Origin of the sequence: Pseudooceanicola spongiae, from assembly GCF_014899185.1 — a bacterium.
Taxonomy (GTDB): domain Bacteria; phylum Pseudomonadota; class Alphaproteobacteria; order Rhodobacterales; family Rhodobacteraceae; genus Pseudooceanicola; species Pseudooceanicola spongiae.
In genome coordinates, this window is sequence record NZ_CP045201.1 from 2389972 (window position 1) to 2447642 (window position 57671).

Annotated in this window: 51 protein-coding genes (1 of these 51 running past the window's edge); 28 read left to right on the forward strand and 23 right to left on the reverse strand. The window is 65.2% G+C overall.

What is annotated here, in order from left to right:
* Positions 1-491, reverse strand: partial view of a GntR family transcriptional regulator gene (locus F3W81_RS11260; RefSeq protein ID WP_193083828.1) — the 5' portion only. It extends 220 nt beyond the left edge of the window; only the first 491 of its 711 coding nucleotides appear in the window; the start codon lies at positions 489-491; its stop codon lies beyond the left edge, outside the window.
* A 294-nt stretch (positions 492-785) separates the two neighbouring features.
* Between F3W81_RS11260 and F3W81_RS11265 the strand changes: the two genes are divergently transcribed.
* From F3W81_RS11265 to F3W81_RS11285, 5 genes are all read left to right on the forward strand, one after another.
* Complete coding sequence (locus F3W81_RS11265; RefSeq protein WP_193079256.1) at positions 786-1760, forward strand: ABC transporter ATP-binding protein; 975 nt, start codon at positions 786-788, stop codon at positions 1758-1760.
* A 56-nt stretch (positions 1761-1816) separates the two neighbouring features.
* A complete protein-coding gene (locus F3W81_RS11270) occupies positions 1817-3082 on the forward strand; it encodes an ABC transporter substrate-binding protein (protein WP_193079257.1) in 1266 nt (421 codons plus the stop codon).
* Between the two features lie 194 nt (positions 3083-3276).
* Positions 3277-4128, forward strand: a complete 852-nt coding sequence (locus F3W81_RS11275; protein WP_226941975.1) for an ABC transporter permease — start codon at positions 3277-3279, stop codon at positions 4126-4128.
* A 1-nt stretch (position 4129) separates the two neighbouring features.
* Positions 4130-4966: an ABC transporter permease gene (locus F3W81_RS11280; protein ID WP_193079259.1), complete on the forward strand. Its 837-nt coding sequence runs from the start codon at positions 4130-4132 to the stop codon at positions 4964-4966.
* 5 nt (positions 4967-4971) lie between these two features.
* Positions 4972-5619 (forward strand): aspartate/glutamate racemase family protein, encoded by a 648-nt coding sequence (locus F3W81_RS11285; RefSeq protein WP_193079260.1) that lies wholly within the window; start codon positions 4972-4974, stop codon positions 5617-5619.
* A gap of 3 nt (positions 5620-5622) precedes the next feature.
* On the opposite strand, the gene F3W81_RS11290 is transcribed toward F3W81_RS11285, so the two are convergent.
* The 4 genes from F3W81_RS11290 to F3W81_RS11305 form a co-directional block, all read right to left on the reverse strand.
* Positions 5623-6414 carry an NAD-dependent epimerase/dehydratase family protein gene (locus F3W81_RS11290; RefSeq protein WP_193079261.1) on the reverse strand — a complete coding sequence of 264 codons (792 nt, stop codon included), beginning with the start codon at positions 6412-6414 and terminating at the stop codon, positions 5623-5625.
* A gap of 19 nt (positions 6415-6433) precedes the next feature.
* On the reverse strand, positions 6434-7711 hold the full coding sequence (locus F3W81_RS11295) for a TRAP transporter large permease (protein WP_193079262.1): 1278 nt from the start codon (positions 7709-7711) through the stop codon (positions 6434-6436).
* Positions 7712-8233: a TRAP transporter small permease gene (locus tag F3W81_RS11300; protein ID WP_193079263.1), complete on the reverse strand. Its 522-nt coding sequence runs from the start codon at positions 8231-8233 to the stop codon at positions 7712-7714.
* Positions 8234-8393: 160 nt separating this feature from the next.
* Positions 8394-9368 (reverse strand): TRAP transporter substrate-binding protein, encoded by a 975-nt coding sequence (locus F3W81_RS11305; RefSeq protein WP_193079264.1) that lies wholly within the window; start codon positions 9366-9368, stop codon positions 8394-8396.
* A 152-nt stretch (positions 9369-9520) separates the two neighbouring features.
* Here F3W81_RS11305 and F3W81_RS11310 point away from each other — a divergent pair, with 152 nt between their 5' ends.
* The 4 genes from F3W81_RS11310 (at position 9521) to F3W81_RS11325 (ending at position 13237) form a co-directional block, all read left to right on the forward strand.
* Entirely contained in the window at positions 9521-10243 is a 723-nt protein-coding gene (locus F3W81_RS11310) for a FadR/GntR family transcriptional regulator (protein WP_226941655.1), read from the forward strand.
* Between the two features lie 84 nt (positions 10244-10327).
* A complete protein-coding gene (kdgD, locus tag F3W81_RS11315; RefSeq protein ID WP_193079266.1) occupies positions 10328-11233 on the forward strand; it encodes a 5-dehydro-4-deoxyglucarate dehydratase in 906 nt (301 codons plus the stop codon).
* 4 nt (positions 11234-11237) lie between these two features.
* Positions 11238-12374, forward strand: a complete 1137-nt coding sequence (locus F3W81_RS11320) for a mandelate racemase/muconate lactonizing enzyme family protein (protein ID WP_193079267.1) — start codon at positions 11238-11240, stop codon at positions 12372-12374.
* Positions 12374-13237, forward strand: a complete 864-nt coding sequence (locus F3W81_RS11325; protein ID WP_193079268.1) for an amidohydrolase family protein — start codon at positions 12374-12376, stop codon at positions 13235-13237. The genes F3W81_RS11320 and F3W81_RS11325 overlap by 1 nt, the downstream gene beginning before the upstream one ends.
* Positions 13238-13504: 267 nt before the next feature.
* Here F3W81_RS11325 and F3W81_RS11330 read toward each other — a convergent pair whose 3' ends face one another.
* The 3 genes from F3W81_RS11330 to F3W81_RS11340 form a co-directional block, all read right to left on the reverse strand.
* On the reverse strand, positions 13505-14323 hold the full coding sequence (locus F3W81_RS11330; protein WP_193079269.1) for a hypothetical protein: 819 nt from the start codon (positions 14321-14323) through the stop codon (positions 13505-13507).
* A 79-nt stretch (positions 14324-14402) separates the two neighbouring features.
* A complete protein-coding gene (locus F3W81_RS11335) occupies positions 14403-15611 on the reverse strand; it encodes an amidohydrolase family protein (RefSeq protein ID WP_193079270.1) in 1209 nt (402 codons plus the stop codon).
* A gap of 158 nt (positions 15612-15769) precedes the next feature.
* On the reverse strand, positions 15770-16654 hold the full coding sequence (locus tag F3W81_RS11340; RefSeq protein ID WP_193079271.1) for a LysR substrate-binding domain-containing protein: 885 nt from the start codon (positions 16652-16654) through the stop codon (positions 15770-15772).
* A 134-nt stretch (positions 16655-16788) separates the two neighbouring features.
* Between F3W81_RS11340 and F3W81_RS11345 the strand changes: the two genes are divergently transcribed.
* From F3W81_RS11345 to F3W81_RS11370, 6 genes are all read left to right on the forward strand, one after another.
* Positions 16789-17553, forward strand: coding sequence for an HAD-IA family hydrolase (locus F3W81_RS11345; protein ID WP_226941656.1), 765 nt, complete (start codon positions 16789-16791; stop codon positions 17551-17553).
* Positions 17550-18476, forward strand: coding sequence for an ABC transporter permease (locus tag F3W81_RS11350; RefSeq protein ID WP_193079272.1), 927 nt, complete (start codon positions 17550-17552; stop codon positions 18474-18476). The genes F3W81_RS11345 and F3W81_RS11350 overlap by 4 nt, the downstream gene beginning before the upstream one ends.
* A gap of 15 nt (positions 18477-18491) precedes the next feature.
* Positions 18492-19364, forward strand: a complete 873-nt coding sequence (locus tag F3W81_RS11355) for an ABC transporter permease (protein ID WP_193079273.1) — start codon at positions 18492-18494, stop codon at positions 19362-19364.
* A 63-nt stretch (positions 19365-19427) separates the two neighbouring features.
* Positions 19428-20981, forward strand: coding sequence for an ABC transporter substrate-binding protein (locus F3W81_RS11360; protein ID WP_193079274.1), 1554 nt, complete (start codon positions 19428-19430; stop codon positions 20979-20981).
* A gap of 69 nt (positions 20982-21050) precedes the next feature.
* Positions 21051-21893 (forward strand): metallophosphoesterase family protein, encoded by an 843-nt coding sequence (locus F3W81_RS11365; protein ID WP_193079275.1) that lies wholly within the window; start codon positions 21051-21053, stop codon positions 21891-21893.
* Positions 21890-23554 carry an ABC transporter ATP-binding protein gene (locus F3W81_RS11370; protein ID WP_193079276.1) on the forward strand — a complete coding sequence of 555 codons (1665 nt, stop codon included), beginning with the start codon at positions 21890-21892 and terminating at the stop codon, positions 23552-23554. The genes F3W81_RS11365 and F3W81_RS11370 overlap by 4 nt, the downstream gene beginning before the upstream one ends.
* A gap of 18 nt (positions 23555-23572) precedes the next feature.
* Here the strand turns inward: F3W81_RS11370 and F3W81_RS11375 are convergent, their stop codons facing one another.
* The 6 genes from F3W81_RS11375 to F3W81_RS11400 all read right to left on the reverse strand — a co-directional run bounded on the left by F3W81_RS11375 (position 23573) and on the right by F3W81_RS11400 (position 32642).
* Positions 23573-25117 (reverse strand): DHA2 family efflux MFS transporter permease subunit, encoded by a 1545-nt coding sequence (locus tag F3W81_RS11375; RefSeq protein ID WP_193079277.1) that lies wholly within the window; start codon positions 25115-25117, stop codon positions 23573-23575.
* The gene (locus F3W81_RS11380) at positions 25114-26202 is read right to left on the reverse strand and encodes an HlyD family secretion protein (protein WP_193079278.1); all 1089 of its coding nucleotides are present in this window, start codon (positions 26200-26202) and stop codon (positions 25114-25116) included. Before F3W81_RS11380 ends, F3W81_RS11375 begins: the two co-directional genes overlap by 4 nt.
* Positions 26199-26642, reverse strand: a complete 444-nt coding sequence (locus F3W81_RS11385) for a MarR family winged helix-turn-helix transcriptional regulator (RefSeq protein WP_193079279.1) — start codon at positions 26640-26642, stop codon at positions 26199-26201. Before F3W81_RS11385 ends, F3W81_RS11380 begins: the two co-directional genes overlap by 4 nt.
* A 256-nt stretch (positions 26643-26898) precedes the next feature.
* Positions 26899-27921 (reverse strand): LLM class flavin-dependent oxidoreductase, encoded by a 1023-nt coding sequence (locus tag F3W81_RS11390; RefSeq protein WP_193079280.1) that lies wholly within the window; start codon positions 27919-27921, stop codon positions 26899-26901.
* Between the two features lie 150 nt (positions 27922-28071).
* The gene (locus tag F3W81_RS21035; RefSeq protein ID WP_264298867.1) at positions 28072-31455 is read right to left on the reverse strand and encodes an AAA family ATPase; all 3384 of its coding nucleotides are present in this window, start codon (positions 31453-31455) and stop codon (positions 28072-28074) included.
* Positions 31452-32642 carry a metallophosphoesterase family protein gene (locus F3W81_RS11400; RefSeq protein WP_193079281.1) on the reverse strand — a complete coding sequence of 397 codons (1191 nt, stop codon included), beginning with the start codon at positions 32640-32642 and terminating at the stop codon, positions 31452-31454. Before F3W81_RS11400 ends, F3W81_RS21035 begins: the two co-directional genes overlap by 4 nt.
* A gap of 289 nt (positions 32643-32931) precedes the next feature.
* On the opposite strand from F3W81_RS11400, the gene arfA reads away from it, so the two are divergent.
* The 5 genes from arfA (at position 32932) to F3W81_RS11425 (ending at position 38700) form a co-directional block, all read left to right on the forward strand.
* Positions 32932-34437 (forward strand): arabinosylfuranosidase ArfA, encoded by a 1506-nt coding sequence (arfA, locus tag F3W81_RS11405; RefSeq protein ID WP_193079282.1) that lies wholly within the window; start codon positions 32932-32934, stop codon positions 34435-34437.
* Between the two features lie 4 nt (positions 34438-34441).
* The gene (locus F3W81_RS11410; protein ID WP_193079283.1) at positions 34442-35515 is read left to right on the forward strand and encodes an ABC transporter ATP-binding protein; all 1074 of its coding nucleotides are present in this window, start codon (positions 34442-34444) and stop codon (positions 35513-35515) included.
* A 108-nt stretch (positions 35516-35623) separates the two neighbouring features.
* Complete coding sequence (locus tag F3W81_RS11415; protein WP_193079284.1) at positions 35624-36916, forward strand: extracellular solute-binding protein; 1293 nt, start codon at positions 35624-35626, stop codon at positions 36914-36916.
* A gap of 66 nt (positions 36917-36982) precedes the next feature.
* A complete protein-coding gene (locus tag F3W81_RS11420; protein WP_193079285.1) occupies positions 36983-37873 on the forward strand; it encodes a carbohydrate ABC transporter permease in 891 nt (296 codons plus the stop codon).
* Positions 37870-38700 carry a carbohydrate ABC transporter permease gene (locus tag F3W81_RS11425; protein WP_193079286.1) on the forward strand — a complete coding sequence of 277 codons (831 nt, stop codon included), beginning with the start codon at positions 37870-37872 and terminating at the stop codon, positions 38698-38700. The genes F3W81_RS11420 and F3W81_RS11425 overlap by 4 nt, the downstream gene beginning before the upstream one ends.
* Positions 38701-38761: 61 nt before the next feature.
* Here F3W81_RS11425 and F3W81_RS11430 read toward each other — a convergent pair whose 3' ends face one another.
* The gene (locus F3W81_RS11430; protein WP_193079287.1) at positions 38762-39538 is read right to left on the reverse strand and encodes a FadR/GntR family transcriptional regulator; all 777 of its coding nucleotides are present in this window, start codon (positions 39536-39538) and stop codon (positions 38762-38764) included.
* Positions 39539-39776: 238 nt separating this feature from the next.
* Here F3W81_RS11430 and F3W81_RS11435 point away from each other — a divergent pair, with 238 nt between their 5' ends.
* From F3W81_RS11435 to F3W81_RS11470, 8 genes are all read left to right on the forward strand, one after another.
* Complete coding sequence (locus tag F3W81_RS11435) at positions 39777-40709, forward strand: aminotransferase class IV (protein ID WP_193079288.1); 933 nt, start codon at positions 39777-39779, stop codon at positions 40707-40709.
* Positions 40706-41416 (forward strand): GntR family transcriptional regulator, encoded by a 711-nt coding sequence (locus F3W81_RS11440; protein ID WP_193079289.1) that lies wholly within the window; start codon positions 40706-40708, stop codon positions 41414-41416. Before F3W81_RS11435 ends, F3W81_RS11440 begins: the two co-directional genes overlap by 4 nt.
* Before the next feature lie 18 nt (positions 41417-41434).
* Positions 41435-43030: an ABC transporter substrate-binding protein gene (locus F3W81_RS11445; protein ID WP_193079290.1), complete on the forward strand. Its 1596-nt coding sequence runs from the start codon at positions 41435-41437 to the stop codon at positions 43028-43030.
* Between the two features lie 63 nt (positions 43031-43093).
* Positions 43094-44185, forward strand: a complete 1092-nt coding sequence (locus tag F3W81_RS11450) for a M24 family metallopeptidase (protein WP_193079291.1) — start codon at positions 43094-43096, stop codon at positions 44183-44185.
* Positions 44185-45192, forward strand: coding sequence for an ABC transporter permease subunit (locus F3W81_RS11455; protein ID WP_193079292.1), 1008 nt, complete (start codon positions 44185-44187; stop codon positions 45190-45192). The genes F3W81_RS11450 and F3W81_RS11455 overlap by 1 nt, the downstream gene beginning before the upstream one ends.
* On the forward strand, positions 45192-46097 hold the full coding sequence (locus tag F3W81_RS11460; protein WP_193079293.1) for an ABC transporter permease subunit: 906 nt from the start codon (positions 45192-45194) through the stop codon (positions 46095-46097). Before F3W81_RS11455 ends, F3W81_RS11460 begins: the two co-directional genes overlap by 1 nt.
* Before the next feature lie 4 nt (positions 46098-46101).
* Positions 46102-47097, forward strand: coding sequence for an ABC transporter ATP-binding protein (locus F3W81_RS11465; protein WP_193079294.1), 996 nt, complete (start codon positions 46102-46104; stop codon positions 47095-47097).
* A complete protein-coding gene (locus F3W81_RS11470) occupies positions 47094-48104 on the forward strand; it encodes an ABC transporter ATP-binding protein (RefSeq protein WP_193079295.1) in 1011 nt (336 codons plus the stop codon). Before F3W81_RS11465 ends, F3W81_RS11470 begins: the two co-directional genes overlap by 4 nt.
* A gap of 275 nt (positions 48105-48379) precedes the next feature.
* Here the strand turns inward: F3W81_RS11470 and F3W81_RS11475 are convergent, their stop codons facing one another.
* From F3W81_RS11475 to F3W81_RS11510, 8 genes are all read right to left on the reverse strand, one after another.
* Positions 48380-50674, reverse strand: a complete 2295-nt coding sequence (locus F3W81_RS11475) for a xanthine dehydrogenase family protein molybdopterin-binding subunit (RefSeq protein ID WP_193079296.1) — start codon at positions 50672-50674, stop codon at positions 48380-48382.
* A gap of 4 nt (positions 50675-50678) precedes the next feature.
* A complete protein-coding gene (locus F3W81_RS11480) occupies positions 50679-51725 on the reverse strand; it encodes an FAD binding domain-containing protein (RefSeq protein ID WP_193079297.1) in 1047 nt (348 codons plus the stop codon).
* Complete coding sequence (locus F3W81_RS11485; RefSeq protein ID WP_193079298.1) at positions 51722-52204, reverse strand: (2Fe-2S)-binding protein; 483 nt, start codon at positions 52202-52204, stop codon at positions 51722-51724. The genes F3W81_RS11480 and F3W81_RS11485 overlap by 4 nt, the downstream gene beginning before the upstream one ends.
* On the reverse strand, positions 52201-53289 hold the full coding sequence (locus tag F3W81_RS11490; RefSeq protein WP_193079299.1) for a Zn-dependent alcohol dehydrogenase: 1089 nt from the start codon (positions 53287-53289) through the stop codon (positions 52201-52203). Before F3W81_RS11490 ends, F3W81_RS11485 begins: the two co-directional genes overlap by 4 nt.
* 63 nt (positions 53290-53352) lie before the next feature.
* Complete coding sequence (locus F3W81_RS11495) at positions 53353-54318, reverse strand: sugar ABC transporter substrate-binding protein (RefSeq protein ID WP_193079300.1); 966 nt, start codon at positions 54316-54318, stop codon at positions 53353-53355.
* Positions 54319-54380: 62 nt separating this feature from the next.
* A complete protein-coding gene (locus tag F3W81_RS11500) occupies positions 54381-55355 on the reverse strand; it encodes an ABC transporter permease (RefSeq protein WP_193079301.1) in 975 nt (324 codons plus the stop codon).
* Positions 55356-55396: 41 nt separating this feature from the next.
* Positions 55397-56908, reverse strand: a complete 1512-nt coding sequence (locus tag F3W81_RS11505; protein ID WP_193079302.1) for a sugar ABC transporter ATP-binding protein — start codon at positions 56906-56908, stop codon at positions 55397-55399.
* Positions 56905-57588 (reverse strand): SDR family NAD(P)-dependent oxidoreductase, encoded by a 684-nt coding sequence (locus tag F3W81_RS11510; protein WP_193079303.1) that lies wholly within the window; start codon positions 57586-57588, stop codon positions 56905-56907. The genes F3W81_RS11505 and F3W81_RS11510 overlap by 4 nt, the downstream gene beginning before the upstream one ends.
* Positions 57589-57671 lie beyond the last annotated feature (83 nt).

The window sequence follows — 57671 nt, forward strand, 5'->3', positions numbered from 1 at the left end:
AGCTGGCGGATGAAATCCTCGATCGTGTCCTGCTGCGCGATGCGCGCGATCTCGATGTGAAACAGCCCCGACAGATGCAGCGCCCGCCCCGGCTCACCCATATCAAGCGCGGCATGCTCATCCTCGATATGGCGGCGCAGCGCGGTGATATCGGCCTCCGTGACCCGCTCAGCGGCCGAGCGCGCGGTGCGTGGCTCCAGCAGGGCGCGGGCCTCAAAGACCTCACGCGCTTCGCGCACGCTGGGTTGCGCGACATAGGCACCGCGATTGCGCCGCAGCTCGACCAGCCGGTCATGCGCCAGTTGCTGCAACGCCGCGCGCACCACGGTGCGGCTGACGCCATAAACCGCACCGACCTCGTCCTCGCTCAGCTTGGCGCCCGGTTGCAGGCGGTGTTCGTGGATGGCCAGCGCCAGCTCGGCCATCACGCGTTCACTTGCCGCGTCCTTCACGGCCTCTTTCCCGGCGGGCCGCCCGTTGCTCAGATCCATCATGCGTCCCGCCTTGTTCCCTTGTCTGATTCTTCGCGCCAAGGGCCGCGAAAGGCAACAGCTCTCGCCCCGCCTCAGGCTGCCGCACAGCTGTGACAATGTTGTATACGATTATGTTTCAAAAATTGTGCACATGCAGAATACAACCGATGCAAGAACAGGCAAATCATATTTCCGGGCCCGGCGCTGCATTTTTTGCTGCACCTGCAGCACGAACCTGCCGCAGGCTGAGGCCATCCACTGCACCCCGACCGGACCAGCCGGCCCCGGGAAAAAGCGCTGAGAGGGAACGACATGCGGACAGGTCAGGATCTGGAACTCAGCCATGTGACCAAGCGCTACGGGCAGACCGTGGCGGTCAGGGACATCAACCATGTCTTTACCAATGGCACCTACGTCTGCCTGCTCGGGCCGTCGGGCTGTGGCAAATCCACAACCCTGAGGATGATCGCCGGGCACGAAACGATCAGCGACGGCTCGATCCTGCTGGACGGGACGGACGTGTCGCACCTGCCGCCCGCCAAGCGCGGCACCGCGATGATGTTCCAGAGCTACGCGCTGTTTCCGCACCTCTCGGTACGTGACAACGTCGCCTTTTCGCTGCGCATGCAGGGGCAGGACAAGGCCCTGCGCCACAAGGCCGCCAACGAGATGCTGGAACTGGTCGACATGATCCACCTCGCCGACCGCCTGCCCGCGCAGCTCTCGGGTGGGCAGCAACAGCGCGTCGCACTGGCCCGTGCGCTGGTGACGAAACCCCGTGTGCTGCTGCTGGACGAGCCGCTTTCGGCGCTCGATCCGTTCCTGCGCATCCGGGTGCGGGGGGAACTCAAGCGCCTGCAACGCGAGCTTGGCATCTCCTTCATCCACGTCACCCATGGGCAGGACGAAGCCCTTGCGCTGGCCGATGAATGCGTCGTGATGAACAACGCCGTGATCGAACAATCCGGCCCCGCGCGTGAGGTGTTCAGCCGCCCGCGCACCGAATTCGTCGCCCGCTTCATGGGCGGGCACAATGTCATCGACCTGAACGGTGGCCGCTACGCCCTGCGCGCCGATGGGGTGCATTTTGCCACTGCGGGCCTGCCCGCCACCGTGCGCACCATCGAATATCAGGGCAACCACGTCGCCGTCACCTCGACCACCGGGGATGACACCGAAGTGCTGGCCCTGATCCCGGAAGAGACCTTCTTTGCGAACCCGAAGAACCCAGGGGATGCCGTCGGCCTCGCCTGGGACGAAGGGCGGCTGCACCGCCTTCAGGCCTGAGCCAACTGGCCTGAGCCAACTCCCCAACAAGAAACCAACAGAGAGGACCCCAAACCATGAGCAAGATGCGCTATAGCCGCCGCTCGATGCTGAAAGCCGGGGGCGCTGCCCTTGCCGCATCGACCCTGTCCGCCCCGATGGTCTGGGCGCAGGACATCAAGAACATCACCCTGCGCCAGTTCGGCACCGGCGTGTCGAACCTGAACGACGTCGGCACCAAGGTGAAGGAAGACCTCGGCTTCACGCTGGAAATGACCGCGCTGGATTCGGATTCCGTGACGCAACGCGCCGCGACGCAACCCGGCAGCTTTGACATCGCCGATATCGAATACTGGATCTGCAAGAAGGTCTGGCCGACCGGCAACCTGCAGGCGATGGATGTCTCCAGGATCGAGAACTACGACAAGATCGTCGGCATCTTCAAATCCGGCCTGCTGACGCCCGAGAGCGATATCGCCCAAGGCACCGCGCCCCACACCGTCGGCTTCATCGAAGAGCCGGGCGCCAAGACCTTCGCGTCGGAAGAAACCAACTGGATGACCCTCATCCCGACGATCTACAACGCCGACACGCTGGGCATCCGTCCCGACCTGATCGGCCGCCCGATCGACAGCTGGGCCGAGCTGCTGAACCCCGAATTCAAGGGCAAGGCGTCGCTGCTGGATATCTCCTCGATCGGCATCATGGACATGGCGATGGTCTGCGAGGCCATGGGCGAGATCCAGTATGGCGACAAGGGCAACATGACCAAGGACGAGATCGACAAGACCCTCGCGATCTTCACCGAGGCCAAGAAAGCCGGCCAGTTCCGCGCCTTCTGGAAGTCATTCGACGAGAGCGTCAACCTGATGGCCTCCGGCGAGGTGGTGATCCAGTCGATGTGGTCACCCGCCATCACCGCCGTCAAGTCGCGCGGAATCGACTGTGTCTACCAGCCGCTGAAAGAGGGCTATCGCAGCTGGGGCGGTGGCCTTGGCCTGTCGTCCTCGCTGAGCGGCATGGAGCTGGATGCGGCCTATGACTACATCAACTGGTACCTCTCGGGTTGGGTCGGCGGCTATCTGATGCGTCAGGGGTATTACTCTGCCGTGCCGGAAACCTCGAAAGACTACATGAGCGAAAACGAGTGGGGCTACTGGTTCGAGGGCAAGCCTGCCACGGGCGAGATCACCTCGCCCACCGGGGACGTGCTGGCCAAGGCCGGTGACGTGCGCGATGGCGGTGATTTCTACGAGCGTATGGGCCGCGTGGCCTGCTGGAACTCGGTCATGGACCAGAACCAGTACATGGTGCGCAAGTGGAACGAGTTCATCGCGGCCTGAGGGTAGCGATATGGACACGTGGGGGCTGTCGGCCCCCCACACCCCCCCCGAAAGTATTTCTGGCAAGATGACGGGCGCGCGTCCTGCTGCTTTGGGGGTTTGAGCGAAGTCGGTGGGGTGGCCGCCGTGCAACCGGGAGTGATGGCAAGATGAGGGATAGCACTGGGAAGGCCCCGGGGTGGGGTGTGACGCTGATGCGCAATCGCCACTTTGTCGGGTGGTTGCAGGCGGCGCCGCTGAGCCTGATCCTGATCGGGTTCCTGATCCTGCCGATCATCACCATCGTCATCGTCAGCTTTTGGCAGGCGACCGAGTTTTCCATCATTCCGGCGTTTTCGCTGGAGAACTATGAATTCCTGTTCGGCTCGCCCGTGACCTACAAGGTGTTTGGCGCGACGTTCAAATATGCCTTTCTGACCTGGGCCTTTACCCTCTCGATCGGCTTTACCGTCGCCTATTACCTCGCCTTTCACATTCGCAGCCAGCCGGTGCAGATCGCGCTGTTTCTGATCTGCACCATTCCGTTCTGGACTTCGAACATCATCCGCATGATCTCCTGGATCCCGTTTCTGGGCAGGAACGGCATTGCCAACCAGGCGCTGATCAGCTGGGGCGTGATCGATCAGCCGCTGGAGTGGCTGCTCTATTCCGATTTCTCGGTCATTCTGGCCTTTGTCCATCTTTATACGCTGTTCATGGTGGTGCCGATCTTCAACACCATGATGCGGATCGACAAGTCTCTGCTGGAGGCGGCGCGCGACAATGGTGCGAGCGGGTTTCAGACGCTGGTGCATGTGATTGTTCCGCTGACCAAGCCCGGCATCATGATCGGCACGATCTTTGTGCTGACGCTGGTGATGGGGGACTTCATCACCGTGCGCTTCATGTCGGGATCGCAGCGGGCCAACGTCGGGCGGCTGATTTCCAACGACATCTCGCTGTTGCAATATCCTTCGGCCGCCGCGACCGCCGTGGTGCTGCTGCTGACCGTGCTGATCGTCATCGGCATCCTTCTGCGCTTCGTCAACATCCGCAAGGAGCTCTGATATGGAACCGCGTCCCCGCAGTTTTTATGTGCTGACCGCCTTCTTCGTGCTGTTCGTGCTGTTCCTCTATGGCCCGACCCTGACCATTGGCGTGCTGAGCTTTCAGGGCCCCGGCGGCGGGCTGACCTTCCCGATGCGGGGCGTCTCGCTCAATTGGTTTCGCGAGCTGTTTCAACAGCAGGCGGTGGGTGATATCTGGGGGGCCTTCCGGCGCAGTGCCGCGCTGGGGATGATGGTGATGGTCACCACGGTTGTCGTCTCCGTGATGGGGGGCCTCGCGTTTCGCAAGCGGTTTGCCGGGTCTGCCGTGCTGTTCTATCTGACCATCACCTCGCTGGTGATCCCGTCGATCCTGGTCTCGCTGGGTGTCGGGCTCATCTTCAACCAGCTGGGGTTCAAGGTGCATTGGGCGACATCGGGCTTTGGCTCGCAGCTGACCTGGACCCTACCCTTTGGCTTGCTGATCATGTTCGCCGTCTTCAACCGCTTCGACAAAAGCTATGAGGAAGCCGCCCGCGATCAGGGCGCCTCGTCCTGGCAGACGCTCTGGCATGTGGTGCTGCCGATCATTGCGCCGTCGCTGATCGGGGTGGCGCTGTTCGGCTTTACGCTGAGCTACGACGAATTCGCCCGCACCCTGCTGACGGCGGGCAGCTACAACACCCTACCGCTGGAGATCTTCGGGATGACCACCAACGTCACGACCCCGGTGATCTATGCCCTCGGCTCGCTGACGACGCTGTTTTCCTTCGTCATCATCGGGGTCTTCCTGCTGGTGGTCTGGAGCATGGGGCGCCGCCGCGCGCGCCTCGGCTCGGACGCGGGCAAAGGGGTCTGACGGCTGTGCGGCTGCTCTATATCAACCCCAATTCCACTGTGGCGATGACCGAGACCATTGTCGCCACCGCGCAGGCAACGCTGCCGGGGGCCGAGGTGATCGGCTGGACCAACCACGACGGCCCGCCCGCGATCCAAGGCCCTGAGGATGGCGCCGCCGCCCTGCCCGGTCTGCTGGCCTTGCTTCCGAAGGCGGCACAGATCAGCGCCGATGCGATTGTGATTGCCTGCTTTGACGACACGGGGCTTGAGGCGCTGCGCGCCGCCGCCCATTGCCCCGTCATCGGCATCGGACAGGCGGCGTTTCACATGGCCGCGCTGATGGGGGGGCGCTTTTCCGTCGTGACCACGCTGGCCGTCTCGGTCCCGGTGATCGCGCAAAACATTGAAACCTATGGCTTTGCGGGGATCTGCGCCTCGGTCCGCCCCAGCGGCCTGCCAGTGCTGACGGTGGAGGGGGGCGGCGAAGCCGTGCTGCAATGCCTCAGCGCCGAAATCGCCGCCGCCCACGGCGAGGGCGCGGCGTCTGTCGTTCTGGGCTGTGCGGGGATGGCGCATCTGAAAGCGGACCTCGCGGCCACCGCGCCGCTGCCGCTGATCGATGGGGTCGCCGCCTCGGCGCTGCTGGCCGAGGCGATGACCCGTCTGGGCTGAGCCCTACTTGTGGATCGGCTCGGCGGTGAACAGGCCGCCATGGTACATCGATTGCGGCGCGTCCGCGTCGGGGCAGTCCGAGGCCGCTTCGATCTCGGCGCGGTAGACCTCAGAGTTGTCCTTGGGCCGCCAGCCGATCTGCTTGGCGCTCGACGTGTCCCACCAGCCGACGTCGTTGTCCGACACACCCCAGATCACCGGGCAACCCAGCATCGGCACGCGGAAGACGCATTCGATCAGGCTGATGAAATCGTCAGGTGACATCCAGGTCGCCATCATCCGCCGGTCGCGCGGTTTCTCGAAACAGGACCCGATGCGGATCAGCGCCGTCTCCTGCCCGAACTTGGAGTGATAGAGCGAGGCCATCGCCTCGCCAAAGCACTTGGACACACCATAAAGGCCATCGGGCTTCATCGGCGCGGTGGTGTCGATCACCTGATCCTGACGATAAAAGCCGATGGTGTGGTTCGAGGTGGCGAAGAAGATGCGCGGCATGCCATGCGCCCGCGCCGCCTCGTAGAGGTTGTAGACGCCGGTGATATTGCCGGCCTCGATCAGCTTCCATTCCCGCTCGACCGAGACGCCGCCAAGGTGCAGGATGCCGTCGCAATCCTTCACCAGCTCCATCACGGCGGCCTCGTCGGAGAGGTCGCATTGCACGACCTCCTCGTTCGCCCCGGCGGGCGCCATCTCCGAGATATCCGACAGCCGCAGCACATCGGCCAGATGCCCCAGACGGGCGCGCGCCAGTTTCCCCAGATTGCCGGCCGCCCCGGTGATCAGCAGTCGTTTCATGAAGTTCTCCTCAGATTCGTTATTTCAGCAGGCCCGGCAGGAACATCGAGATGGCGGGGATATAGGTCACCAGCATCAGCGCCAGCAGGATCGCCAGATAGAACGGCCAGATTGTCCTGACCGCCTGTTCGATCTTGATCCCGCCCACGACGCAGCCAACAAACAGGCAGGCCCCGACGGGTGGTGTACACAAACCCAGACCAAGGTTCATCATCAGGATGACACCGAATTGCACCGGGTCCATGCCGATGCCGACGACGACCGGCAGGAAGATCGGCGTGCAGATCAGGATCAGCGCCGCCATGTCCATGATCATGCCCAACAGCAGCAGCGTCACGTTCAGCAGCAGCAGGATCACGATCGGGTTGTCCGAGATCGAGGTCATCGCCGTCGCCAGCGTCTCCGGCACGCGGTAAAGCGCCAGCAGATAGGCAAAGGACGAGGCCGTCGCGACCAGCAGCATCACCAGCGCGGTTGTCCGCACCGCCGAGATCACGGCCAGCTTGAAGCCCGGCCAGCTCATTTCCCGGTAGACCAGCAGCGTCACGACAAAGGCCCAGATCGCCCCGAACGCGCCGCTTTCCGTCACGGTCATGACGCCCGACAGCACGCCGCCGACGATGATCACCGCCGTCATAAGACCCGGCAGCGCCACGATAAAGCTGATGGCCAGCGCGCTCCAGCCCGGGAACTCTTCCCGCGGGTAGCCGCGCTTGACCGCCACGGCCCAGGCCACGACGCCAAGGCACAGGCACATCAGAATGCCCGGAATGACCCCCGCGATGAACAGTTGCGAGACCGAGACGCCCCCGGCCGCCACCGCGAACAGGATCATGTTGTGGCTCGGCGGAATGACCACGCCCGCGACCGAAGATGTCACCGTCACGTTGACGGCATAATCCGCGTCATAGCCCTTTTCCTTCATCACCGGCATCAGGATTGCACCCAAGGCCGAGGTATCGGCCACAGCCGAGCCCGAAATCCCCCCGAACAGCATCGACGAGGCGACGTTGACCACGCCCAGCCCGCCGCGCGACCGGCCCACGGCGCTCGCCGCCAGCCGCACCAGACGGGCGGCAATCCCGCCCTGCAACATCAGCTCGCCCGCGAAGATGAAGAACGGGATCGCCAGCAGCGAAAACACCGAAATCCCCGACATGACGCGCTGAAACGCGATGAACAGCGGCAGGCCCTCGAAGGTAAAGCCCGCGACCGTGGCAAGGCCCAGCGCAAAGGCCACCGGCATCCCCGAGATCAATCCGATCGCAAAGGTGCCGAACAACAAAATCAGGCCCATTCAGCCCTCCGCAGGATCTTCGCCGCGAAACAGCGCAGCGAGGTGTGACAGGGAAAACAGCACGGACAGGAAGCCACAGATCGACATCGGCACGGCGCGCCAGCCCTCGGCGATGCCCAGCATCGGGATGGTGCGCTGCCAGGTTTTCTGCGCCAGCTCCATGCCGTACCAGCCAAGGTAGGCGCCGAAGATGATCACGCCGATGACGGCGACCCAGCGCAGCGGAATGCAGATCGAAGGCGGCATCATCTCGCGCACAAAATCGATCGACAGATGCGCCTTGGACCAGACCCCCGCCGCGCCGCCCAGAAAGGTGATCCAGACCACCATCAGCAGCGCCGCCTGTTCGACCCATGTCGGCGTGTCGTTCAGCACATAGCGGCCAAAGACCAGCCAGCCGAAGATCACGATCAACGTGACCAGCAATATGCCCGCCACGACCATGCAGACCTGTGCCAGAACCGCCAGAACCGCGTCTGCCGCCCCCGCCATCGGTGCACTCTTGCGTGAAAGATTGGACATGCCTGTAATTCCGCCCCCTTGAATATCAGCCCGGCCCTCTCGGCCTGCCCTTTTGTCGGCGTTGATATCGGGTCCCGCCAGCCCGCGCGCCGGTTGGCCCGGCGCCAGAAACTCGGACGCCGGGCCATTTCTGACCCGGCGTCTGTTGGTTGCGCTTGCTTTACTCGGTGGCCTGAATTTCTTTGACCAGCGATTCCAGATCCGGGTTGGACTTCAGGAACCCGGCATAGACCGGCGCCATTGCGTCCTGAAAGGCCTTGGGATCATCGACTTCGTTGATCTCGACGCCCGAGGCTTCGACCTTGGCGCGGCTCTCCATCTCCCGCTTGCTCCAAAGATCGCGCTGCAGCACAGCAGCGTCGATGGCGGCCTGCGTCACGATGGCCTTGTCCTCGTCCGAGGTCGCCTCCCAGGTGGCGGTCGACACGCAGATGCACTCGGGGATGATCAGGTGGTTGGTAATCGAATAGTACTTCGCCACCTCATAGTGGTTCGAGCTCTCGAACGACGGATAGTTGTTTTCCGCGCCGTCGATCACGCCGGTCTTCAGCGACTGGTAGACCTCGCCATAGGCCATCGGGGTGGCGTTGCCGCCCAGATCGTCAACCATCTCGACATAGAGGTCATTGCTCATCACCCGGAACTTCAGACCGTCCATATCGGCGGGAGTCTTGATCGGGCGCTTGGTGTTGTAAAAGCTGCGCGAGCCGCTGTCGAACCAGCTGAGCGCGACAAGGCCTTCCTTGGCCAGCGCATCCGAGAACTGCTGACCGACGGGGCCGTCCATCACGCGGTGCATCTGATCGACATCGCGGAAGATGAAGGGCAGCGACATCACGTTGGTCGCGGGCACGATCTGGCCCATCGGACCCATGTTGAAGTTCGCGAAGTCCAGACCGCCGTTGCGGACCTGTTCGATCGCATCGGGCTGGTCGCCCAGTGTGCCGTTGTTGTAGACCGTGGGTTCGATCCGGCCATCGGTCTTGGCGGCGACGTCCTTGGCAAAGGACTCCAGCGCGACCGTGTTCGGATAACCCTCGGGGTGAATATTCCAACCGCGCCAATCCTCGGCAACAGCCGGAACCGCGATCAATGCAGCAAGCGCGCCAGACAGCGCAAAGCGGGTGAACGTCATGGTCTCTCCTCCCAATCGTCCTTGGCGGCACCTACCGCCGACGCAAAGATGTATGGCAAGTTGTATGATGACCTGTCAATGAATATGATCAGCCTCGGGTTGAAATTGACTTTGCCGGGGCAATCGCCTTAATGAACCTCGAAGGAACCACCATGGCACAGCAGGCAGCACCGCGCGGCAAACGCAATCTTGTGGCTTCAGTGGCCGGTTCCCTGCGCATGCGCATCAGCGAGGGGGCGTTTCAGCCCGGTGACAAACTGCCCTCCGAATCACAACTCACGGCTGAGTTCTCAGTCTCGCGCACTGTGGTCCGCGAAGCCATTGCCACCCTGCGCGCGGATCATCTGGTAGAGCCGCGTCAGGGCGCCGGGGTCTTTGTGCTGGAACCCGTGCAAGAGGTGCAGCGCCCCTTCCAGATCGTCGACAACGCCAGAATTTCCCAAATACTTGAGATGCTTGAGCTGCGCGTCGCGGTCGAGATGGAGGCTGCCTATCTCGCCGCCACCCGCCGCTCCCCCGCGCAGGAAGAAGCGATCTACGAGGCCGAAGCCGAGATCCGCCAGCGCGCCGCCCTAGGCGAGGCGACCTCCGAAGCGGATCTGACCTTTCACCTTGCGATTGCCGACGCCTCGAACAATCCGCGCTTTCGCGAGTTCCTCGAACTGCTCGGCATTGCACTGATTCCCCGCGCCAAGCTGCAGGATGATTCCAACAGCCGCAGCCCCGAAGCCTATATCGCCATGATCAGTGGCGAACACCGCGCCATCGCCGATGCCATTGCCGCAGGTGACGCTGAAGCGGCCCGTGATGCCATGCGCCTGCACCTCAAAGGCAGTCAGGAACGCTATCGTGGGATGATTCGAGAGACCGCATAACGCGCAAGTCATCATACAAATTCTTGACAGGTGTCCGGCAAGACAGCTACCCCTGATCCCGGCATATCGTTAGGGAGGCGCGCCATGGATTACAGCACACTCAAGACAGCCCTCGGTTCGGGGCTTTTGTCCTTTCCGGTCACCCCGTTTGGCGCAGACGGCACATTCGCCCGCGCGCCCTATGAGGAACACGTCGCCTGGCTGTCGAGCTATCCGGCCGCGACCCTGTTCGCTGCGGGCGGCACGGGCGAGTTCTTCTCGCTGACCCCCGACGAGATCCCCGAGATCGTCGCCTCCGCCAAATCCGTCGCCGGGGACGTGCCGATCGTGTCGGGCTGCGGCTATGGCACCGAAATCGCCAAGGGCATTGCGCGCTCGGTCGAAAAGGCCGGCGGCGACGGCATCCTGCTACTGCCCCACTACCTGATCGACGCCCCGCAAGAGGGGCTCTTTGCCCACGTCAAAGCGGTCTGCGACGCGACCGGCCTCGGCGTCATGGTCTACAACCGCGACAACGCGATCCTGCAACCGGACACGCTGGCGCGGCTCTGCGACGTCTGCCCCAACCTTGTCGGGTTCAAGGACGGCTCGGGCGATATCGGCCTTGTCCGTCAGATCACCGCGAAAATGGGCGACCGCCTGACCTACCTCGGCGGCATGCCGACGGCAGAACTGTTTGCCGAGGCCTACCTTGGCGCCGGTTTTACCACCTATTCCTCGGCCGTGTTCAACTTCGTCCCCGGCCTCGCGATTGAATTCTACGACGCCCTGCGCGCTGGCAAACGTGACCGCTGCACCGAGATCCTCAATGATTTCTTCTATCCGTTCATGGCGATCCGCAACCGCAAGAAGGGCTATGCCGTCGCCGCCATCAAGGCCGGCGTGCGCCTGCAAGGCTTTGCCACCGGCCCCGTCCGCTCGCCCCTCTCCGACCTCACCTCGGAAGAAGACGAGATGATGGCCGCCCTCATCGCCCCCTACAAACGCTGATCCCATGAAGATCGCAGCCGTCAAAACCCACCTCCTCGAACACCACCTCGACACCGCGTTCGAGAGCGCCTCGATGCGATTCGACAAGCGCGTGCATATCCTGGTGGAGGTCATCTGCGACGATGGCACCATCGGCTGGGGCGAATGCCTTGGCCCCGCTGGCCCCAACCGCGCCGTCGTGCAGGCCTATGCCAACTGGCTCATCGGCATGAACCCGTTGGAGACGGAAAAGATCTGGGCCGTGCTCTACAACGCCCTGCGCGATCAGGGCCAGCGCGGCCTGACCCTGACCGCCCTCTCGGGCATCGACGTGGCGCTCTGGGACATCAAGGGCAAGCACTTCGGCGTGCCCGTCTCGACCCTGCTCGGGGGCCGTTTCCGCGACACGGTGCGCGCCTACGCCACCGGCGCCTTCAAGCGCGACGGCGTGGACCGGGTCGAGGATAACGCCTCCGAGGCCGCCCGCCACCGCGCCGCCGGTTTCCACGCCATGAAGATCAAGATCGGCTTCGGCTATGACGAGGACATGCGCGTCATCCGCGCCGTGCGCGACGCCATGGGCGAGGACATGCGCCTGATGATCGACGGCAACCACGGCTATGACACCATCGAGGCGATCAAGGTCGGCCGCGCCGCCGCCGATTATGGCATCGACTGGTTCGAGGAGCCCGTGACCCCCGAACACCTCGCCGCCTACCGCGAGATCCGGGAAAAGCAACCGATCCCCGTCGCCGGTGGCGAAACCTGGCATTCCCGGTGGGGCATGCGCGAACCCATCGAGACCCGCTGCGTCGATATCCTGCAACCCGACCTCTGCGGCTGCGGCGGCTTTACCGAGATGAAGCGCATCGCCGACATGGCCGCCCTGCACAACATCCGCCTCGTTCCCCACGTCTGGGGCACCGGCGTGCAGATCGCCGCCTCGCTGCAGTTCATGGCCGCGATGATCCCCAACCCGGTCCGCCTCAACCCCATCGAGCCGATCCTTGAGTTCGACCGCACCGACAACCCCTTCCGTCAGGCCGTCCTCACCCAGCCCATCGAGCATGTGAACGGTATCGTCACCATCCCCGACGCCCCCGGCCTCGGGATCGAGATCAACCGCGACGCCCTGCGCGACTTTGCCCCGAAGGATTCCTGATGATCACCCGCACCCTCTCCGGCCCCGCGCCGCAGATCAAACTGCCCACCGGCGCCGTCGACTGCCAGTGCCACATGTACCTGCCCGGCTTTCCCGCCCTGCCCGGCGGCCCGCCGAACCCCGGCGGCGAAACCCCGACGCCCGCGCAATACCGCCAGCTGATGCAATGGCTCGGCATTTCCCGCACCATCGTCACCCAAGGCAACGCCCAACAGGGCGACAACGAAAACCTGCTCGCCTGCCTCGCCGACATGAAAGCGGCCGGGGTCACCGCCCGTGGCGTCGCCGTCATCACGCCCGAGACGTCCGAGGCCGAGCTTCAGCGCCTCTCCGACGCCGGGGTGATCGGCGCCCGCCTGATGGACCTGCCCGGCGGCGCCATTGGCCTTTCGGCGCTGGAGGCCCTCGACGCGATCTGCGCCGCCCACGACTGGGTGCTGGCCGTGCAATTCGACGGCTCCGACATCTTGCAGCATGAGAGCCGCCTCGCCGCCCTCAACAGCAACTGGGTCTTTGACCACCACGGCAAGTTCTTCCGCGGCGCCGCCCCTGATGGTCCTGAGATCGCCGCCACCAAGCGCCTGATCGACAAGGGCAATTGCTGGTTCAAGCTGACGGGTGGGTATGAGAGCAGCCAGACCGGCGGGCCGGAGTACAGCGACATCGCCGCCAACACCCGCGCCCTCGCCGCCCACGCGCCCGAGCGTCTGATCTGGGGCACCAACTGGCCGCACAACCTTGCGAAGACGACGGAAGAGTACCCCAACGACGCGGCCCTCCTCGACACAGTCCTCGGCTGGCTGACACCCGAGCAACGCCAGCGCGCCCTCGTCACCACCCCCGAAACCCTCTTCCGCCTCTAAGCCAAAGCGCCCCACCGCCCCGCAAGTGCGACCGCCCCCAAAGAGCCACCCCGCCCGGCCCAAAGCCGAAAGCGCCGGGCGAGCGCCCGCCCGTCCCCACGGGCTGGCGCTTTTGCTATGTTGTGCTCCAGCGGATCTCGGGGAGGTCTCGGGCCGCCATTTAGCGCCCCCCGCACCCGCTTTGGGGCTGGATATTGGCCGCATCAGGGAAATTTATCCAATACGGTTCGTCCTTTCAGACGCGTAGTTTCGACCCCGAAAGCATCGTCACTCATGCAACCAGTCCATTGCCTTATTCCAGCCATTGGCGGTACCTTGCTTTGCTCCGCTCCACATCGAACCGGATTTGGCCTTTGCACCTGCCGCCCACTCGCTCCACGGAATATCGAAATTGCGAACATCCTCCAGCTTTGGCATCGCCTCCCTCGAGGCGCTCCAGGCTTTGCCGGGCGCGGTAGAAACTGCTTCCAACAATGCTTGCCGGCTCGGCACGGTTATCCCGCAAACCTCTGGCTCCTCGTCGTCCTGAACTATTTCCGGATCCAGAATTTTCTGTATATTATTCATGTCTTTAGCGGTCTGACAAAGGTCGTATAACTCCCAAGAGGTTGCGGTTACGATAACAGCCGCGCCCCAAAAGGGTATCGCCTCACCCGCCATGGAGGCCGTCGCTCGGCTTGCCGTTTTCGTAGTGCGGAGGGCAACGCTTCTGCTGACAGCAGAGACTTCATCCCGTAACTTAGACCGCGATATCTTCGCCAACGCCAATTGAGAGCTGATATCATTGGCCTCTTCCAACGCCTTACGTCTGGCCTGCCGCTCTACAACCAGATTTGCATTTGCGTCTGCAATCTCAGACCTCAGACCACGATTAAGCTGCTTTTCACCGTCCAGTTCGGCAACCAGTCTAGCTCTCTCTTTCGCCAGCTTCCTGGCCGGATGATTATGCCCGGTCAAAGTGCTCATAACAGAGGTCGCAGCATTATAAAGAGTCGTGCTTGCAATCAGCGCGATATTGAAAAACAACGAAATAGTCAGAAATGAAATGAAAATGAAACGGCGAATGCCGCGAAAAAATGATCGCATCCTTTATCCCCAAAGAATCCCCAGTCAGTTAACTCTAATAAGCAAACCGAAGAAGCTTCCAAGTTTTTTTACTTCCCCCTCACCACTTCAACCCCACCTTCTCCCGCTCGAAAACCACCCTCCCGCGCTTGATCCCCAGCAACGGCACCGCGATCTCGGCCACGGCCGACGCCGCACTTCCCGCGTCGAACACCACCACATCCGCCACGCCTCCGACCGCCAGCCCGTAGCCCGGCAGCCGCATCACCCGCGCCGACTGCGCGGAGATCATGCCAAAGCACCCCTCCAGCCCCGCAAGATCCCCCACCTGCGCCACATTGGCGAAGAGGTTGGCGATCCGCATCAGTGACCCGTCTCCGAACGGGGTGAACGGGTTCAGCACGTTGTTCGTCGACAGGCAGCAGCACACCCCCTGCGCCGCCAGCCGATGCGCCGGGGCGACGCCGCGCGGTACGTTGTGGTCGATGCCCCGCCCGGTCAGGAACAGATCCGTCGCGGGCAGGATCACCGCCGCCACCCCGGCCTCGCGCATCATCCCAGCCATCGCCGCCAGCTCCTGCTCCGGCAGGGCCGACAGCTTGGTGACATGGCCGACGCTGACCCGCCCCTGCATCCCATGCTCCACCGTCAGCGCGCAGACGTCCGGCAGCTCGGCCCCCATCGGGTCAAGGTCGAAGTCGAGGTGCAGGTCCAGATCGACGTCGAAGCGCACCGCCAGCTCGAACACCTTTCGCAGATGCGCGCCGGGGTCGCTGTCGGCGTAGGAACAGCCGCCCAGCACCTCGGCCCCACCCTCCAGCGCCTCGATCAGCAGGGCCTCGGTGCCGGGGCGGTTGAACAGCCCCTCCTGCGGGAAGACGCAGATCTCGATGTCGATCGCCCAGGCGTATTCCGCGCGCAGCCGCTGCACCGCCTCGATGCCGCGCAGGCCGATGGAGGGGTCGACCTCGACATGGGTGCGCATCCGCGTGGTGCCCTGCAGGATGCACCGCTCCAGCGTGCGGCGGGCGCGGGCCATGATGTCCTCGACGCTCATCCCCGCCTTCAGGGCCGAGACCTTGGCGATGGCATCCGCCAGCCCGTCCGCCCCCGGCACCGACAGGCAGGACTTGTCGAGGTGGATATGCGTCTCGATCAGCCCCGGCGTCACCAGCGCGCCGTCCAGCGCCTTGACCGGCCCGCCGCTGAGGCCCGCGCCAATCGCCGCGATGCGGCCCCCGCGCAGCCCGAGGTCGACCGCGCCGTGCCCCAGCACGATACCCCCCTGCAGGATCAGATCAAAGCTCATCGGCACACTCCCTTTTGTGACGGAGCCTCGGCGATCCCCTGCCCCGCCACAAGACGCAGCCGCGCAGGGGCCGCGATCCGCCCGCCCGCTGCCCATTTTCGCACCGTTCAGATACCGACGGGATACCGACCCGATACCGACAGTGCGATGTGCCGGTTTCAGCCACCCGCCGCGGCTTCGAAATGCGCCGCCATGTCGAAGAAAGCGTCGACGATCTTGCCCGTCGTCTCGCTCAGCGCAAAGACCGTTTCATGGGTTTCGGCGCGGCCCATTTCGACAATCGGCAGCCGCTTGATGCCATCCCCGCGCGAGGTGCCATCGCGCCACAGGAACCCCACGCCAAGCCCGCTGACCACTGCCTCATAAAGGCCATCGCGCGCATCCAGCGTCAGAAAAGGCTCCGGCACGGCACCGCTGCGGGCAAACATCCGCTCCACCGCCCGCTGGGTCGAGGAGCCGCTGGCGCGAAAGATCAAGGGCTCGCGGCGCAGCTGATCGGCCGTGACCTCGCGCTGGCGGGCAAGGGCATGGGACAGCGGCGCAATCGCCACCACCTCGGTGCGCGCCAGGTGGGTGCGGCGGAAACGGCGGTCCTGCGGCACCTCCGGCAACACCGCCACATCCGCGCCATGGCTCAGCACCGCGCGGGTGATCTTTTCATGAGAGCCGGTTTCAACCCTGATGCTAACCCCCGGATAAGCCTTGTGAAACGCCGCCACCAGCGCCATCCCCGGCATGGCATTTCCCAGCCCGATGGTGATCTCTCCCCGCGCCAGCGACGACCGGCTTTGCAGCAAACGCTCCGCATCATCGCGCGCTTCGGCCATGCGCTCAGCGGCATCACAAAGCTTCTGACCCAGCGCCGTCGGCACCAGCCGCCCCTCATGTCGCGCGAACAATCGCACGCCGTACTCCGCCTCAAGCGCCCGCACCAGCTGCGATATATTCGGCTGAGTCACCCCCAGCAGCCGCGCCGCCGCCGCGTAAGATCCTGATTCAGCCACGGTTCGCACCGCCTCCAGACGCACATTCGACAAAGACATCGCATTCCCCGCATCCCGGCTTTGCTTTGCCCAAAGCCTAGCTTTGCTTTGTTACAGCGACGTCACAGCAACCCGTCATTTGGGACCTCAGACAGCCGGTGATCCCCGGCACGACCCCTGAGGAGCCTGAGACCTTGCACGCACCCACGATCCCCCTCCAGCCGCCCGTTCTGCTGCGCACCGCCCTTGATGCCAGCGACGTGGCACAGGCCCGCCGCGTGCTCTGCGATCTGGACGGCTGCCTGATCTCTGAGGGTCGCCCCTTTGCGGATAGTGCTGAATTCATTGCGGAATGTGGCGCGCGGCTCTGGATCGTCTCGAACAATTCCGACACCACGGCGCTGTTGCTTTCGGCGAAACTGGCCAGCCTCGGCCTCGATATTCCCGCCCGGCGTATCCTGCTGGCGGGCGAGGTCGCGCTGCTGAGAATCGCCCGCCTCGGCCTGATGCGTCTGCGCCTTCACGCCAGCCCGGCGCTGGTTGAGGCGGCCCGCGACCTCGGCTTTGACACCGCCCATCCCGCACCGCAAGCCGCCCTGCTCTGCCGCGATCCGGCCTTTGGGATCAATGACTTTGGCCCGCTGCTCAACCTTGCCAGCGACGCCCCGCTCTGGGTCGCGAACGAGGATCTGTCCCATCCCAGCCATTCCGGTCAGCCCGTCGCCGAGACCGGCGCTCTGCTGGCCGCCCTGCGCGCCATCCGCCCCGGTCTGCGCTGGCAAAGTCCGGGCAAGCCGAACCCGCTGATGCTGACCCTCGCGCTCGGGGATCTCGACCCGGCGCAGGCGATCTTTGTCGGCGACAATCCCGCCACCGATGGTCGAGCCGCCCGTGCCGCAGGCCTGCCCTTCCTGCACCTGCAAAGGGCCGCCACCCCCCAGAAGGATGCCATGACATGACCGCTTACCTGCTGAGAATATTCATCAAAATGGCGGTGACGCTGTTTGCGATCCTGACCATCACCTTCATTGCCACACGCTTGTCCGGCAACCCGATCGACACGTTTCTGGGCGAAGGCCTCACGGCAGAGGGGCGCGAGAAACTCATCGCCTACTTCCAACTCGACCGCTCTCTCTGGCACCAATACCTCGCCTTTCTGCGCGCCGCCGCCTCGGGCGATTTCGGCCTGTCGTTTGTCGAGCGTCGCCCCGTCACGCAGGTCATCGCAAGCCGCATCTGGCCCTCGGCGCAACTGCTGCTGACCTCCGTCAGCCTCACGCTGCTGGTCTCGATCCCCCTCGGCGTCCTCGCCGCCGTCTACCGCAAAAGCTGGATCGGATCGGCGGTGATGGTGATCGCCTTCGCAGGCTACGCCGTCCCCGCCTTCATCCTCGCCATCGTCATGATCCTGATCTTTTCCTACACCCTCAACTGGTTACCCGTGGTCGGCAACGGGTCTTTCCTGCACTTCATCATGCCAACCATCGCCCTGTCCGGCGTGCTGGTCGCCGCCCTGACCCGCTTTACCCGCAACGCCATGCTGGACGTGCTGGGGCAGGAATACATCCGCACCGCCCGCGCCAAGGGCTTGTCGGAGTTCTGGGTCGTCATGCGCCATGGCCTCGGCAATGCCTCGATCACCGTGATCTCGGTCATCGGATTGCAGATCGCCTCGCTCGCCGCCGCCGGCAGTGTTGTGGTCGAGAGCATCTTTTCCTGGCCCGGCATCGGTCAGCTGCTGGTGAACGCCGCCATCGTGCGCGACTACCCGGTGCTGCAGTTCGGCGTCATCACCGTCGCCGTCGCCGTCGTGCTGATCAACGCGGTCACCGACATCGCCTATGCGCTGGCCGATCCCCGCATCCGCCTGGCGAAAAGCTGAACAGGAGCCAACCTCATGACAACGCTCGCAGACCCGATCCTACGTAGGCGCCGCCCCTCCGCGACCAACGCCCTCCAGAAGGTTGCGCTGACCCTCGCCGTGCTGCTGGTCGGTGCCGCCCTCTTCGCCCCGCTGATCGCGCCATTCGATCCCTTGGATCAAAGCCTGATCTCGCGCCTGCGCCCGCCCATCGGCTTTGGCCGCGCCAGCCCCGGCCATTTCGCCGGCACAGATGAACTGGGCCGCGACGTCTTCTCACGCGGGCTCTACGGGCTGCGCCTGACCCTGGCACTGGCGTTTTGCGGGGCCGTCATCGGGCTGGCCATCGGCGGCCTGCTGGGCCTGATCGCGGGCCTGCGCCCCGGCTGGGCCGAGGATGGCATCATGGCGCTGGTCGACATGCAGATCGCCATTCCCTTCACCCTTGTGGCCCTTCTGGTGCTGGCGCTGCTCGGCTCCTCGCTCACCGTGCTGATCTTCGTGCTCGGCATCGCGGGGTGGGAGCAATACGCCCGTATCGTGCGCGCCGAGGTCCGCCGCCTTGCCTCGCAACCCTTTATCGAGGCGGCGCGCGCCGCCGGTGGCGGCACCGCCTATATCGCCCGGCGTCACCTGCTGCCCAATATCGTCTCGCCCCTCGTCGTGCAGTTCACGCTGGCGCTGTCGAACATCGTCATTCTGGAAAGCACGCTCAGCTTTCTCGGGCTGGGCGTGCAACCGCCGACGCCCTCGCTCGGCTCAATGGTGGGGCTGGGGCGCGACTACATGCCGACGGCCCCCTGGATCGTGCTGATCCCCGCCGGGCTGATCGTGCTGCTGACCTTCACCGTGCAGATCCTGGGCGACTGGCTGCGAGACCGCGCCGATGTCCGCCTGCGCGACCGCTGACACCAACAAGAGCCGCCCAAAGCGGCCCCTGCCAACCCTTTCAAACCCTTACCGGAGATTATCATGTTCAGACTGATGCTCACCACCGCCCTCTCGGCCGCCCTGACAACGGCTGCCTTTGCCGCGGATATTACCGTCGGCGCCGCCAATGTCTCGCCCTACCTCGATCCGGGCCGCGATCACTCCAACGTCGGATCGCAGTTCTATTACAACAGCTTCGACACCCTGATCGACCGCGACCACACCAAGCTGGAGTCGGTCTGGGTCCCTGCCCTCGCCACCTCGTGGGAACTGATCGACCCCACCACGATGGAGCTGAAACTGCGCCACGGCGTCACCTTCCATAACGGCGAAGCGATGACCGCCGATGACGTGGTCTTCTCGCTCAACCGTATGTTCCAGGCGACTTTCGCGCCCTACGCCGTGCGCGCCAAGGACCGCCTCGGCAACTTTTCCGGCGCGGAAAAGGTCGATGACTACACCGTCCGCATCCACGCCGTTCGTGAAGAACCGCTCTGGGAAACTCTGGTCTCGCTGCAGCAGATCATGATCATCCCCGAGGACTACACCAAGGGCCTGACCGGTGACCCCGCCGTCGCTGAGGACAGCGATTACGAGGCCTTCTCGATGGCCCCCGTCGGCACCGGCCCCTACAAGGTGGCCGAATTCATGCCCGGCGAGAAAATCGTCTGGGAGCGTTTCGATAACTTCTGGGGCGACAAGGCCCCACTGGATCGCGCCACCGTCGTGCAGATCTCCGAGACAGCCAGCCGTATCACCGCGCTGAAGACGGGCGAGGCCGATATCGTCACCAATATCGCCCCCGACCAGCTGTCCCTGATCGACAACGACCCGGCCCTCAAGACCGAAGGCGCGGCCACCGCGCTGTTCCACGTCATGATCATGAACCAGAACAACCCGAAACTGAAAGATCCGCGCATCCGTCAGGCGATGAGCCTCGCCATCGACCGCGACACGCTGAACGAGGCGCTCTGGCAGGGCAAGGCGATCGTGCCGTCCTCGCACACCATGATGGAGATGGGCGACCTCTACATGCCCGAGCTCAAGACTTTCGAATATGACCCCGAAAAGGCCAAGGCTCTGCTGAAAGAGGCCGGCTACGACGGGTTCGAGATCACCTATGACACCGCCGCGACCTATTACACCAACGGCCTTCTGGCCGCGCAGGCCATCATGGAGATGTGGGCCGCCGTCGGCATCAATGGCCGCGTCAACGTGCAGGATCAGTGGTCGGGCAACGACCCCGAGATGATGGCGCGCAACTGGTCGAACCCGATGTACTTTGCCGACCCCTTCGGCAGCTTCGGCGTGATGTGGGCCCCGAATGGCCCGTCCGAGGGCGAAGGCCGTTTCAACACCGATGCCGATTACGCCGAGAAATGGGATCGTTTCCGCTTTTCCAAGGACGTCGACGCCCGCCGCGCCGCCTATGCCGAGCTGATGGAGCGGATCAAGCAGGACCCGCCCGTGCTGCCGCTGTACCGACCCTTTGAAAGCTGGGGCATGAAGCAGTCGGTCAACTGGGCGCCGCAGCCCGGCCACATCCCTTATGTGCTCGATTTCCGCGCCGGCTCCATCTCCCTCGCGGGCAGCTGATCGCCCACGGGTCGGGCGGCACGAGGCTGCCCGGCTCCCCTCCTCTCTCTTCTGATCCCGGAACACACCATGACCCGCATCGCCATTGTCACCGATATTCACCACGGCGCCCCCTCGCACACCAAACGCGGCGATACGGCGCTGGAATTGCTGGCCGATTTCACGAAATGGACCAATGCCGAGGCCCCCGATCTGATCCTCGATCTGGGCGACCGCATCTCCGACATCGACACCGCCACCGATGACCGGCTGGAGCGTGAGGTGGCAGAGGCCCTGTCGCACCTCGACGCGCCGATCCACCACATCTGCGGCAACCACGACCGTGATCACCTCAGCGTCGCCGACAACGAAGCGATCCTCGGCACTGCCCTGCAAAGCCAGATCATCGACCTTGGCGACTGGCAGCTCGCCCTCTGGCGCGCCGATGCCAAGATCCACCGCGACACTGCCACCCCCGGCTTTGATCTGCCAGAATCCGATCTGCTCTGGCTGTCGCGCATGGCCCAGCAGGCGGAAAAGCCGACGCTGGTGGCCAGCCACGTCCCCGTCTCCGGTCACAGCCAGATCGGCAACTACTACTTCCAGCGCAACGCCTCTGTCTCGACCTACCCGCAGGCGGATCGCGCACGGCAAGCGCTGGCGCAGGCCCGCGTCCCCGTCGCCTGCATCGCCGGGCATGTCCACTGGAACACCGTCACCACCGTCGACGGCATCCCTCACATGACCCAGCAGAGCCTGACCGAAAGCTTCACCACCGGCGGCGAACCCGCCCGCGCCTGGGGCATGCTGACCCTCGGCGAAACCCTGCACTGGCAGGTCCATGGCGATGACCCGTTCGAGGCCCGACTGACCCCCGGACGCCGCTGGACCCCACCGCTGGCCCCCTTCCTGCAACGTCTGGCCGCAAAATGACCCTGCGCCCGCACAACCCGCCGCTGTTGTCGGTCAAGGACCTGCGCATTGCCTTTGGCGATGTGCAGGCCGTGCATGGCCTGTCCTTCGACATCCACCGGGGCGAGACGCTGGCGCTGGTCGGTGAAAGCGGCTCGGGCAAATCCGCCACCGCCCTGTCAATCCTGCGCCTGATCGAGCGCGAAGGCGGGCGCATCAACGGCGGCTCGATCCGCTTCGGGCCCTCGCCTGACCCGGTCGAGATCACCACCCTGCCTGCCGCCGCCCTGCGCGCCCTGCGCGGCGACCGCATCGCGATGGTGTTTCAGGAGCCGATGACCTCGCTCAACCCCGTGATGCGGATCGGGCGGCAAATGACCGAAACCCTGCGGCTGCATCGCGGCCTCACGGGAGCCGAGGCGCGCTCCGCCGCGCGCGCCGCGCTTGACCGGGTGATGATCCCCGACCCCGGTCGCCGCCTTGATCAGTACCCGCACGAACTCTCCGGCGGGCTGCGCCAGCGCGTCATGATCGCCATGGCGCTGGCCTGCGAACCCGAAGTGCTGATCGCGGATGAACCCACCACCGCCCTCGACGTGACCACCCAGGCCGAGATCCTGACCCTGCTGCGCGATCTGCAGCGCGATATGGGCATGGCGGTGCTGTTCATCACCCATGATCTTGGCGTCGTTGCCGAAATCGCCGATCGCGTCGTCGTCATGCAAAACGGCCGCAAGGTCGAGGAGGCCCGCACTGATGCCCTCTTCGCCGCCCCCCGCCATCCCTACACGCGCGAACTCATCGCCGCCTCGCCGCGCCTCGGCGCCGGCGCACCAGCCCCTCTGAAAGACGCGCAGACCCTGCTGAAGGTCAGCAACCTCTGCACCAGCTTTGGCGGCACCTCGCTGCTGTCGCGCAAGGCCCCGACGCCGGTGGTGCGCAACGTCTCCCTGACCCTCGCCCGCGGTGAAACCCTCGGGCTGGTGGGGGAGTCGGGCTGCGGCAAATCCACCCTCGCCCGCTCGATCCTGCGCCTGATCGAGCCGACCTCGGGCCTGATCGAACTGGACGGCACGCCGATCACCGGCCTCTCGCCAAAGGCGCTGAAGCCGCACCGCGCGCGGATGCAGATGGTGTTTCAGGACCCCTATGCCTCGCTCAACCCGCGCATGAGCATCCGCGATCTGGTCACCGAACCGGCCTTTCTGCACGGCGTCGCACATGGCGCCGACCGCGCCGCCCTTGCCGCCGATCTGCTGACCCGCGTCGGCCTGCCCGCAGATGCCGCGGATCGCTATCCGCACCAGTTCTCGGGCGGTCAGCGCCAACGGATCTGCATTGCCCGCGCCCTGTCCGTGCGCCCCGCGATCATCGTCGCGGACGAAGCCGTCTCGGCCCTCGACGTCTCGAACGCCCAGCGGATCACCGACCTCATGGCCGACATCCAGCGCACCGAAGGCCTGTCGTTCCTGTTCATCAGCCACGATATCGCCGTGGTCGAACGCGTCAGCCACCGCATCGCCGTCATGTACAAGGGCGAGATTGTCGAAACCGGCCCGACCAACGAAGTGCTGCGTGCGCCGCAGCATCCCTATACCCGCCGCCTGCTGGCCGCCGTACCGAAGGGCGCGCCGGAACGCCTGATCCAGACGCCCTCTCGCCCGCTTGTCGACGCCCTCTGAAAGGCGTCGACGGTTCGTCTACTCCATCACCGCATGCGCCTCGGCGGCGGGCGCGTGGGTCGGGGGTTTGCGCAGAAACAGCACGATCGGAAACACCGCCAGCGTCAGGTACATCATCAGCAGGAAGTTATCGACATAGCCGATCATCGCTGCCTGCTGTGACACCAGCTGATCCGCCTGCGCCAGCAGCGCCTTGGAGCCACCGATCAGCTGCGGCATCTGCATCTGCACCTGAGGCGAGGTCGCCGTCAGGCTTGCGCCCAGCTCCTCATGGTTGACCACGCTCATCCGCGCCAGCACCGTCGTGACCAGCGAAATCCCGACGCCAGAGCCGACGTTGCGCACCAGACTGAACATGCTGGTCGCCTCGCTGCGGAACTTCGCGTTCAGCGTGGCGAAGGTCAGCGTCGACAGCGGCACGAACACAAAGCCGAGTCCAAAGCCCTGAATAACCCCCGAAATCACGATCAGATGCGCGTCCATCCCGACGCTGAACCCGGCCATCAGCCGCATCGAGATCGCCGTTGCCGCCAGCCCGAAGCAGACCAGCACGCGGGCATCGACCACGCCCACCAGCCGCCCGACGAGGATCATCGACACCATCGTGCCCACGCCCCTCGGCGCCATCACGATCCCGGTCGATATCACCGGATAGCCCATCAGCTTTTGCAGCAGCGGCGGCAACAGCGCGAGGCCGGAAAACATCGTCAGCCCGACCACGAAGATAAAGATCAGCCCCATGGCAAAGTTGCGATCCGCGAACATGCGCAGATCGACGAAGGGCTCTGCTGCCGTGAAACTGTGTACGATGAAGACCCACATGCCGCCGATGATCAGGCCAAGGTAAATCCAGCTCTCGATGGCATTGAACCAGTCGACCGACTGGCCCCGGTCCAGCAACAGCTGCAGCGATCCGACAGCCACAGCCAGCATGGCAAAGCCAAAGATATCAAAGCGCCGCTTGCGGGTCTCTTCCTTCGGCAGAAAGGCCCAGATCCCTGCCATGGCGATGATGCCCACCGGCAGGTTGATGAAGAAGACATAGCGCCAGTTGAACACCTCGGTCAGCCAGCCGCCCAGCGTCGGGCCGATGATCGGGCCAATCATGATGCCCGCGCCGTAGACCGCCATGGCCTGCCCGATGCGTTCGCGCGGGTTGATGTCCAGCAGCACCGCCTGCGCCAACGGAATGATCACCGCGCCAAAGATGCCCTGCAGGATGCGAAAGGCCACCATCTCGGGCAGCCCCACCGCCAGCCCACAGGCCAGCGAGGTCAGCACGAAGCCCGCAATCGCCGTGATGAACACCGCCCGGCGGCCAAAGCGGTCCGCCACCCAGCCGGTCAGCGGCGTCGCGATGGCCGAGGCGACGATATAGCTGGTCAGAACCCAGGTCACCTCCTCCTGCGTCGCGCCGAGGCTTGAGGCCATATGCGGCAGGGCGACGTTGGCGATGGTGGTGTCGAGCACCTGCATGATCGTCGCCAGCATGATCGACGCGGTCAGCCAGCCCGGTGCTGCGACGCGGACCGCCGGCGCTGAATAGACTGGCTTGGCGCTCATCTCAGGTTGTCCAGATGGGTTTTGCCGGTGTCGACCGAGGCCGCCACGCTCATCCCGTCACGCAGCAACCCGCGCGTGTCGCTGTCGATGCGGATGCGCACGGGGATGCGCTGCACTACCTTGACCCAGTTGCCGGTCGCGTTCTGCGCCGGGATCAGCGAGAATTGCGAGCCTGTGGCCGCGCCGATGCTCTCGACCGCGCCGCTGAGGTGCAGGTCGGGATAGGCATCGACGTCAATCTCCACCGGCTGGCCGACGGCGATCTTGGTCAGCTGAGTTTCCTTGAAGTTCGCTTCGATCCAGCTGTCATCGGTGTTCACAAGGCTGGCCACGGTGGACCCGGTGCCGAGGTACTGCCCCACGTTCAGGCTGTCGATCTGCGAGACGACTCCGCCGATTGGCGCCAGAACCCGTGTCTTTTCAAGGTTGCGCGCCGCCGCGTCGCGCTGCGCGATGGCGGCGCGGACCGAGGGCACATCGTCCGTCGCAATATCGGGATTGCCCGCAAGCGCCGCCGCCGCCGCGTTCAGTTGTTGTTGCGCGACCTTGACGGCGTTTTCGGCCTGACGCGCATCCATGATCGCCTCATCATAAGTCGTCGCCGGAGACAGGCCCTTTTCCGACAGCGAATCCTGACGCCCAAGCTCGCGCTTCTGCACGTCCAGAATGCCCTCTGCCGCCTGCACCTGCGCGGCCACGGTGGCATAGTTCGCCCGCAGTTGCGCCACCGACAGCCGGGCCGAGGCCAGCGCCGCATCTGCCTGCGCCAGAGCAATATCATAGGGCGTGGAATCGATGCTGAACAGCGGATCGCCCACGGCAACTTTGCTGTTCTCGGCCACGTTCACCTCAACGATCCGCCCCGCCACATCGGCCGAGACCGGCACCAGCGGCTGGTGCACATAGGCGTTGTCGGTCTCCATGTAGCGCCCGCCGGTCAGCCAGGCATAGCCGCCGCCCAGCAGAAGCAGCACCGGCACACCGAACATCAGCACGCGCCGCCGCCCCTTGCCGCGCGTCTTCGCCTCCGGCGCGGCAGTGCCGACGGGAATGGGATCGACTGGTTTCTTCTCGGCAACGCTCATCTTTTCAATTCCTTTTTCGGGGCCTTGCGGTCCTGTAAATTCTCGGCGATCCGGGTCAGAACACGCTCGGTCGCGGCATGGTCGGCGGGGTCGATCCCCTCCAGCGTGCGGGCATAGACGCGCTCGGCCACAGCGCGCATCTCAAGGCGCAGGGCGGCGCCCTTGGGCGTGATGCAGACCCGTTTGGCGCGGTTGTCGGCCGGGTCCGTTTCGCGCGTCACAAGCCCGGCCAGCTCCAGCCGCTCGATCACGTCGCTGATCGTCATCGCCCCAGCCTTCAGCTCGGCCCCGAGGTCGGTCTGCGTCACGCTATCGCGCTCGGCCAGCGAGGCCAGCACGCGCCATTGCAGCAACGTCAGCTTGTAGGGCCGCGCGCTGCGCTCGAACTCGCGCTTGAGCATCGCCGCCGTCTCATAAAGCATCAACCCGATGGAGTTCATCGCTGCAACTTCCGCATGTCTGGCAATCGGTCTGAGATCCGCGACAGACTCGCTCCGCGCGCCTCAGGCAGCGAGGAGTTAGTATTGGTCCGTAATAATGTAAAGTCATGGAATACGATTTGCCGCACCTCGCACGCAAAATTCATCCCCCGCGCCGTTACGTCACAAAAAAACCCCGAACGGCGGGGCACCGTTCGGGGGGATCTGGTCTTGCAGAGGGGGTAGCAGCCACAGCGCCGCCCCCGGAAAGTCTCTCTCAGCGCCAGCCGAGGCCCGGCGCCACATGGGTCAGGATCGCCTCAATGACATGGGCGTTGTACTCAACCCCCAGCTGGTTCGGCACCGTCAGCAGCAGCGTATCGGCTTCGGCCACGGCCTCGTCCTGCGCCAGTTCCTTGATCAGCTTGTCCGGCTCGGCGGCATAGCTGCGGCCAAAGATGGCGCGGGTGTTGGCATCAAGATACCCCACGGAATCCTTGCCCTTTTCGCCGGTCCCGAAATAGGCGCGGTCCATGTCGTTGGTCAGCGCAAAGATGCTGCGGCTGACAGAAACACGCGGCGTCCGGGTATGCCCGGCGGCCTTCCAGGCCTCACGATACGCGCGGATCTGCTTGGCCTGCTGGATGTGGAACGGCTCGCCCGTCTCATCGTCCTTCAGGGTCGAGCTTTGCAGGTTCATGCCCAGCTCTGCCGCCCAGATCGCCGTCGCGTTCGAGCCCGCGCCCCACCAGATCCGGTCCCGCAGCCCTTCCGAGTACGGCTCCACCCGCAGCAGGCCCGGCGGGTTGGGGAACATGGGGTTCGGGTTCGGCTGGGCGAAGCCTTCGCCGCGCAGCACGTCAAAGAAGATCTGCGCGTGATGCCGCCCCAGATCGGCATCCGTGCCGCCTTCGGGTGGCGCATAGCCAAAGTGCCGCCAGCCCTCGACCACCTGTTCGGGCGATCCCCGGCTGATCCCCAGCTGCAGACGCCCGCCCGAGATCAGGTCGGCCGCGCCGGCATCCTCGGCCATGTACAGCGGGTTTTCATAGCGCATGTCGATGACGCCGGTGCCGATCTCGATCTTGCTGGTCTTGGCGCCAACGGCGGCCAGCAGCGGAAACGGCGAGGCGAGCTGACGCGCATAGTGGTGCACCCGGAAATAGGCGCCATCCGCGCCCAGCTCCTCAGCCGCGACGGCCAGATCGATGGATTGCAGCAGGACATCCGCAGCGGTCTGAGTTTGCGACCCGCGACCGGGGCTCCAATGGCCAAACGACAGGAAACCGATATTTTTCATGGGATATGCGCCTCCGTTGCGCCGATGTTCAGGGGGCCAGCGCCCTCAGGCTCCGGCTGTTACCCCGGAACTTATGGGCCGCGCAGAGGCACAACAAGGCCCGCGCCCCTGCCCCGATGAACAGCCATGGTGCGCAAGTGCGACAGCGCGCTATTTTGCCAGCTCGATCACACGCACATCCGGCAGCACATCGCGGGCGAGCGTGACCAGATGGCGATGGTGCGTGAACAGGATCGCCTGCCCCAGCTTGCCCATCTCGCCCGCCAGCTCCAGCGCCGCGCGTGATCGCATGTCGTCAAAGGTCTCGTGGATGTCGTCCGTCACAAACGGCAGCGGGCCATGGCGCGCCACGAAATCCGCGTGCCCGGCGATGCGCAGCGCAAGGTAAAGCTGCCCCCGCGTGCCCGTCGACATGGCATCCGCCGTCACCGGCAGCCCGTCGCGCAGCGCCACCAGCCGCTCCGATTTGCCGGTCGACTGCGTTTCCAGCCGGGGCCATTCGCCATGGGTCAGCCGCGCGAAGGCTGCCTCGGTCGCCTCCAGCATGTCGCCCCGGTGTTCCTGACGGAACCGGCGCAAAGCCCCCTGCGCCGCCATCAGCCCCAGCAGTTTCGTCGCCGCAATCCGGGCCTCTTCGCTCAGCGTCTCCAGCGCGGTTGCCCGCCGCTGGTCGATATCCGCGCCCCCCGTGCTGGCCAGCGCCAGACGCAGCGCCTCGTCCGCCTCGCCCGCCCGGCGCAACACGCCGTCGCGCTGCGCCTCGGCCTCGGCAAGGTCCGCCTGCAGCCCCGCCAGTCGCGCCGGGTCCACCTGCTGCGCCTCGGCCTCCAGCGCCGCCTCGTCCAGCCCGCCCGCCGCCAGCGCATGCTCCGCGCGCAGACGTTGCAGCGTCGCCCGGTCCCGATCACGCGCCACCAGCGTGCTGACATGACGGCGCGGGTTTGCCTCCGGCGCGCTCTCCTGCCCCTCCAGCACCTGCGCAATCTCGGCCGCGCTGGCCCGCATCACCTGCTCCGCTGCGCCCTGCGCAGACCGCGCCGCTTCCAGCTTGCGGGCCAGCGCGCTGATCTGCGCCGCACCCGCTTCGGCGGCCTTGGCCCGCTGCCGCGCCGCCGCCAATGTTTCACTGACCGAGGCCGCGTCCGCCAGCCCCAGCGCCGGGCGCAAGGGCTGCATCACCGCCTCGAAAGCCGCCAGCGCCGCCTCCATCAGGCCAATGCGCCGCGCCCGGTCCGCGTGCTCGACCTCGACCTGCGCCAGCCGGTCCAGATCCGGCAAGCGGGCCAGTATGGCCTCGGCGTCCATGCCCTCGGCCCAGCCGGTCGCGATCCGCGCCAGCGCCGCGCGGTGCAGGCTCAGCGCCTGCTCGGCCGCGTCGCGCTTGTGGTTCAGACTGGCAAGGCTCGCCGCCGCCGCCTGCCGGGCACGGGCTTCCTTCGCGCGGGTCTCAAGCTGCACTAGCAACCGCTCCGCCTCGGGCTGCAGACGCTCCGGCGTGCTCACCCCGCCGGCCCCCTGCACCGCGTCGCTCAGCCGCCCCAGCAAGGCATCGCGCCGCGCACGCGCCTGCGCGGCGAGCGTCGCCGCGGCCTCTGCCTCCAGCGCCAGATCCAGCGCCGTCCGCAGGGCAGCACGTCGGGCCACGAAGCCCGCCACGGGAAACTCCGCGCCAAGACCCAGACGCGCCGCCAGCGCCGCCGCCTCGGCCTGCAGAGCCGCCTGCTCCTCATCACAGCGCGCCACCGCAGCGCTGCGACGGGCACAGCGCTGTTGCTCCTGCTGCACCTGCTCCTGCGCCGCAGTCAGACGCAAACGCCCCTCGGCCGAGGCCGCGTGGCGGGCGCGCAAAGCGTCGTCCCCGCGCATCAAATCGGCAAAGCGCGCAGCCGTGGCGCGCTGCAAATCCGTCTCATGCTCCGCCCAGGCCGCATCACGCGCGGCGCGGCTCTCGGCGATTTCACCGTCCGTCACTGCGGCCCCGAAATCGCGCGCGGCTGTCAGCGCGGCCTCCTGCGCCGCCAGCGCGTCCTCGGCTTCCGCCAGCTGGCGCGCCGCATCGCTCGCCCGCTCGGCCAGACGTGCGCTGCGTGTCGCAAGCTCGGCCAGCTCCGCCTCCTCCGGCAAGCCCGCCTCTGCCAGCGCGCGCCAGTCCCCGCTCAGCCCGGCCGCCGCACGCGCCGCCTGCACGCCCGCCCGCGTCGCTGCATCCGCCAGCGCCACAGGATCAGAGATATCGCGCTGCAGCGCCAGCAGCGCATCGCTCAGCGCGTCAATGCCCTGCGGCATCGCCAGGTCCGGGCCAAGCGCCGCCTGCGTCTCCTGCCGGGTCAGGTCCAGATCGGCCAGCTGGCGCGCACCATCGCGCACCGCCTGCGCCGAGGCGCGCAAGGCCATCCGACGCTCCTCGGGCAGGGCCACATCCTGCGCGCCCGGCCCTGCAATCCGCTCCGCCAGCGCAGTCGCATCGCGCAGCAACTGCGCCGCCTCTGCCCGCCTGCGCCCGATATCCGCCGCCGCCGTCTGCACGCGCGGCAACAACAGCTCACCATCGTCGAACCGCGCGATCTCCAGCGTCGCCAGAGCCTCGGCCACCGCCAGCCCCTCCGCATCCGGAGCCAGCGCCGCCGCCTCTGCCTCAAGCCGCGCCCCCTCCTGCACCGCCTCGGCGTGGTGCTGCTCGGCGGCCAGACGGCGCTCGTCCGCCGCGACCACCCGGCTCAGCGCGTCCTCGGGCAGATCCGGCCCGGCAGGGGCCGCTGCCAGCTTGTCCTGCTCCACCGCGATGGCCGCAGCGATGGCGCGCCGCCGCTCAGCCGCCTCGCGAACGATCACCGCACGCTGCGCTGCGGCGCAGGCCGCTTTCGCCGCCGCAAGCTCCGCCGCCGCCGTCGCCTGCGCCTTGCGCAGATCGGCGAAATGGCGCGGCTCGACACGGGCGGCCTGTATCGCCTGCTCCAGATCGGCGAGGTCCTTTTTCGCCGCCGCCAGCGTGGTCTTGCGGCCGGATTTCTTGTGAAACCCGTCCACCTCGGCCTCCACCGCCGTCATCGCCTCGGAAATCCCCGACAGGCCCGAGGTCCCGGCATGCAGCAACCGCCCCAGATCGCCCTGCGCGCGCGCAATCTCCTCGCCGCCCTCGCGCAGCACCGCATCATCCAGCGAAAACCGCTTGGCATAGCTGTCGCGGTCCAGCCCGTGCAACAGTGCGCTGAGCCGCGCCTCGTCGACCACCCGCCCATGCGCGTCCGTCAGCGAGTCCTGCCGCTTGCCCGTGCGCCGCAGCGTCAGGCTGTCGCCGCCCGCCTCGATCGTCGCCCCGACCATCATGTCCTTGCGATCAAAGCGAAAGGCATGCGCCGTCTGCATCGGCAAGCCGAACAGCAGATCGAGCCAGGCGGCAAAGGCCGTGCTCTTGCCCGCCTCGTTTTCGCCGAACACCACCGTAACATCGCAGTCGCGCCCGGCGGCGCCGAAATCCAGCACCTGCTCGTGAAACTTGCCATAGCGGATCAGGTCGAGCTGTCGCAGCCTCATGACGCCTCTCCCCCTGCGCCAAGGCGTGCCAGCATCATCTCGATGCCCTCCTCGACCAGCGCATCAAACCCTTCGGGCGCCAGCACATCGGCCACTTCGCGCGGCAGGGCACGCCGCCACTCCTCGATCAGCGCGCCCGCTTCATCGCGAAACCCGGCGCTCGCCGCATCCTCGGCCATCATCGCCGCAAGGTCCGACAGCACCCCGGGCGCCACCGCCGTCCGGTCGCGATCAAAGCGCACCGCCTCGACAAAGACGCCCGTGGTCTGTGCGGCGGCTTCCTCGGCCAGCTGGCGGGCAAAGTCGGGCGTGCCGGGCAAGCTGCCCGCGCCGCGCAGCCGCAACCGCAGCGCCACCGGCCCCGCCGCGCCAGCTGTGCGCATCGCATCCGCCATCGTCGCAATCTGCGCCGCCTGAGACTGCGCCCCGCTCAGATCCAGCGGCTGCACCTCAAACCGCACCAGCGCGATCGGCACCTCAGAGGCCCGCACCCCCGCGCCATCAATCTCGATCAGCGTGGCCGAGCCCTGCCCCGTCTCGCGGATGCTGCGCCCCTGCGGGATCCCCGGCATCACCGCCAGAGACCGCTCGCTGCGCCGCTCAAACCGCTTGTGAATATGGCCGAGACCCCAGTAATCATAGCCCCAGCCCAGCAGATCCGCCTCAGAACAGGGCGCATAGGGATCATGCCCCTCCGCCCCGCCGAGCGAGGTGTGCATCAGCCCGATATTGATCCGCCCCGGCTCGGCCACGGGATAATCCGGCAGCATCGTCTCGGCGACATGGCGCGTCGTGAAGCCAAGCCCGTGGATCGAGGCCTCGCCCACGCGAAACGTCGGCGTGTCGCGGTTCAGCTGCACAACGCTGTCGCCAATCGGGCCATAGCTCGCCATGTCGAGCAGTGCATCGTGGTTGCCCCGGATCATCACCGTCGGAATGCCCGCCGCGCCCAGCCGCCCCAGTTCCGCTGCCAGCGCCGCGCGGCTGGCGACGTCGATCTGACCACTGTCAAAGACGTCCCCCGCCAGCAACAGCGCGTCGACATCCTGCGCAATCGCGGTATCGACGATCCGCGCCAAAGCGCTGCGCGAGGCCGCGCGCAGGGTCGCCGCAAGCTCGGCATTCTTCAGCGCCTGGGACCGCAGCGGCGAATCCAGATGCAGATCTGCAGAATGAAGAAAGCGCATCAGCGTTGCCTGCCCCGGTGGTCCCTGTGCCACCCCGTGACACTCTGCGCGGGACTGTCGCGCATCACGCCGCCCAGATGCAATGCCCCGATGCGCGACTCAATCCAGAGGCGAAACATGCAAAGGCAACTCAGCCCTCAAATTCCAACACGAGAACTCCCTGCGCTGATGCGGAATTCCCGATATATATCAATGCAATATCACTTTTCCGCCGACACCCTTAACAGCCTGTTGACAGAAACCCCTCTCCGCGTCACCATTTGTAGGACAAATCAGGGAGGGATTTTGGATGCAGGTATCTGCCGCCATTCACCGCGACTTCACCATCGCGGCGATCGACGATCGTCTGTACGCAGCCTTTATCGAACACATGGGCCGGGCGATCTATTCCGGCATCTATGAACCGGGCCACCCGCAGGCCGACGAACACGGGTTTCGCCGCGACGTCGCCGACATGGTGCGCGATCTGAACATCCCGGCGATCCGCTATCCCGGCGGCAACTTCGTGTCGGCCTACAACTGGGAAGACGGCATCGGCCCGAAGGAAGACCGCCCCGTGCGCCTCGACCTCGCCTGGCGCAGCAAAGAGAGCAATCAGGTCGGTATCAACGAATTCGCCGTCTGGGCCAAGGACCTCGGCATCGACATGATGCTGGCCGTCAACCTTGGCTCGCGTGGGATCGAAGAGGCCCGCAACTTCATGGAATACGTCAACCACCCCTCCGGCACCGAATGGTCGGACCTGCGCCGCAGCCACGGCGTGGAACAGCCCTACAACGTCAAGATGTGGTGCCTGGGCAATGAGATGGACGGCCCTTGGCAGATCGGCCAGAAGAAGGCCTCGGAATACGGCCAGCTCGCCAGCCAGACCGCCAAGGCGCTGCGCCAGATGACCCCGGACGCCGAGATGATCGTCTGCGGCTCCTCCAACGACGAGATGCCGACCTACCCCGAGTGGGAGCGTCAGGTGCTGGAGGAGTGCTATGAGAACGTCGACTATATCTCGCTGCACAAGTACTTCGGCAACTCCAGCCGCGACACGCTGAACTTCTTCGGCAAGGTCGAAGAGACAGGCCGCTACATTCAGGCCATCGGCGGCGTCATCGACTTCGTGAAGGCCAAGAAGCGCGCCAAGAACGACGTCTACATCTGCTTCGACGAATGGAACGTCTGGTACCACAAGCGCGAACAGGATTCCGCGAACTGGCGCAGCTGGGACTGGCCCGAGGCCCCGGCGCTGCTGGAGGAGGACTATACCTTCGAGGACACGCTGTTCATCGGTTGCCTGCTGAACGAATTCATCCGCCGCTCGGACCGGGTCAAGATCGCCTGCATTGCCCAGCTGGTCAACGTCATCGCCCCGATCCGCGCCGAGGCCGACGGCCCCGCGTGGCGGCAGTCGATCTACTGGCCCTACCAGATGGCCTCGCTCTATGGTCGTGGCACCGCGCTGAAGGTGGCCGTCGACGGGCCGACCTATGACTGCGCCGTCGCCTCGGACGTGCCCTACATGGACATCGCCGCCGTGCATGACAAAGCCGCCAGCGCAGTGACGGTGTTCATCGTCAACCGCCACCTGAGCGAGGCGGCGGACCTGCGCACCACCCTGACTGGCTTTCCGGATGCGACCATCGACTTCCATAAAGTCATTGAGGGTCATGACCTGATGGCGTCGAACGGCCCCGGAGCCGAGGTCATCGCGCCCACAAAGGGCACCGGCCTCGCGGTAGCAGACGGTGTTCTGGGTGGCAGCGTCGCGCCCCTGTCGTACCACGTCGTCCGGCTGAAGGTGTAGGGCGATGTCGGGCGTCAAACTGACCAATGTGCGCAAATCCTTCGGCCCGCTGGACGTCATCAAGGACGTCTCGCTGGAGGTGCCGAAGGGCGAATTCGGCGTCTTCGTCGGCCCCTCGGGCTGTGGCAAATCCACCCTGCTGCGAATGATCGCGGGGCTGGAGGACACGACCGGTGGCAAGATCGAGATCGGTGGCCGCGATGTCACCGCGGTCGAGCCCGCCAAGCGCGGCGTCGCGATGGTGTTCCAGTCCTACGCGCTCTATCCGCATCTGTCGGTCGCCGAAAACATGGCCTTTTCGCTGCGCCTCTCGCGCGCCCCCAAGCATGAGCGTGAGGAAAAGGTGCGCGAGGCCGCCCGCATCCTGCAGCTGACAGACCACCTCGACAAAAAGCCCTCGGCCCTGTCGGGCGGGCAACGCCAGCGCGTCGCCATCGGCCGTGCCATCGTGCGCGAACCGGAGGTGTTCCTCTTCGATGAGCCGCTCTCCAACCTCGACGCCGAGCTGCGCGTGCAGATGCGGCTGGAACTGACCCGCCTGCACCGCCAGATCGGCGCGACGATGATCTACGTCACCCACGATCAGGTCGAGGCGATGACCCTCGCCGATGACATCTATGTCCTGAAGGGCGGCCACGTCATGCAATCGGGCCGCCCGCTGTCGCTCTATGACGATCCCGACAACCGCTTTGTGGCGGGCTTCATCGGCTCACCGGCGATGAACTTCGTGACCGGCAAGGTCACGGGCACCGGCAACGGCATCGCCCGTGTCGCTTGCGCCGACGGCACGCTGGACGTCGCCCTGCAGGGCGCCCTGCCCGGCCCCGGAGCCGACATCATCCTCGGGGTGCGCCCCGAACATCTGGCCCCTGTCGAGGAGGGCGGGCTGCCAGTGACGGTCGAGGTCGCCGAGGAGCTGGGCGGCAGTTCCTTCATCCACGCCCGCTCCGCCACCGGCGCGGATATCGTGTTTGAACGCCGCGGCCAGCGCGATCGCCTCGACGGGCAGTCCCTCAGGATCGCCGCGCCCGCCGAAAACGTGCTGGCCTTCCTGCCCGACGGGCGGCGCCTGCGCTAAGGATTGGGTCTGCTGGCCTTTGGGTCAGGGGGCTTTGCTGCGTCTCGCCCCAGCGGCGGGACGATTTCAGAAAGGGGGCCGACGCGCCCCGCATAGGGAGGAGAACCGATGCACTTTCGTAAAATCGCACTCGCCACGGCGCTGAGCCTGTCAGCCGCCATCGGCGTCGCAACCCCGGCCTTCGCACAGCAGACCGTCACCTGGTGGGATTTCCTGTCAGGCGGCGACGGCGTGCGCATGAAGGCCCTGATCAGCCAGTTCAACGAGGAACACCCCGACATTCAGGTCAAGGGCACCACGCTGGAATGGGGCGTGCCCTTCTACACCAAGGTGCGCACCTCGGCCGCCGTTGGCCAGGGCCCCGACGTGATGACCTATCACCTGTCGCGCCTGCCCCTCGGCCTCAGCGAAGGCGTGCTGACCCCGATCACCGATGCGGATCTGGAAAATGCCGGCCTCGCCAAGGCCGACTTCTTCCCCGCCGCCGAAAAGGCCGCCGAGGGGCCGGATGGCACGCTCTACGCCGTGCCCTTCGATATCCACTCCATCGTGCTCTACTACAACAAGTCCTTCCTTGAGGGGTCGCGCTTCCTCGACGATCAGGGCAACCTGACCGGCATCGAAAGCGTCGGTGACTTTGAAGAGGCGATGCAGACCGCCGCCGACAATGGCGCTGAAACGCCCCTCACCTATGCCACCGGCGACGATGGCGGCGTCTACCGCGTCTTCTACACCCTGCTGGCGCAACAGGGCGGCACGCTGATCTCGGACGACGGGGAAATCCTGCCCGGCGACAGCACCGAAAAGGCCATCAAGGCGGTCGAGACCATGACCAAATGGCAGACCGAGGGCTGGCAGCCCGAACAGGCGCTCTACGAGGCCTCCGTCGCCCTCTTCACCTCCGGCAAATCCGCCTTTCAGCTGAATGGTGTGTGGGAAGTGCCGACGATGAAGGACCTCGCCACCGCAGGCACGCTCGGTTTTGAATGGGGCGCGGTGCAGGTGCCGAAACTGATGGAAACCCAGACCACCTGGGCCGACAGCCACGCCTTCGCCATCCCCGTCCACGGCAAGGACGAGATGGACCCCGAAAAGCGCAAGGCCGTCATGACCGTCATCGGCTGGATGGAGAAACATTCCATCGCCTGGGCCGAAGCAGGCCATATCCCGGCCTACAAACCCGTCGCCGACAGCGCAGAATACGCCCAGATGCAACCGAACGCGACCTATGCCACGCTGGCCGACAGCGCGACGTATGATCCGCGCAACGACATCGCCGGGGTCGCCTCGCCCGTCTATGACGCCTCGATCAACATCCTCTCGCCCGCCATGCACGGCTATCTCACGCCCGAGGATGCCATCGCGCAGATGAAGTCCGAACTTGAAAGCCGCATGCGCTGACAGGCGCACCGGCCTGCGCGGGGACGCCTTCCGCGCAGGCCAAGCAACCGACCCGAGGGAGGCACCATGGCCATCATCCGCAACAAGAGACGCCACGGGCTGGTCGCCCTGTCGCTGATCCTGCCGTTCCTTGCGATCTTCGCACTGGTCTTTGCCTATCCGCTTTATGAGGTGGTGCGCCTGTCCTTCACCGACGCGCCCCTGATCGGCGAGGGCAACTGGATCGGGCTGGACAACTATGTCCGCCTGTTTTCGGACCGGATCTTTTACATCTCGATCAAGAACAATGCCTATTTCGTGGTGCTGACGGTGATCCCGACGACGCTGATCGCCATGGTCATCGCGCTGGCTGTCAACCGCCTGTCCGGGCGCTGGCAGGCCCTCGCGCTGGTGCTGTTCTTCACGCCCTACGTGCTGCCCGTCTCGGTCGTCACGCAAATCTGGGCCTGGATGCTGGATTTCCAGTTCGGCGTGCTGCAGCCGGTCTTCACCTTCTTCACCGGCAAACCGGTGCCGGTGTTCAAGAACCCCTACTGGGTGCTGCCCTCCATCGCGGTCGTCACCATCTGGTGGACCAACGGCTTCAACGTACTGCTGATCCTCGCCGGTCTGCGCAACATCCCCACCGACCTCTACGAGGCCGCGGCGCTTGACGGCGCCACCCGTCGCCAGCTGTTCGCGCGCATCACCTGGCCGCTGCTCTGGCCGGTCACGGCGCTGGTGCTGACCCTGCAACTGATCCTGCAACTCAAGCTCTTCGATCAGGTCTACCTGCTGTCCGAGGGCGGCCCCTTCAACACAAGCTACGTCCTGCTGCTGATGGTCTACCGCGAGGCGTTCCAGCTGAACCACGGCGGCTATGCGGCGGCAATCTCGCTGATCCTGTTCCTGCTGATCGCCGTCGTCTCGGTCCTGCAATACCAACTGCTGCGCATCGGAAGAGGCAAAGACACATGACCCCACAACGCCGCATCGAGAATATCGCCCTGACCGCCATCACCCTGATCGCCGGGCTGATCTGGATCTTCCCGCTCTACTGGGCCTTCATCACCTCGATCCGAACCGAAAGCCGCGTGGTCTCGGACAGCGCCGGCCTGATCCCGGATGAATTCAGCCTGTCGAGCTATTCCGACGCGCTGTTCAACACCTCGCTGATGCACTGGTACATCAACTCGATCGGGACCTCGCTGATCATCACCGTGATCGTGCTGATCACCGGGATGATGTGCGCCTATGCCCTCAGCCAGATGCAGTTCTTCGGGCGCAAGCTGCTGTACGGAGTCGTCCTCGCCAGTTTCATGGTGCCGGTGCAATCGCTGGTGGTGCCGCAATTCGTGCTGATGAACGACCTCGGGCTGATCAACAAATGGGGCGGGATCATCCTGCCGCAACTGGTCGTGCCGGTGGTCATCATCATCTACAAACAGTTCTTCGACGCCGTGCCGAAAGAGATGAAAGAGGCCGTCGTGCTGGATGGTGGCAGTGATTACACGCTGCTTTTCCGGGTCTATCTGCCGCTGAACTGGGGCATCACCACCGCGCTCGGCATCATCACCTTCATCATGGCGTGGAACTCGTTTCTCTGGCCCTTCCTCGTCATCACCACCGAGGAGATGATGACAATCCCCGTCGGCATCACCCAGGTGAACGATGCCTTCGGTGTCGCCTATGCCCGCATCATGTCGGTCGCCCTGCTGGCCGCCGCCCCCGTCGTCATCGCCTACCTGATCTTTCAGAAGCGCGTGACCGAGGCGGTGATGATCTCATCCGGCGTCAAGGGCTGAGGGCGCTCCTCCTCCACCAACTGGCGGCGTCGGGATCCCAACCCGCGCCGCCTTTTTTATGTCACCGGATCGTCGGCAGGCCGAGGTCAAACACCGTCGTGCCCTTGGAATCGAGCAGCGCGGTATCGACAAGTTCGCTCATCAGCCGCCGCGCGCCTGCGGCATCGCGCGCCTCGATCCGCTCGAACACCGCTTCATGTTCGGCCACCGGGTTGCGCGTATGCGGATTGGGCATGTCGCGATAGCGGAACGCCGTCGTGTACGCCACGGCCGAGCTGATCCCCGCCTCCAGCGACAACAACACCGGGTTGTGCGAGCTGACGAGGATCGCGCGGTGAAAGCCCGCATCCGCCTGATGCCAGCTGTCCTCGGTCATCTCGCAGGTGCGCATGGCATGCAGCGCCTCGCGGAACGCCTGCAAATCCTCTTCGGTGCGGCGCTCAGCGGCAAAGGCGGCGGCGGGCGGCTCGATCATGGTGCGCAGCTCATAGAGCGCGCGAATGAACCAGTCGGCGGGCTTGCCGAGCTCAAAGTTCCAGCGCACCACATCCGCGTCCAGCATCGTCCACTTTTCGCGCGGGGCGACGCGGGTGCCGGTGCGGGTCTTGCTGACCAGCATCCCCTTGGCGGCCAGCACGCGCAACGCCTCGCGGTAGGCCCCCCGTGAAATCCCGGTGCGGTCGCAGAACTCGATCTCCCTCGGCACCGCCGCCCCCTCGACCAGCTCACCGGAGACGATCTGACGGCCCAGCCAGTCGGCGATCTCGCCATTGATGCGGCGGGCCGAGCGGGTGGAGAAGGCAACGCCTTCCAGATTGGCAGGGAAATCATGCGACATGGCCAAAGACTATCCGCTTCGCGCGGCTTTCACAGCCTGATTTTCGCCCAAACGCCCTGATACATGCGGTTTTCGCGATTATTCCCGGCGACCGGGTGCGCTCAAGCCCAAAACAGGTTAAACGCGTAATTCCTGAGCTTGACGCAACGGATGCCTGAAAATTCCGCATTAAGGCCATTGCCAAGAGATTTCATTGTCGACAATCTGAAACACAACCAAAGAGGATATCCGACCGCCCATGCTGCAACCGCAAGCCAACGTCGAAACCACTCATAGCGCCGAGGATGACCCCCGCAACGCCGACATTCAGATCTATGTCGATGGCGTGCTGAAGCATCGCGACGACGCCAAGGTGTCGGTCTATGACAGTGGGTTCATGCTGGGCGACGGCATGTGGGAAGGGATGCGGCTTTATAACGGCAAATGGGCCTTCTTCGACGATCACATGGATCGGCTGTTCGACAGCTGCAAGGCGGTCAGCCTCGACATCGGGATGGACCGCGCCGGGGTGCTTGAGGCACTGACGATGACCGCCGCCGCCAACGGCATGACCCATGACGTGCACTGCCGCCTGATGGTGACGCGCGGCGTCAAGATCCACCCGTTCCAGCATCCCAAGCTGTCGCAAAGCGGGCCGACCATGGTGATCATCATGGAACACTCCAAACCCGTCAGCACGCTGCAGGCCAAGGGCATCCGCCTCGCCACCGTGCCTCAGGTGCGCGGCCTGCCGATGAGCCAGGATGCCAAGTACAACAGCCATTCCAAGCTGAACTGCGTCATCGCCTGCCTGCAGGCCGAACAGGCCGGCGCGGACGAGGGGCTGATGCTCGACCCGCATGGCTTCGTCAACACCACCAACGGCTGCAACTTCTTCATCGTCCGCCGGGGCGAGGTTTGGACCTCCACTGGCGACTACTGCATGAACGGCGTCACCCGGCAGAAGGTCATCGACCTCTGCCGCGCCAATGACATCCCCGTGCATGAGCGCAACTTTTCCCTCTTTGAGGCCTACAACGCCGACGAGGCCTTCCTCACCGGCACCTTCGGCGCCCAGACCCCCGTTGCGGACATCGACGGGCGGGCCATCGGCACCGACGGCGGGCGCGGCCCCGTCTTCCAGCGCATCCGCGAGCTGTATGCGGCGCTGGTGCAGGAGAGCACGCGATGAAGCTCTCGCCGCTGGGAGAGGCCACCCGACGCGACCAGATCGTGCGCAGCCTGCGCGATCTGATTGTCTCGGGCGCGGTCCCGGCGGGCGAACGCCTGACCGAAACGGATCTCTCGTCGCAGATGGGCGTCAGCCGCGCACCGCTGCGCGAGGCGATCCGCGAACTGGTCTCCAGCGGACTGCTGGTCAGCCAGCCCTACCGGGGCCTCTTTGTGCGCGAGTTCTCGCCCCGCGATCTGGAGGAGCTCTATTCCCTGCGCACCACGCTTGAGGCGATGGCCTTTCGCCACTGCTGGGATCTGCGCGACGACGCCGCCCTTGCCGATCTGGACCGCCGCCACTGCGATCTGGTGCGCACGGTCGAACGCGGCGACGACCCCGCCCGCGCCATCGAGCTTGAGCTTGCCCTGCACAGCTGGGCCTACGAACTTTCGGGCCACCGCCTGCTGAACGAAGCCTGGCAGCGCATCCACCCGAACCTGCAATTCTACTTTACGTTACATCAACGTGCCCATTCCCGGCCCGGCCCTCGTCGCGACGCCCATGAGGTTTATGTCGCCCGGGCAAGAGGCCAAGATCTGCGTGCCATGCTGGACCATCTTGAGGACCACATGCGCCAGGGGCTGCTGCACACGGCGCAGCTGCTCACCCACGACGCTGACCCCGGCATCAGACCGGGGACAGGCACCACGACCGACATAAGATAAACGAACAGGGAGTTTCCAATGTCACTTAAAAAGTACCTCGCAATCGGCGGCATGATCGCCGCCGTCTCTGCGGGCAGCGCGGGCGCACAGACGCTGGTCTATTGCTCCGAAGGCTCGCCTGAGGGGTTCGATCCGGCGCTCTATACCTCCGGCACCACCTTCGATGCCTCCGGCCAGGCGATCTACAACCGCCTCGTCGAATTCGAGACCGGCACCACCAAGGTCATCCCCGGCCTCGCGGAAAGCTGGGACGTCTCCGAAGACGGTCTGGAATACACCTTCCACCTGCGCTCGGGTGTCAAGTTCCACTCCAGCGACAGCTTCACGCCCAGCCGTGATTTCAACGCCGACGACGTCGTCTTCTCGTTCGAGCGTCAGCGCGTCGAGGACAACCCCTTCCACATGGCCTCCGGCGGCACCTGGGAATACTTCCAGGGCATGTCCATGCCCGAGCTGATTTCCTCGGTGGAAAAAGTTGACGACATGACCGTCAAGTTCGTCCTGACCCACCCCGAAGCGCCCTTTGTCGCCAACATGGCGATGGACTTCGCGTCGATCCTGTCGTCCGAATACGCCGACGCGATGCTCGAAGCGGGCACGCCCGAAATGCTGAACCAGGCGCCCATCGGCACCGGCCCGTTCACCTTCGTCGCCTACCAGAAAGACGCCGTGATCCGCTACGCCAAGAACGTGGACTACTGGCAGGACGGTCTGCCCAAGGTCGACAACCTGGTCTTCGCGATCACCCCGGATGCCTCCGTGCGCTATCAAAAGCTCTCGGCCGGCGAATGCCACGTCATGCCCTACCCCAACCCGGCGGATGTCGCGGCCATGCAAGCCGACGAAAACATCAACGTGCTCGAGCAGGAAGGCCTGAACGTCGGCTACCTTGCCTACAACACGACCATCGCGCCCTACGACAACCCCAAGGTCCGCAAGGCCCTGAACATGGCGATCGACAAGCAGTCGATCATCGACGTGGTGTTCCAGGGCTCTGGCCAGATCGCCAAGAACCCGATCCCGCCGACCATGTGGTCCTATAACGACGCCGTCGAAGACGACGCCTATGATCCCGAAGCCGCCAAGGCGATGCTCGCCGAAGAAGGCGTCACCGATCTCAACATGAAGATCTGGGCGATGCCCGTGCAGCGCCCCTACAACCCCAACGCCCGCCGCATGGCCGAGCTGATGCAGGAGGATTTCTCCAAGATCGGCGTGACGGTCGAAATCGTCTCGTATGAGTGGGGCGAATACCTCAGCCGCTCGCGCGAGCTTGACCGCGATGGCGCGCTGCTGATGGGTTGGACCGGCGACAACGGTGATCCCGACAACTTCCTCGCCGTCCTGCTGGGCTGCGATGCCGTTGGCAACTCGAACCGCGCACAGTGGTGCTACAAGCCCTTCGACGACCTGATCCAGCAGGCCAAGGTCATCACCGACATCGACAAGCGCACCGCTCTCTATGAAGAAGCGCAGGTCGTGTTCAAGGATCAGGCGCCCTGGGCCACCATCGCCCATTCGGTCGTCTACATGCCTGTGCGCCCCGAAGTGGAGGGCTTCAAGGTCCACCCGCTCGGCAGCCACATCTTCACCAACGTAAGCCTGGCCGAGTAATCGTCCGGCAGGCGGGGCCGCCACCTTGCGCGGCCCCGCCTCTTTCTCCCTTCTGAGGACCTCATGGATAAATATTCCCAATACCGCGGCGTGGCTGAACGCCTCGGTGCTGATGCCGTCGCCCTCGTGCCCGGCCCCAATTTTGAACGCCTGACCGGCCATAGTTTTCATTCCCACGAACGCCCCCTGCTGATCGTGATCCCGACCACTGGCACCCCCGCCGCCATCGTTCCCAATCTTGAGCTGCGCTCTTTCGACCTTCTGGGGTTCGAGGGCGAGGTGTTCGATTGGCGCGATCAGGATGGCTACGCCGACGCCTTCACCGCGCTTGCCGCGCATATGCCGCTGCAAAAACTGGCCGTTGAGGGCCAGGTCATGCGCGTCTTCGTCCACCACGCCCTGCTTGAGGCCAATCCCGGCCTCTCGATCCTTGATGGCGAGCGTGAGATTTCCGGCCTGCGCATCCACAAGACCGAGGATGAGGTCGCGGCCCTCAGAGAAGCCATTCGCATCTCCGAAGCCGCCCTTGGCGACGTTCTGGCCGAGGTCCGCATCGGCATGACCGAAAAGCAGGTCGAGGCGATGCTGATCCAGGCGCTGTTCCGCAACGGCTCCGACGGGCTGGCCTTTGATCCGATCGTCGCGGCGGGTGACAACTCCGCCCGGCCCCACGCCTCGGCCCGCGCCGATTATGCCATTCAGGACGGCGACGCGCTGCTGTTCGATTTCGGCGCGACCCATGGCGGCTTCATGGCCGACATCACCCGCACCGTCTTTGTCGGTCACGCCAGTGACGCGGCCCGCGCGGTCTATGACACCGTGCTGCGCGCCAATCTGAAAGGGCACGAGATCACCCGCCCCGGCGTCACCGCCCACGATATCGACGATGCCGTCACCAGCGTGCTGGAGGCCTCTCCATACGTGGACCGCATCCGTACCAAGACCGGCCACGGGCTGGGCCGCGCGGTGCACGAACACCCCTATATCATGCGCGGCAACACCCTCGTGCTGGAACCGGGCATGGTCTTTACCAACGAACCCGGCCTCTACGACCTCGCCAGTTTCGGGGTGCGGATCGAGGATGACATCCTCGTCACCGAAGACGGCTGCGTGTCCCTGACAACCTTCCCCAAAGACCTGACAGTGGTGGGCTGATGCTGCGATATTTCCTCGGACGACTGCTGACGTTCATTCCGACCTTCATAGGGGTCACGCTGATTTCCTTCGCGTTCATCCGCGTGCTGCCCGGTGATCCCATCATCGTCATGGCGGGCGAACGTGGCCTGACCGAGGAACGCTATCAGGAGCTGTCGCGCCAGTTCGGCTTTGACCAGCCGATCCTGCTGCAGTTCTGGGACTATCTGACCGGGGTGCTGCAAGGCGACCTCGGTCAGAGCTACGTCACCAAGAAACCTGTGTTTGACGAGTTCTTCACCCTGTTCCCCGCCACGCTGGAGCTGTCGGTCTGCGCCATTATCCTGGCCATCGCCCTCGGCCTGCCCGCGGGCGTGATCGCCGCCGTCTACCGCGGCAAGTTCTTTGACCGGGCGCTGATGTCGACGGCGCTGGTGGGCTATTCGATGCCGATCTTCTGGTGGGCGCTGCTGCTGATCATCGTCTTCTCGGGCAACCTCGGCTGGACGCCGGTCTCGGGGCGCATCGACCTGCTGTACTATTTCGACAATACCACCGGCTTCATGCTGATCGACTCGCTGCTCTCGGGGCAGTCCGGGGCCTTCACCTCAGCCGTGCGCCACCTGATCCTGCCGACCATCGTTCTGGCCACCATCCCACTGGCCGTGATCGCGCGTCAGACCCGCTCTGCCATGCTCGAAGTGCTGTCGGAGGACTACATCCGCACCGCCCGCGCCAAGGGCCTGTCGCCGACACGCATCAACGGGCTGCACGCGCTGCGCAACGCCATGATCCCCGTGATCACCGTCATCGGCCTGTCCGTCGGCACCCTGCTGGCCGGCGCCATCCTGACCGAGACGATCTTCTCCTGGCCCGGCATCGGCAAATGGATGGTCGATTCCATCTTCCGCCGCGACTATCCGGTCGTGCAGGGCGGCCTGCTGATGATCGCCCTCATGGTGATGATCGTGAACCTGACTGTCGACCTGCTCTACAGTCTCATCAATCCAAAGATCCGGCACCGCTGATGACCGATACAACGCACACCGCCCCGAAATCCGCCCCGAAACCACCCGGCCGCCTGGCCGAGTTCTGGTCCTATTTCAAGGAAAACCGCGGCGCCGTCATGGGCCTCTATGTCTTCGGCGCCTTCGTCTTTGTCGCGCTGTTCGCGAATTTTCTCGCGCCCTACGACGCCTCGGCACAGTTCCGCGATTTCACCCTGCTCCCCCCCGTCTGGCAGGAGGGCGGCAACTGGAGCTTCCCGCTCGGCACCGACCCGCTGGGCCGCGACATGCTCTCTCGGCTGCTCTATGGCGCGCGCTATTCCTTCTTCGTCGGCATCCTCGTCGTGGTGATCGCGGCGACGGGGGGCATCCTGATCGGCCTGCTGGCGGGCTTTGCGCCGCGCTGGCTCGACACCATCATCATGCGGCTGATGGACATCGTGCTGTCCTTCCCGTCGCTGCTGCTGGCGCTGGTGCTGGTGGCGATCCTCGGCCCGTCGCTGATCAACGCGATGATCGCCATCGCCATCGTGCTGCAACCCCACTACGTCCGCCTGACCCGCGCCTCCGTCATCAACGAGCTGACCAAGGAATACGTCATCTCGGCCCGCGTTGCCGGTGCCCACCTGCCCCGGCTGATGTTCATCACCGTGCTGCCGAACTGCCTCGCGCCGATCATCGTGCAGGCCGCGCTGTCGTTTTCCTCAGCGATCCTCGACACCGCCGCACTCGGCTTTCTCGGCATGGGCGCGCAACCCCCGACACCGGAGTGGGGCACCATGCTGGCGGAATCGCGCGAATTCATCCTGCGCGCCTGGTGGGTCGTCACCTTCCCCGGCCTCGCCATCCTGTTCACCGTCCTCGCCATCAACCTGATGGGCGACGGTCTGCGCGACGCCCTCGACCCCAAGATGAAGCGGAGCTGAACCCATGTCAGACCCCACCCCCCTGCTGCGCATCCGCAACCTGTCGGTCGATTTCACCACGTCCAGCGGGCTGTTCCGCGCCGTCGACGGCATCGACCTCGACGTCGCCTCGGGCGAGCTGCTGGCCATCGTCGGCGAATCCGGCTCGGGCAAGTCCGTGTCGATGCTGGCCGTCATGGGCCTGCTGCCCTGGACCGCCAAGATCACCGCCGACGAGATCACCTTCGACGGCACCGACCTGCGCAATCTCAGCGGCCCGGCCCGCCGCCGCCTGATCGGCCGCGACATGGCGATGATCTTTCAAGAGCCGATGTCGTCCCTCAACCCCTGCTTCACCATCGGCTTTCAGCTGAAAGAGGCGCTGCGCCAGCACCTCGGCCTGAACGCCCGAGACCGCCACGCCCGCGCCATCGAGCTGCTGGAGATGGTCGGCATGCCCGACCCCGAACGCCGCCTCAAGGCCTTCCCCTTTCAGCTGTCGGGCGGCATGAACCAGCGCGTGATGATCGCCATGGCCATCGCCTGCCGTCCCCGCCTGCTGATCGCGGATGAACCGACAACGGCGCTGGATGTCACCATTCAGGCGCAGATCCTCGACCTGCTGACGGGCCTGCAGAACGACACCGGCATGACGCTGATCCTGATCACCCACGACATGGGCGTCGTCGCCGAAACGGCGGAGCGCGTCTGTGTCCAATACGCCGGGCAGAAGGTCGAGGATCAGCCGGTCATCGACCTCTTCGACCACCCCTATCACCCCTATACCGCCGCCCTGCTGGCCGCCCTGCCGGAACGCGCCACCGAACGCCGCCTGCCGACGATCCCCGGCACCGTCCCCGGCGCCTTCGACCGCCCCACCGGCTGCCTGTTCTCGCCGCGCTGCCGCTTTGCCGATGACACCTGCCGAGGCACCCAACCCCCCGTGCAACCGCCCGCACTGGGCCGCGCCCGCTGCCACTACCCCATCGGGGCCACGACGCCGCAAAAGGTCACCCAATGACAGACGCGCTCCTCAAACCCATCGTCACTGCCGACAACCTCAGCCGCGATTACGATGTCGGCGGCGGCATGTTCAGCAAGCCCCAGACCCTCAGCGCCGTGGCGGGTGCCTCCTTCTCGGTGCTGCCGGGCAAGACCCTCGCCATCGTCGGCGAATCCGGCTGTGGCAAATCCACCCTCGCCCGCCTCGTCACCATGATCGAAACGCCAACCGGCGGCACCCTGTCGATCGGCGGACGCGCGGTGACCCCTTCGGACTGGTCCAGCCTGCGCAGCGTCGTGCAGATCGTGTTCCAGAACCCCTATGGCTCGCTCAACCTGCGCCACCGGGTCGGCTACATCATCGAAGAACCGCTGATCATCAACCGCCCCGACATGCCCAAGGCCGAACGTGTCGCCCGCGTCCGCGAGATCATGCAGCTGGTTGGCATGCGCCCCGAACACTACGACCGTTACCCGCACATGTTCTCCGGCGGGCAACGCCAGCGCATCGCCATCGCCCGCGCTTTGGTGCTGGAGCCGAAGCTGCTGGTGCTGGACGAACCCGTCTCCGCCCTCGACCTCTCGATCCAGAGCCAGATCCTCAACCTGCTGATCGACCTGCAGGAGCGGTTGGACCTCGCCTACCTCTTCATCTCGCACGACCTCTCGGTGGTGCGCCATGTCGCCGACGATGTGATCGTGATGTACCTGGGGCGCGCCGTCGAGTCTGGCAGCAAGGAGGAGGTTTTCTCCAACCCGCGCCACCCCTACACCAAGGCCCTGCTCTCGGCGACGCCCAAGGCCGACCCGCGCGGCACCTCGACCCGCATCCGCCTGCAGGGCGAGCTGCCCTCGCCCCTCAACATCCCGCCCGGCTGCCCCTTTGCCGAGCGGTGCTGGAAGGTGCAGGACAAATGCCGCGCCGAGCGTCCCGCCCTCGACGGTGATCACCACAAGGCCGCCTGCTTCTTCCCCGAAGGCGCGGCCGAGGCCTCAGCCCCCGTCGCTTCGGCCCCCGTCGCCTGAGGCAGAGCAAAAACAGCGACGGCGTCCCCGCCGTCGCTGCCCATTCCACCGCCCCGAGTCCCCCCGAATCCGAGGTCAAAGCCGAGGTTCATCCTCGTCGATTTCCGCCTTTTTCGCACCGTTCGGATACCGTTCAGATACCGACGCAATACCGACATCACGATTTTGAGCTCTCAGAGCCTCCAACCCGCCCGAAATTCGCCTGCCCAAGGGCCGCCCGAGTCCCTCGTCCGCAGCGGACTCTTAGGCCGCCCGCGTCGTGCACAGCCTGCCCCTCAAAGCGGTAAGTCCTCAATCCTGATAGGAAATTTCGTCGGCGTATAGCCCGTCGCATGGCGAATGGCATTGGCAATCGCCCCGACAGATCCGGTGATCCCCACCTCGCCCACGCCCTTGACGCCCAGCGCATTGACGAAAGGGTCAATTTCCTCAACCGTCATGGTCTGAATCGCCGGAATATCCGCATGAACCGGTATGTGATACCCCGCCAGATCGTCGTTCAGCACCTTGCCGGAGGTCGGGTCAAACACCGCTTCCTCATGCAGCGCAAAGGATAATCCCCAGATCATCCCCCCCTCCAGCTGGCTCTGCACCATGCGCGGGTTGAGGATGCGTCCCGCCGCAAAAGCCCCCACCATCCGCGTCACCAGAATCTGCCCGAGGTCGGGATCAATCGCCACCTCCGCAAACACCGCGCCATGGCTGAACATCGCGTATTTTTCCGCGTTCTCCGCCGCGCGTTCGCCCACGCCTGTGCCCGTCAGGTCACGCAACCCCGCACGCGCCATGATATCGACGTAAGCCTCGCCAACTGCAGGATTATCTGCGCGCAAAAGACGCCCTTCAACCGCCAGAACCCCACTGTTTCCCGCGCCAAAAAGCGGCGATTTAGGGTCATTCAACGCCAGCGCCGTCAGCTGTTTCACGACGTCCTTGCCAGCCTCCGACAGCGCCGTTCCCGCCGTCGCCGTATGCCCCGAACCGCCCGCGACCGAGCCATCCGGCAGCACCGAACTGCCCGATCTCAGCAGCACCTTTTCCGGCGAAATCCCCAAGCCCTCCGCCGCGGTCTGCGCCAGAATGGTCCAGGCCCCCTGCCCCATATCGACGCCCGCGACCTCGGCCACGGCGCTGCCGTCGCCGCGCAGGATCACCCGCGCCTCACCGCGATACATGGTGCACAGATACTGCGCCGTCCCCATGCCCCAGCCCAGCAAGCGCCCCCTCCGATCCCGCATACTGCGCGCCGCCAGCGGCCTGCCCGCCCAGCCAAACGCCGCCGCACCCTGCGCATAGCATTCGCGTAACGCCTTGGAAGAAAACGCTTGTCCTGTCGAGGGATCAACCTCAGCATAATTTCGCAACCGGAACTCCAGCGGATCAAGGCCCACCGCATCGGCAGCCACATCCATCGCCACCTCCAGCGCCGCAGAGCCGCTCGCCTCGCCCGGCGCACGCATCGCCAGAGGTGTCCCGATGTCCCCGCGCAGCCCGATATGCGACATCGCCAAATTCGGCGCCGCATAGAGGTGTTGCGACGCCCGCCCCGCCGGTTCGACGAAGTCCTCAAAACTGGACGTAAGCGCCTGAACATCATGCGAAAGCGCCGTCAGCCTGCCGTCCCTGGCGACACCCAGCGTCAGCTTTTGCCGGGTACCCGCGCGGTGCCCAACGGGGCCGTACATCTGCGCCCGTGTCAGCACCGTCTTGACCGCTCGGCCCTGCGCCCGCGCCGCCAGCGCTGTCAGCACCATCGCCCCGTAGATCATCAGCTTGGAGCCAAAGCCGCCCCCGATGAACGGCGTGCGCAACACCACATCCTCCGCCGCGATCCCGAGGTATCCGGCCAGCAGCCCTGCCGTCATCACCGGCCCCTGATTAGGCGTGTCCAGCAGCAGACGCGCACGGCCGTCCTCCTGCACCCATTCCGCCACGATGGCATGCGGCTCCATCGCGTTATGGAACTGCGCCGGTGTGTCCATGGTGATCTCACTCACCACGTCGGCGTCGGCCAAACCTTTGGCAATATTGCCGATCTCGTGGGTTGCTGGGGCGAAGAACCCGACCATCTGCGGCGTCCAGGGCTCTGCTGCGTCGAAGCCGATACGGGGCACCTCGGCCTCATAGACCGGGGCAAGCAGACGCGCACCCTCAGTCGCGGCCTCAAGACTGTCGCCCAGAACCATCGCAATCGCCTGCCCCGCATAGCGGACCCGGTCGTCCTGCAGCGCCTCGTGGCGAAAGTTGAAAGGGTGGCGCTTTTCATCCGGGTGCTGCGCCAAAGGGGGGCGGTTCTGCGGCGTCATCACCTCGACCACCCCGGGGTGCGCCATCGCTGCCGCCACGTTCATCGCGGCCACCCGCCCCCGCGCAATCCGCGCCGAGACGATCACCCCATGCAGCGCCTTTGCGGGCGAAACGTCTGCGGTATAGCGCGCCGCACCCGTGACCTTGGCCAACCCGTCACGCCGCGCCGCAGACTGCCCGCCCGTGCCGAACCGGCGGGGTGGCGCGGCAATGCTGAAGCCATGATCCGCATCTGGCGTAATTTTGCGAAAATCGTCGGGCATGATCTCAAGCCTCTGGAATCGTGTCAAAAACGGACGCGGGCAGATCGCGACCAAGGCCCGGAACATCGGCAGCAGCCCATTCAAACGCCCGCGCGACCGTGCGTTTCGCCAGCTCGATCTTGAAGCCATTGTCGCCAGATGGCGCAGCGCCTTGCAGGGCAATCTCAGCGGCCATGCGGTAGGTCTCGGGCGTCGCGGCCCGCCCCACCATCGCCTCCTCCGCCTCAGGCACACGCCATGGCTTCGGGGCGATCCCGCCGAGCGCAAGGCGGGCGCGGATGACCTTGCCGCCCGCAATCTGCACCGCAGCGGCGGCCGAGACGAGCGCAAAGGCGAACGACGTCCGCTCGCGCACCTTGAGGTATCGGCTCTGCCCGGCCAATGCGGTTGCCGCCGCAGGGATCACGAGCGCGGTGATAATCTCACCGCTTCCCAACAGGTTACGACGGTTTGGTGTCTCCTCGGGCAGGGTGAGGAAATCGCTCAGCGCGACCAGACGCACGCCCTCCGGGCCGCTGAGTTCGACCTTGGCGTCAAGCGCCACCAAGGGCACGCACATATCCGAGGGATGCACCGCACGGCAGGCCTCGGACCAGCCGATCACAGCATGTTCGCGCCCGGCATGGACACGGGCGTCACAGCCCTGCCCGCCATCGCGGCGCGCACAAGCTGCGTCCGGATTGGCAAAATAGGGGCAGCGGGTCTCCTGCAGGACATTGCCCGCGACAGTCGCCATGTTGCGGATCTGCGCCGACGCGCCAGAGAGCAGAGCCTCCGCCACCATGGGCGCATGGGCACGCAGCAGCGGCGCACGCGCCAGCGTCGCATTGCGCACCGCAGCGCCGATGCGCAGGTTGCCCGCATCGTCCAAAGTGATGCTCTGCAGGGCCTGCACGCCGGTCAGATCGACCAGACCATCAGGCGTCGCCGCACCCGTCTTCATCAGGTCGAGCAGGTTGGTGCCGCCGCCATAGGCCACGGACCCAGGCAAAGCCATCGCCGCCAGAGCCTCCGGCAGCGTCTTTGGGTTAAGGTACTGAAACGCCTTCATCTTGACCCGCTCGAATGAGCCTGCAGCACCTCTTGCACTGCCGCGACAATCCCCGGCTGGGCACCGCAACGGCAGAGGTTGCCGCTCATGCCTTCGCGCACACGGGCCACGTCATCGCCGCTCTCGCCCTCGTTCATCAGACCAATGGCGCTGAGGATCTGGCCCGGCGTGCAAAAGCCACATTGCAAGGCGTCGTGATCTAGAAAAGCCTGCTGCATGGGGTGCAAATTGCCGCCCTCAGACAGCCCCTCGACCGTAGTGACCTCGGCGCCCTGCAGCGCCACGGCCAGCGTCAGGCAGGCGTTCACCCGCGCGCCGTTGACCAGCACCGTACAGGCGCCACATTGCCCCCGATCACAGCCCTTCTTGGCGCCAGTCAAACCCAACCGGTCGCGCAGCAGATCCAACAGCGTCACCCGAGGGTCCTCCAGCGCAACCCCGCACGCCGCCCCGTTCACGACAAACTCCAGACCGCTCATGAGAACATCGCGACAGAGCGCGTCACCCCGTCCGAGTGATCCAGCGCGACCAGCGCCGCATCAACCTCGCTCAGCCCGATATGGGCCGAGATCATCTCGTCCACCTTCAGCAGGCCGCTCTCGTACATCTTCATGTAGCGCGGAATATCGACGCGGAACCGGTTCGACCCCATGGAGGAGCCCTGAACCCGCCGATCAAATGTCAGCATCGTACTGTCAACGCTGACTTTTTCACCCTGAGGCAGCAGCCCCACGATGGTCGCGACGCCCCCCACCTTGGTGGTGTTGAAGGCGGCCTCGGCAGTGGCGGCCAGACCGACGGCCTCGAAGGCATGATCGACGCCGCCCTTGGTCATCTCGACAATCGCTGCCACCTCATTGCCATCCGCGATCACCGCATCGGTCGCGCCATAAGCCTTCGCAGCCTCGGCTTTCAGGGGCGAGCGGTCCACCGCAATGATCCGCCCCGCGCCGGTGATCCGCGCCGCCTGAATGACGCTGAGCCCGATACCGCCGCAGCCGATCACAGCAACCGTTTCGCCGGGCCGCACCTTGGCGGTGTTGAACACGGCCCCCATGCCGGTGGTGATCGCACAGCCCATGATCGCCGCCACATCCATCGGGATATCGCGGTCGATCTTCACCAGCGCGCGTTCATGCACCAGCATCATCTCGGAAAAGCCCGACAGATTGACGAACTGCGACACCGGCTTGCCTTTGCGCGACAGACGGGGCCGTCCGCCCTCGGCCCGCTGCAGACCACCGCCTATGCAGATGTTGGGCCGCCCCTGCAGGCAATTCTCGCATTCGCCGCAAAACGGTGTCAGGCAGCCCACCACATGATCACCCGGTTGCAGATAACGCACCTGAGAGCCGACCTTTTCCACCACACCGGAACACTCATGCCCCAGCACCAGCGGCAGCGGAAAGCTGGTCCATTTGCCCTGACGGAAATGCAGATCGCTGTGGCAGATACCGCAGGCGCAGGTGCGCACCAGCACCTCGTGTTCCTGCGGCAGATCGATGTCGAGATCGTCGATCAGCTCCTGCGCCTGGCCGGTTTCGTTGAGGATGAGAGCTTTCATGGCGGGACTTTCGCAAGACAGATGCGCGCGGCCCGACAGCCGGGCCGCGCTTGGACGGAAGGTTTACTGAAGGCCGGGGAAGTCGATCCGCTCTTCATAGGGCTTCCACTGGTCGATGGTCTCGGCGGTCCACTCGGGGACATTTTCCGGCGTGAAAACAACCGTCTGACTGGGTTTCTCGACCTTGCCCTGCAGGATGTCCGCGACCCACACCGACAGGTCATAGCCGACCTTCACCGGCTCCATGTCCCAGCTGGCGTTGATCAAGCCCTGCTTGATCCCGGCCTGTGCGAAGGCTTCGCCGTTCAGCCCGGTGACGATGATGTCACGCCCCGCCGATTTCGCCGCCAGACCCGCGCCAAGCGCCGGGCCATCGCCCGAGGTCCAGATCGCCGTCAGATCGGGAAAGCGGGTCAGCAGGTTTTCGGCAATCGGGCGGGCGGTGGCGGAATCGTCGGGAATGGCGCGTTCCTCGGCGACGATCTTGAGGTCCGGGCACTGCTTCTGAATCGTCTCGCGGAACATGTCCCAGCGCGGCGACAGCGTCGGCAGCTCGATCGTCTTGATCATCGCCACTTCGCCTTTGCCGCCCGTGACCTTGCACATGTATTCGCCCGAACGCACGCCCTGCTCGGCGGACGGAATATCCGCCTGCACCAGCAGCGCGTCAAACCCCGGCGTGCCGCCGATGCCGAACACCGGGATGCCCGCAGCCTCAGCCCGCTTCAGCGGCGCCAGAACCGCATTGGGGTCGCCCGCCACGTTGATCACCAGCGCATCGACGCCCTCGGTCACGAACTGGTCGATCTGCGACACCTGCCGATTGATGTCGATCATCGCGTCGAGGAACTTGTACTCGATCCCGCGCTCTTTCAGGCCCGCGGCAACGCCCTCGTACTGGGCGCGGGCGGCAGGAATGGCGTAGTTGGCGCCGAGGATGCCGACGACGAAAGGCTCGTCCGCCTGCGCGGTGCTGAGGCTGGCAGAGACCAGCGCCGTGCTGACCATCAGTGTCTTGAGGTATCGCATAAATCATACTCCGAGTTGGGGGATGCGGGCTTTTGCCCTGCTCTTGTTATTGAAATGTCGTGTTATTTGGCGCGGATGCGGTCCAGCGCGATGGCCGCGATCAGCACGGCGCCCGTGGCGATGCCCTGCCAGTAGGACGGCACGCCGGCGAGCGTGATGCCATTGGCCAGCACGCTCAGAAACAGCACCCCGATGGCCGTGCCGCCGATATTGCCCGCACCGCCAGAAAAGCTCGCCCCGCCCAGCAGCACTGCCGCCGCCGCCGAAAGCTCAAGCCCCAAGGCGGCACTGACCGGCTGAGATGACGTCAGCCGCCCCGTCAGCATGATCGCCGACACCCCGGCGCAGGCGGCGGAAATACCGTAGACCGCGACACGCACCTGTTTGACGTTGATGCCCGCCAGCCGCGCCGCCGTCTCGTTCCCGCCAACCGCGTAGACCGAGCGACCGAACCGCGTCCAGCGCATCACGGCGTAGCCCAGAATGCCGATCAGCACCGCCAGCACGACCGGCACCGGCAGCCCCGCAACCACGCCATCGCCGACCCATTGCACCGGGTCCCACATGAAGGTCGAAGCCGGCACGCCGTTCGAAATCACCAGCGCCGCGCCACGCAGCAATTGCATCATCGCCAGCGTGACGACGAAGAAGTTGAACCCTCCGTAGGCAATTAGCCCCCCATTCACGACCGCGCCCAGAAAGGTGCAGGCCAGAATCGTCAGCGCAATCGCCGGCCAGGCCCCGACGCCCGAGGTCAGCAGCTCGGCCAGGAACACCCCGCCGAGCGCCGTCATCGACCCGACAGACAGATCCAGCCCCTGACTGATGATCACGAAGGTCAGCCCGACGGCAGCGACGAACATCACGGAATTGGTCCGCAGGATGTTCATGATGTTGTTATACTTCAGGAAATTTTCCTGCGTCACCGACAGGAACAGGATCAGCGCAACCAGCGCAGCCCCCACCCCGGCATACCGGCGCAGGATTGTGGCGAGCGAGGTCGTGCTGGAGGTCTGGGAGATATCGGCTGCGGTCATCATACGCTCTTCTTCGCTATGTCAGAGGGGGGTCGTCAGGCTCAGGCCGCACCGATCAAATGCGCGCCCGAGGCCCAGTAGGCGAGGGCTTCCTCGCTGGCCTCGGCGGCCGGGATGTCGGCCACGATCTGGCCCTGAAACAGCACCAGAATGCGGTCGCAAACCCCGATCAGCTCCTGCAGTTCGGAGGAGGCGATCATCAGCCCCATGCCGCCCTGCACCAACGCGCTGATCTGGGCATAGATGTCTTCCTTGGCGCCGACATCGACACCGCGCGTCGGCTCGTCCAGCAACAGCAATTCCGGCGAAATCGCCAGTTCGCGCGCGATCAGCACCTTCTGCTGGTTGCCGCCCGACAGCTCCGACACGGCCTGACGCGGGTCCGAGGTGCGCACTTTCAGCCCCTCCGTTCCCTTGGCATAGGCCGCGCGGTCGATCCGTTCCGTCACAGGGGCCAGCGCGCGCAGCGCCGCCACCCGCGACAGCCCGGCATTGCGATAGAGCGACCAGTGCATCACCAGCCCCTCGCCCTTGCGATCTTCGGGCACATAGCCGATGCCCAGCTGGCGGGCGTGGCGCGGCGACTGGATGCGCACCGAAGCGCGGTTGACGAACATCTCGCCCGCCTCCATCCGCTTGACCCCGGCGATGGTGCGCAACAGGGCGCTGCGCCCACTGCCCACCAGCCCGGCAAGGCCAACGATCTCGCCCTTGTTCACCGTCAGATCGATGGATTTCAGCGGCCCGCGCGACACCCGGACCATGCGCAACAGCGCCTCGCCCTGCGCCACCTCGGCCTTGTGCCAGTACGATTTCAGATCGCGCCCGACCATCATCGACACCAGTACATGCTCATCCGTCTGCGACAGCAGCCGCGTGCCAATATACTGGCCATCGCGCAACACGGTCGCGCGGTCGGCATGTTCCATCACTTCGGTCATGCGGTGCGAGACGAAGGCAATCGCCGTGCCCGCCGCCCGCAACCGCGCCAGCAGCGCAAACAGCGTCCGGGTGTCGGCTTCGTCGAGCGAACTCGTCGCCTCGTCCAGCAGCAGAACCTGCGGGCGATCGGCCAGCGCCTTGGCAATCTCGACCATCTGCCGCCGCCCCAGCGACAACGAGGATACCGGCGCGCGCGGATCGATCTCCAACTGCAACTCCGCCAGGATTTCGGCGGCGCGGCGATGCACCTCACGCCAGCTGACGCGGCCCGCCGTCGTCGGCAACCGCCCGAGGAAGATGTTCTCACCCACCGTCAACGCCGACGACAGCTGAGGTTCCTGAGAGACAACCGCAATGCCAAGGCGGCGCGCCTCGGCCGGCGTCAGCCCGACCAGCTCCTGCCCGCGCAGTGTGATCTTGCCGGTGTCGGCAGGTTGCGCCCCGGCCAGAATGGTCAGCAATGTCGACTTGCCCGAGCCATTCTCGCCCATCAGCGCGTGAATTTCCCCCGGATAGAGCACCGCCTGCGCATTATCGAGCGCGACCGTCGGCCCGAAGGTCTTGCGAATGCCGGTGGCGGTGATGAGGGGAAGCAAACTCTCGGCGCTCATGATTTCTTGATCCCGCCGTCCAGGCTGATGATCTCGCCCGTCATGAAATCCGACCCCGCACCGGCCATGAAGACCGCCAGCGGGCCAATCTCCTCAGCCCGTCCGACGCGGCCCAGTGGGGTTTCGTCGCTGATTGCCTGCAGGATCGCGGGCTGCTCCAGCAGATGCGCGTTGATATCCGTCGCGAAGGCGCCGGGGGCGATGGCGTTGACCGTCAGCTTCGGCGCCCATTCCCAGGCCAGCGTCTTGACCATGGCGTTCAGCGCCCCCTTGCTGGCCGCATAAGCGACCCAGCCCGCCGAGCCGCGAATGCCGATGTCGGAGGAGGTGGCGATCAGCTTGCCCGATCCGCGCGCCAGCATGCGGGTGCCGAAAGCGCGCAGGGTGGTGAAACTGCCGATCACATTGGCGTCGATGATCCGGCGCATATCGGCGTCCGTCGTCTCAACCGCCGGTTTCGTCAGGCTGATCCCGGCATTGGCAAAAACCGTATCAACCGGCCCTTTTGTCCATACCTTTTCAGCAAAAGCCTCGACCTCTTCCGCGTTGTTGATGTCCAGCGCATAGAGCTCGCTCGTACCCCCAATCGCCGCGACTTCCGTCTGGGTCCGCGCCAGGGCCGACGGATCGCGCCCCGTCACGATCACCGTTGCGCCCTCTTTCGCAAGCGCTACAGCCATTGCCCGGCCAAGGCCCCGACTCGCGCCTGTAACGACAATTCTTTGTCCGGAGAGAGATGCCATGTCTGAAACCTGTTGCCAGT

Excerpts from the sequence above, each read along its gene's own strand:
- F3W81_RS11265 (WP_193079256.1), top strand. The coding sequence starts at position 786 with ATGCGGACAGGTCAGGATCTGGAACTCAGCCATGTGACCAAGCGCTAC.
- F3W81_RS11270 (WP_193079257.1), top strand. The coding sequence starts at position 1,817 with ATGAGCAAGATGCGCTATAGCCGCCGCTCGATGCTGAAAGCCGGGGGC.
- F3W81_RS11275 (WP_226941975.1), top strand. The coding sequence starts at position 3,277 with ATGCGCAATCGCCACTTTGTCGGGTGGTTGCAGGCGGCGCCGCTGAGC.
- F3W81_RS11280 (WP_193079259.1), top strand. The coding sequence starts at position 4,130 with ATGGAACCGCGTCCCCGCAGTTTTTATGTGCTGACCGCCTTCTTCGTG.
- F3W81_RS11290 (WP_193079261.1), bottom strand. The coding sequence starts at position 6,414 with ATGAAACGACTGCTGATCACCGGGGCGGCCGGCAATCTGGGGAAACTG.
- F3W81_RS11295 (WP_193079262.1), bottom strand. The coding sequence starts at position 7,711 with ATGGGCCTGATTTTGTTGTTCGGCACCTTTGCGATCGGATTGATCTCG.
- F3W81_RS11300 (WP_193079263.1), bottom strand. The coding sequence starts at position 8,233 with ATGTCCAATCTTTCACGCAAGAGTGCACCGATGGCGGGGGCGGCAGAC.
- F3W81_RS11305 (WP_193079264.1), bottom strand. The coding sequence starts at position 9,368 with ATGACGTTCACCCGCTTTGCGCTGTCTGGCGCGCTTGCTGCATTGATC.
- F3W81_RS11310 (WP_226941655.1), top strand. The coding sequence starts at position 9,521 with ATGGCACAGCAGGCAGCACCGCGCGGCAAACGCAATCTTGTGGCTTCA.
- kdgD (WP_193079266.1), top strand. The coding sequence starts at position 10,328 with ATGGATTACAGCACACTCAAGACAGCCCTCGGTTCGGGGCTTTTGTCC.
- F3W81_RS11320 (WP_193079267.1), top strand. The coding sequence starts at position 11,238 with ATGAAGATCGCAGCCGTCAAAACCCACCTCCTCGAACACCACCTCGAC.
- F3W81_RS11325 (WP_193079268.1), top strand. The coding sequence starts at position 12,374 with ATGATCACCCGCACCCTCTCCGGCCCCGCGCCGCAGATCAAACTGCCC.
- F3W81_RS11330 (WP_193079269.1), bottom strand. The coding sequence starts at position 14,323 with ATGCGATCATTTTTTCGCGGCATTCGCCGTTTCATTTTCATTTCATTT.
- F3W81_RS11335 (WP_193079270.1), bottom strand. The coding sequence starts at position 15,611 with ATGAGCTTTGATCTGATCCTGCAGGGGGGTATCGTGCTGGGGCACGGC.
- F3W81_RS11340 (WP_193079271.1), bottom strand. The coding sequence starts at position 16,654 with ATGTCTTTGTCGAATGTGCGTCTGGAGGCGGTGCGAACCGTGGCTGAA.
- F3W81_RS11350 (WP_193079272.1), top strand. The coding sequence starts at position 17,550 with ATGACCGCTTACCTGCTGAGAATATTCATCAAAATGGCGGTGACGCTG.
- F3W81_RS11355 (WP_193079273.1), top strand. The coding sequence starts at position 18,492 with ATGACAACGCTCGCAGACCCGATCCTACGTAGGCGCCGCCCCTCCGCG.
- F3W81_RS11360 (WP_193079274.1), top strand. The coding sequence starts at position 19,428 with ATGTTCAGACTGATGCTCACCACCGCCCTCTCGGCCGCCCTGACAACG.
- F3W81_RS11365 (WP_193079275.1), top strand. The coding sequence starts at position 21,051 with ATGACCCGCATCGCCATTGTCACCGATATTCACCACGGCGCCCCCTCG.
- F3W81_RS11370 (WP_193079276.1), top strand. The coding sequence starts at position 21,890 with ATGACCCTGCGCCCGCACAACCCGCCGCTGTTGTCGGTCAAGGACCTG.
- F3W81_RS11375 (WP_193079277.1), bottom strand. The coding sequence starts at position 25,117 with ATGAGCGCCAAGCCAGTCTATTCAGCGCCGGCGGTCCGCGTCGCAGCA.
- F3W81_RS11380 (WP_193079278.1), bottom strand. The coding sequence starts at position 26,202 with ATGAGCGTTGCCGAGAAGAAACCAGTCGATCCCATTCCCGTCGGCACT.
- F3W81_RS11385 (WP_193079279.1), bottom strand. The coding sequence starts at position 26,642 with ATGAACTCCATCGGGTTGATGCTTTATGAGACGGCGGCGATGCTCAAG.
- F3W81_RS11390 (WP_193079280.1), bottom strand. The coding sequence starts at position 27,921 with ATGAAAAATATCGGTTTCCTGTCGTTTGGCCATTGGAGCCCCGGTCGC.
- F3W81_RS21035 (WP_264298867.1), bottom strand. The coding sequence starts at position 31,455 with ATGAGGCTGCGACAGCTCGACCTGATCCGCTATGGCAAGTTTCACGAG.
- F3W81_RS11400 (WP_193079281.1), bottom strand. The coding sequence starts at position 32,642 with ATGCGCTTTCTTCATTCTGCAGATCTGCATCTGGATTCGCCGCTGCGG.
- arfA (WP_193079282.1), top strand. The coding sequence starts at position 32,932 with ATGCAGGTATCTGCCGCCATTCACCGCGACTTCACCATCGCGGCGATC.
- F3W81_RS11410 (WP_193079283.1), top strand. The coding sequence starts at position 34,442 with ATGTCGGGCGTCAAACTGACCAATGTGCGCAAATCCTTCGGCCCGCTG.
- F3W81_RS11415 (WP_193079284.1), top strand. The coding sequence starts at position 35,624 with ATGCACTTTCGTAAAATCGCACTCGCCACGGCGCTGAGCCTGTCAGCC.
- F3W81_RS11420 (WP_193079285.1), top strand. The coding sequence starts at position 36,983 with ATGGCCATCATCCGCAACAAGAGACGCCACGGGCTGGTCGCCCTGTCG.
- F3W81_RS11425 (WP_193079286.1), top strand. The coding sequence starts at position 37,870 with ATGACCCCACAACGCCGCATCGAGAATATCGCCCTGACCGCCATCACC.
- F3W81_RS11430 (WP_193079287.1), bottom strand. The coding sequence starts at position 39,538 with ATGTCGCATGATTTCCCTGCCAATCTGGAAGGCGTTGCCTTCTCCACC.
- F3W81_RS11435 (WP_193079288.1), top strand. The coding sequence starts at position 39,777 with ATGCTGCAACCGCAAGCCAACGTCGAAACCACTCATAGCGCCGAGGAT.
- F3W81_RS11440 (WP_193079289.1), top strand. The coding sequence starts at position 40,706 with ATGAAGCTCTCGCCGCTGGGAGAGGCCACCCGACGCGACCAGATCGTG.
- F3W81_RS11445 (WP_193079290.1), top strand. The coding sequence starts at position 41,435 with ATGTCACTTAAAAAGTACCTCGCAATCGGCGGCATGATCGCCGCCGTC.
- F3W81_RS11450 (WP_193079291.1), top strand. The coding sequence starts at position 43,094 with ATGGATAAATATTCCCAATACCGCGGCGTGGCTGAACGCCTCGGTGCT.
- F3W81_RS11455 (WP_193079292.1), top strand. The coding sequence starts at position 44,185 with ATGCTGCGATATTTCCTCGGACGACTGCTGACGTTCATTCCGACCTTC.
- F3W81_RS11460 (WP_193079293.1), top strand. The coding sequence starts at position 45,192 with ATGACCGATACAACGCACACCGCCCCGAAATCCGCCCCGAAACCACCC.
- F3W81_RS11465 (WP_193079294.1), top strand. The coding sequence starts at position 46,102 with ATGTCAGACCCCACCCCCCTGCTGCGCATCCGCAACCTGTCGGTCGAT.
- F3W81_RS11470 (WP_193079295.1), top strand. The coding sequence starts at position 47,094 with ATGACAGACGCGCTCCTCAAACCCATCGTCACTGCCGACAACCTCAGC.
- F3W81_RS11475 (WP_193079296.1), bottom strand. The coding sequence starts at position 50,674 with ATGCCCGACGATTTTCGCAAAATTACGCCAGATGCGGATCATGGCTTC.
- F3W81_RS11480 (WP_193079297.1), bottom strand. The coding sequence starts at position 51,725 with ATGAAGGCGTTTCAGTACCTTAACCCAAAGACGCTGCCGGAGGCTCTG.
- F3W81_RS11485 (WP_193079298.1), bottom strand. The coding sequence starts at position 52,204 with ATGAGCGGTCTGGAGTTTGTCGTGAACGGGGCGGCGTGCGGGGTTGCG.
- F3W81_RS11490 (WP_193079299.1), bottom strand. The coding sequence starts at position 53,289 with ATGAAAGCTCTCATCCTCAACGAAACCGGCCAGGCGCAGGAGCTGATC.
- F3W81_RS11495 (WP_193079300.1), bottom strand. The coding sequence starts at position 54,318 with ATGCGATACCTCAAGACACTGATGGTCAGCACGGCGCTGGTCTCTGCC.
- F3W81_RS11500 (WP_193079301.1), bottom strand. The coding sequence starts at position 55,355 with ATGACCGCAGCCGATATCTCCCAGACCTCCAGCACGACCTCGCTCGCC.
- F3W81_RS11505 (WP_193079302.1), bottom strand. The coding sequence starts at position 56,908 with ATGAGCGCCGAGAGTTTGCTTCCCCTCATCACCGCCACCGGCATTCGC.
- F3W81_RS11510 (WP_193079303.1), bottom strand. The coding sequence starts at position 57,588 with ATGGCTGTAGCGCTTGCGAAAGAGGGCGCAACGGTGATCGTGACGGGG.